Here is a 55827-nt window from a genome sequence, read left to right as displayed (position 1 = left end):
CTTTCTCGCCCCAGTACGGGTCCGAGGCGTAGAAGACGTTGACACCTTCCTGCTTGTTGCCGGGGAACGGGCCGCGGTCGTACGATCCGGTCACATACTTCTCGGCGAACAAGCGGGCCGCAGCATCAACACTCGCCTCGACTGAAGCGAACGTCGAGGCGTTGCCGCTCGGGTCGTCATCTGTCGCTTTGAACCCGAAGAGATTATTTTTATCGCGGGCGATCGCGGACGTCCCGTATCCCGATTCGTGACCGGCGACGGCGAGTAAGAACAGGGCGTTAATACCGAACTCGGCTTCAGCGTCCTTGAAGGCATTACCTTTTCCGGTGAGCGGACTATCGGTCAGCGTGGCGAGAAATTGATCGAGTTCGCGGGCCGAGTACGGGGATTTGGACTGAATCGAGGCGAATTGGTACGGTGAATCGAAGACGTCCCGGACGTTTTCTGTATAAAACCGGTCCGACGCTTCCTGCGGGGCCGGTCCGACCAAGAACGTCCCGGCCAAGTTCCCGTTCGCTTCGACGGTATGGAGCACTTGCCCGTCCCGCATCTCGTAATAGCCGCGTTTCTCGACGACGGCGTCCGGGTATAGCGTCATGTCGGCCAGCGGTACGTACACGTCGGCACCGGAGATGGTGACTCGCAAATGGTCGGAACCCTTTCCAACGAGCCTAAGCCGGGTGCCGCCGGCGACGTACGACTGCCGCTCCTTGAACGCGGCATCTTTATACAGGTTCGTGACCCGGTCGGTCGGCGTGACGGCGATGCCGGTGCCGGTAAAGTCGATGACTTCGCCGGACGGGCCGAGCAAGGCGCGATTGCCGCCGCGTTCCATGTAGGTGCGGGCTTCAGCGAGGGACTCGAAATGACGGGACGAGACGTCACCATCAGCGAACGTCTCGACGGTGTACGTCCCGTTGCCCCGCTCTTGTAACCAAAGAAAGCCGAAGATGGCAAGTGCTAAGCTGAGCAGGGCGGGCAAGAGCCGGCGTCGTTGTTTTTTCTTCAATAGGATCACTTCCAAACTTGAGGATTGCCAAACAGAGAAAACTAGTAAACAATTTTGTATGAGAGGAGGGAATGATATGAAAATTGGTACACGTACGTTAAAGACGGCAGTCGCGGCTGGGATCGCGATGCTCATCGCTGAGACGATCCATCTCGATTATTACGTCTTCGCGGCCATCATCGCCATCCTCAGCATCCAAGAGACGCGCAAGAAGTCATTCCGGGCCTCATATGAACGTGTCATGGCAAGTTTGCTCGCCATCGGGATGGGCGCGTTGATGTTCACGCTGCTCGGCTATTCGCCGGCGACGCTCACACTTTATTTTGTCATGTTCATCCCGCTCGTTCAACAGCTCAAACTGCAGGACGGCATGATCACGAGTGTCGTCATCTTGACGCATCTGTACACCGAAGGACGGTTCTCGCTCGACTTGTTCTTGAACGAACTCCTGTTGATCGCGATCGGGGTTGGCGTCGGGCTCGTCGTTAACATGTATATGCCGACGCTCGATAAAGACATCGAGCGCATTAAAGAGAGTATCAACCGGGCGCTCGCGGTCCACTTCTATGACGTCGCAGCCTGTGTCGAGACCGGTGTGTACAATAACCATTCGATGATGCTGTTGAAGACGCGTGACTATTTAAAGAACGGGAAAGACTTGGCGCTCCGCCGGATGGGGAACTCGATCGGGAAGCGCAACGAAGACATGGACTATCTATACTTTCGGATGCGCGAGCGCCAGTACGATATTTTGAAGCGGATTGCTGATAATGCGCGGGAAATCACGATGGTCGTCAATGAGGCGAAACCCGTCGCCGCGTTTTTACGCCGCGTCGGCGACAACGTCAATGAGCAGGCTGACGCCTCGGCGTTTCTTCGCGAGCTCGAGGAGATCATCGACCATTATCGAAAAAACGTACCTCTCCCCACATCGCGTGAGGAATTTGAGGTACGCTCGTCGCTGCTCAATATTTTGTCAGATGTGAAGAGTTACTTGATCTTGAAAGAACGGTACATTCTCCTGTTACAGGAACATGGCCATCCCCGACAAAAACGTGCTAAGCAAGAAGATTGATACGATGACGACGACGCCGATTTGAATGATGCGTTGTCGTTTTTGTTGTTTTTTTCTCATGAGGATCCTCCAAAACGTGTTTGACCTCATTGTACAGAATGGAAAAGGTTCGTGCAAACGACATGAGTTTGTTATAATAACCAAGAAATGTTTGGATGGAGGGATGTTTTTATGGTAAACGAGACACGTGTGCTGGACACATTTTTACAGTTGGTCAGCATCGATTCAGAGACAAAAGAAGAAGCGGTCATCTGTGAGCATTTAAAGTCGGTCTTCACAGAACTCGGATGTGACGTCTACGAAGACGACGCATCGACAAAAACTGCGCATTCAGGAAACAATCTTATCGTCACGTTGGCTGCGACGAAACAGGGCGTTGACCCGATTTACTTCACAGCCCACATGGATACGGTCACACCAGGTAAAGGCATCAAAACGAGTATTAAAGACGGTTATATCGTCACGGACGGGACGACGATTCTCGGTGCCGACGACAAGACGGGGCTTACAGCGATGATCGAACTCGTTCGGGTCTTGAAAGAGGAGGCAATTCCACACGGTCAGATCCAGTTCGTCATCACGGTCGGTGAAGAATCGGGTCTCGTCGGTGCGAAAGTGCTCGACCTCTCGAAAATCGATGCGAAATTCGGTTTCGCCCTCGACTCGGACGGACCGGTCGGCGATATTATCGTGGCAGCTCCAACCCAAGCAAAAGTGAACGCGAAAATTTACGGGAAGACGGCCCACGCCGGTGTCGCCCCAGAAAAAGGCGTCTCGGCGATTCAAATCGCAGCAAAAGCGATCGCAAAAATGAAGCTCGGCCGGATCGATGAAGAGACGACGGCTAACATCGGACGCTTCGAAGGCGGCCGCGCGACGAATATCGTCTGTGATTACGTCGAAGTGCTCGCCGAGGCCCGTTCGCTCATCCACGATAAGATGGAAGCGCAAGCCGAAGCGATGAAGCAAGCGTATATCGAAGCGGCTGAGACGCACGGTGGTCGTGCTGAAGTCGAGATTGACATCATGTACCCGGGCTTCAAGTTCGAAGAAGGCGACGAGGTCGTCGAAGTGGCGAAGTCAGCCGCGACAGCGATTGGACGTCCGATTCGTATCCTTCATTCGGGCGGGGGCTCAGATGCGAACGTGATCGCCGGTGGAGGCATTCCGACGGTTAACCTTGCGGTCGGGTATGAAGAAATCCATACGACGAACGAACGCATGCCACTCGTCGAACTGTATAAGTTGATTGAACTCGTTGTTGAAATTGTCGAGCAAGTCGCAACACGGGAAACAAACTAAAAAAAAGAGCCGACGCTAAGTCGGCTCTTCCTATGTGTTCGTGTGTTTATGCGGCGAACTCCAACGATTCTAAGACGAGTTCGTCTGAGCAGTGAAGTTCGGTCGCTATGTCGTGAATTCGGATCGAGGTGCCTGCATCTTGTTGGTGTTTGCGATTCATTGAAGTCGCTCGCTCCCGAATCACCTCATACAAAGCATCGGAATGTTCAACTTTATTCATCACGGATCACATCCTTTTCAACGAGTGACTCAAGTATAGCATGGATTAGGCTAGCAGAAAGGACAAATATATTTATGAAGTTACATTTTTTAGGAACTGGTTCAGGTATGCCTTCGAAACAACGGAACGTTTCCGGGCTCGCACTCACATTGCCTAAACAGACCTGGCTGATCGATTGCGGGGAGGCGACCCAGCACCAGATTCTCCATACCACGATCAAACCGCGAAAAGTATCGGCTGTTTGGATCACGCATCTACACGGGGACCATGTCTTCGGGTTGCCAGGTTTCTTATCGACGCGTTCCGCCCTCGACGGAAAGGATCCGCTCACGCTGTACGGACCGCGTGGCATCAAGCAATGGCTCGAGCTGACGTTGAAACTGACCGGTTCATATTTAGGCTATGACCTGACGATTGTCGAATATGAGGACGGGGACACGTTCGAGCAAGACGGTCACCTCGTCACGGTGCGGAAGCTCGCGCATCGCTTTCCATCTTACGGGTTTCGCATCGAGGCACCGGCGCGTCCGGGGACGCTCCTCGTCGACAAAGTGAGAGCACTCGGTATTCCGAGCGGTCCAGTCTATCGGACAATCAAACAAGCAGACACGTTTGAATTTGCAGGGAAAACATACGCGTCTAAAGAATATGTCACAGAATCGGTCCGTGGAGCGATCGTCGCCATCTTAGGGGATACGACTCCGTGCGAGAATGCATTCGTGCTCGCACAAGCTGCCGACGTTCTTGTCCACGAGGCGACGTTTATGCAAGGGGAGTCAAAACTTGCGAGACAGTATGGTCACTCGACGACGGTCGAAGCCGCAAGGCTCGCGAACGAGGCGGGAGCGGGCCGGTTGATCGTCACCCATATCTCGGCCCGCTACCAAGGCCGGGAAGCAGAATTTGAGGCCGAGGTCGTGTCTGGGTTTGCGGATAGCCATGTGGCAACCGACTTTTCCGAGTTTATAGTGGGGGATTGATGTGACAATACAACTATACGTTTGGCTAGGTTTCATCGTCATCAGCCTGTTGCTAGGTGTAAGATTGAATCAGTTGAAAGAGCCAGAACCGAACTTTTTCGCCAAGTTCTTATTCTACTCGTTGCTCGGAATCGTTTCGTTTCCGATCGGCGGGTTTCATATCCCAATCGGATTTTTGATGTCATTCTTGTTCTTTCCAAAACGAAACAGCCGGTATAAATGGTACGGGGCACTCGTCGGCTTCTTCTTCTTCATCGTTTTACTGTTCGTACCTTTGTTCGACCAATCCGAATTCCGGGCCGAATCTCAACAAATCGGGCCGGTGTCGGTGCAAGACGAGTCGTTCGACCGGATGACAGATACGATTTTACGCCGGATCAACGGCGAGGTGATCAAGCTCGATCGTAGCAAGATGATCGTCGACCGGGACGGTGAACTGCAGTCACTCGAGTATTTGCTCATGGTCGAACGCAGCAGCTCGTTCCAGCAAATCCGCATCAACTATGACGACTCAGGGGAACTTGAGTATCGCCAAGTCGATGAGATGAACAAAGGTTCCGGCCGAGCCTTTTTCGAGAAGCTCGTCGACTTCGAACACGTGATCGAAGCCGTACGGGGGACAGCGTGGGAAGACTTTGCCAAACAAGTCGAGGCACCGCTCTTGCAGCTCTCATTTGACGGACTGTACGACATGTACACGTTCGAGAACGAAGCGATGCTCATGATCAACCGGGACGGACGAATCGTCAAATTCTGGCTTCAGCGGGAACCTGTGCTCGCCAACAGTATTCAATTGACCGGTTTGACCCGTGAAGGCAGAACAACAGGCGAAAAATATACGATTCTTTACAACTACTCTATCCACCAACGAGAGGATTTGACGGATCAATGAAAAAATTGCTCATCATGGGTATGATGATACCTTTATTGGCAGCTTGTGCTGGAGAAGAGACATCGAACGGACAAAGTGAGTCTTGTGACGTCGAACCGACGATTTCCGTTTACGACGCGTCGACAGAAGAGACGTTGTACCATGAGAAAAGTGTCTGCCTAGAGGATGGTTCGACAGTGCTCGATGCCCTCAAGGCGACAGAATTGCCGATTGATTCGGTCGGAAGCGGGGAGATGACCTACGTCACGGCAATCGACGGGATTCAAGAAAAATCGGCCGGTCAGTCATCTGGTTGGGTGTACGCCTTTAACGGAAGCCCTGGCGATGAAGGGGCGGCTGCAAAAGAAGTCGAGTCCACCGACATCATCCAATGGCGGTTTGAAGAAGATGCGATTTCTTTCTTCGAATGAGGCGGATTGGGAGCGTAGACATGCTGTCACGCTCCTTTTCTTTCTACTCGTCCATCTGTACGTCTTGATCCATGTGAACGGTTCGTTAAGTCTGCTCGCCGGGCTGGTCTTGTTGTTACTGTTGGAGCGGCGCTTTCCCGTCGCGATGCTCGGTCTGCTTGTCGCGTTCGCGCTGATCTCGCTCGCACCGATCTTGCTCCAGTGGGACGTCTCCATCCGTGCGCTCAGCGACCAAATTGTCCGCTTGGCGACGTTTTTATTCGGAATGGTTTGGGCGAGCCGTTTCATGAGATTAGAACGGCTATTGCCGCTCTTGCGACGCTTTCCGCAATCGACTCGGTTGCTGTACGGTGCTTGGGCGCTCGTCCCGTCCATGGAACGGGCCATCCGTTTGTCGCTCCGCAGTCACCAGCGACAAGACTGGCGAGAAGCGATCGTCGTCGGGATTGACAGCCAGCGCCGTGAACCCGTTTACGCGTTGCCGCGCCTACGTTCATTCCAAGGCGATGATCTCGTTCATCTGTTCATTCTGTTTAGTTGCTTTGTGGCGGCGCTTAAGTGGTCACCACTCATCTGGTTGCTTTACCCGTATTTGACGAAAGGAGGGGTGCGAGATGCGTTGGTTATCCTCAGAGCACGGACGTCAGCAAATTGAGGAGTGGGTCGCTTCAGAGCGGGCCCATATCGTCAATCTCGATGACCCGCTCGCCGGTTCGGTCGCCTCACTGCTCGCCGGTGATGATGCGATGCGCGGCGCCGAACTGGCAGCTCTCTTGCAAATCGATCATCTGTCCAAAAAACGATTTGATGAATGTTCGAGCGGAGAACAACAACTCGTTCGAATCGCTCACGTGCTCGGCGAAAATCCCGATGCGCTCGTTCTCATCGAGCCGTTCCGTTATCTCGATCGATTCCGAAGCGAACACTTGTCGATGCTGCTTCGGCGGCTAGGACAGCTCGGGATTAGCGTCGCTTATACGGACCGGTCGCGTGAAGGCGGTGCAACACATGCGTTCACGGTCGTAAAGTCGTCTAGTGAAGCATCGATTAACGTCAAAGACGTTTCCTATCGTCATCCGTTGCAACCCACCTACGCGATCGAACACGTGTCGTACCGGTCTGACGGACCAGGGTTAACGGTGTGCATCGGGACGAACGGCAGTGGCAAGTCGACACTCCTAGAACTGATGGCGAAGAGTCTGCGTCCGCTATACGGGAAAGTGAAGTTATCAGAGCGGCCGCTCTATCTTCCGGCAGACCCCGAGTACGGGCCGTTCCCAAAAGCGTTGAATCGACGGGTCGAACAGTTGCAGGCGGTACTCGCGTCCACGTCGTCACTCATCGTCCTCGACGAGCCGACGGTCGGACTGTCGGAGAACGAACGCGACGCCTTCGTTGCGGCAATCGTACAAAAAGCCGAGACGGCGCGTGTTTTATGTGCGACCCACGATGAACGCTTGATTGCGGCGGCAGGTCATGTCTTATGTATGGCGAGCGGAGCGGTCGTGTTTGACGGCACGCGCGAACAGTACGTGGATCGGAGTACGTTATGGTCACTTACGTCCTCGCCCTCATAACCGCATTCGCACTTTTGTCGAAGTTTGAGCGGACGAAGTCACCTATTTCCGTATTGACACAGCTTCTCGCGCTCGCCGTCATCGGACGGTGGCTTTTCATGGCCATCCCGAACGTGCAACCGACGACCGCACTATTGATGCTGACCGCGCTCTATTTTGGATGGACGAGTGCAGGCATGCTCGCTTTATTCGTCCCGCTTCTATCGGGACTTTTACTCGGCCTCGGTCCGTTCGTTTTGTATCAGTTTCTCGGTTGGTTGCTCGTGATCACGCTCGTTTACTTGTTACGACCGATCTTGTTGCGGTCGCGCATGTTACTTTGGTCAATCGGGCTCGGCTCTGGTTTTTTATTCGGCTGGACGACGAACTTGTCGTTCGCGGAAGTGATTGGAGCCGACTTTATCAAATTGCTCATCCTTAGCTTGCCGTTCGATTTGGCGCACGGAATCGCAAACGTCTTCTTTTTGATCGTCCTACATGATTTATTCGTTCGCATATTTGTCCGAGAAGACGGGTAAACATGAGTACTACTCGAGTGAGGTGGTTGAGCATGGGCGGATACGTCAATATGTATGAAATCGGTTTGTTCCTCTTCATCGGACTATTGTTTATGGCCGTCAATATCTTCTTGATGTCGCGTCGGCTCATTCGGACACGATACGCGATGTTGAGCATCCTCGCTTCGAGCGTCTGGCCGGCACTGATGATCGTCTTGTCCGTTCAAAACGTCAATCTTCTCGAGGAGATGCGAGCCCGAGCGGCGACACTTGAAGCTGTGTTCGCCTGGTCTCTCGTCGTCACGACGGCGCTCATGACGGTTATACCAGCTTTTATCTTTATTCGACGTCTGATTCAGCTGTCACGCCATGGCGGCTGATTCCTCAATCTAAAAAAGCAGAGCGACTCAAACGTTTGAGTCGCTCTGCTTTTTTAGGTTCAAGATGTCGGGAGCTGTTCGACCGAGGCATCTGTCGGTTTTTGGAATCGACGTAAAATTTCGAGACTGACAGCTCGCGGCATAATTTTCGCGAGTCCGACGAGCGCTTGGTTCGACAAGCCCGGGATGATGACCCGTTTATTTTTCATGACGCCCTTATAACCGAAGAAAGCGACGAGATGAGACGGCATTTTCGATACCATCATTTCGCTGCCGGCCCGGTTAAAGAAACCGGTGTCGGTCGGACCCGGGCAAAGGACGCTGACGTTTACGCCTGTGCCTTTCGTCTCGGCATGGAGCGCTTCTGTGAGTGATAAGACGTACGCTTTCGTCGCGTAATAGACGGCCATATACGGTCCCGGCTGGAATGCGGCGACAGAGGCGACATTTAAGACATAGCCGTGATTGCGGGCGACCATGTCAGGCAAGTACGCTTTCGTCAACTCGGTCAAGGCGTTGACGTTCAACCGGACCTCTTCGGCCTCGGTTTCCGCATCGAGCTCGATAAACTCGCCAGCCGTACCGAAACCAGCGTTATTGATTAAAAAATCGACCGTGAGCCCGGCGTCGTCAATCGCGTTCGTCAACCGTTTCACGGCGTTGTGTTCAGACAGGTCGAGTGCGAATACGTGCACGTTAATCGTGTATCGTTTTTCAAGCACTTTTTTGAGTTCATGTAACCGTGGCTCGCTACGAGCTACGAGAATACAGTCAAATCCATCTCGGGCCGCTAAGACGGCGAGATCTAGGCCGATGCCAGTCGAGGCACCGGTAATCAAGGCTGTTTTTGTCAAAATCGTCCACTCCTTCAATTAAAAAGTCATACATTGTTACTGATTTCTTCACCAGTTGTTAAATTCCTGCTTCGTCGACACGCTTGAACGTGTGCTAAAGTATATCAAGAATATGTGATTAGACTCACAAAGTCAGGAGAAAAAACAGATGATGATTCAGCTAGTTACTACAGCACAAAGCGTCGAACAAGCAGAGGCGCTGATCATGGCGGGGACAGACCGTCTATATATCGGAGAGTCGACGTTTGGTTTACGCCATAAAGGTGACTGGTCGTTACCGGCTGTGAGAGAAGTCACAGCGCTCGCCCATCGTTACGGCAAAGAAGTGACGGTTGCCGTCAACAATTTGATGCATAACGATCAAATCGAGGCGTTGCCGGATTATTTACACGCGCTCAAGCAAATCGGGATCGACAGTGTGACGGCGGGCGATCCAGGTGCCATCCGCTTGATCCGTAATGCCAATATCCCCTATTGGTACGATGCTCAAACGCTCGTCACGTCGGCGCGACACATTCAATTTTGGGGTAAGCGCGACGCCATCGGGGCGGTCGCGGCCCGTGAAGTGACACTGACCGAACTTGGGATGATTCAACAGCGGATCGGGCTCCCCGTCGAGGTTCAAGTGTACGGACCAACATGTATCCATCACTCGAAACGACCGCTATTGACGAACTATTTCAATGAGATCGGTCGGTCGAGAGGGGACGCGGAAGCGCGCGAGTACTATATGAGCGAACCGTCTGATGCGGACAGTCGCTATCCCGTCTACCAAGACGACAATGGGACGCACGTCTTCTCCGAAGATTTGACGCTCATGGGTCAATTGCCGGTGCTCTTAAAAGGCGGACTGCATACGTGGAAACTCGAAGGATGGCATGCCGGGGACGCGTTCGTCGACATCGTCCGTCTGTTCGACAAAGCCCGGTCCGATTTGTTGAATGGCCAGTTCGACCGCACGCTCATGGAACGGCGTCTCGCCGAACTCCAACCTGAACAATTCCGGCTTGGGACCGGACTGCTGTTACGAAATCCAGAAGAGATCAAGTGAGGGGATCAAGATGAAAAAACGTCCAGAACTACTAGCTCCGGCAGGAAACTTAGAAAAATTAAAGATGGCGATTCTTTACGGGGCCGATGCGGTCTTTATCGGTGGTCAACAGTTCGGGCTCCGCTCGCGGGCCGGCAACTTCGGATACGAGGAGATGACTGAAGGCGTCGCATTCGCGCACGAGCGCGGGGCGAAAGTGTATGTCGCCGCGAACATGGTGACCCATGAAGGGGATATCGATGGCGCGGGCGATTTCTTCTGTCGACTCCGTGACATCGGCATCGACGCCGTCATCGTCTCGGACCCGGCCATGATCGAGGTCTGTCTAACGGACGCGCCCGGTCTTCCGGTCCATTTATCGACGCAGGCGTCGGCGACGAACTACGAGACGCTCCGTTTTTGGCAAGAGGAAGGGCTAGAGCGAATCGTCCTCGCCCGTGAAGTGTCGATGGAAGAGATCAAAGAGATGAAACGTCAAGTCGACGTCGAGATCGAGGCGTTCGTCCATGGCGCGATGTGTATCTCCTACTCGGGACGTTGCACGCTGTCGAACCATATGGCGCTCCGCGATGCGAACCGCGGCGGCTGTGCCCAGTCGTGCCGCTGGAAATACGGCTTCTTCGAGGCGGATGAGCTGTTGACAGACGACATGGCAGCGCGCGATGAGGAACCGTTCTCGATGAGTTCGGTCGATCTTGCGATGGTCCGGCACATACCCGATTTGGTCGATGCCGGCGTCGATAGCTTGAAAGTCGAGGGACGGATGAAATCGATCCATTACGTAGCGACCGTCTGTAACGTCTATCGTCAAGTCATCGACGCCTACTGCGGGGATCCTGAAGGATTCGTCTTCGACCCGGCATGGGAAGAAGAGATTTGGAAAGCAGCGCAACGAGAGCTCGCGAGCGGGTTCTATTACGGCATCCCGACCGAGAAAGAGCAACTGTTCGGCAAGCCGCGCGCCATCCCGCAATATGCGTTCGCAGCGCGCGTCATCTCGTATGAAGCGTCGACGGGCATGGCGACGCTCGAGCAGCGTAACCATTTCCGCCGCGGAGAAGAAGTCGAATTCTTTGGTCCCGGGTTCGTCCGCTTCACGCAACGGATCGACGAGTTGTTCGATGAGACCGGGATGCCGCTCGAGACGGCGAACCAGGCGATGATGACGGTACGCGTCAAAGTCGATCAACCTGTCGCGACCGACTTCATCATGCGAAAACGAAAAGTGGCAGCAGTGAAAGTTCCCGCTTCAAGTGCCCGTTGACACATCCGGCAAGGCAACATAGTCGACCGTTCCATCCAATCTTGCTACCCTATTAACATATACGAAAAAGGGGATGGAAGGATGAATCAGAACACGGAGCAACTCCGGACCGATCCGATCGGACGCCTGCTGTTCAAGCTGTCGCTGCCGGCGATGATCGGTATGCTGGTGACGGCGCTCTATAATATAATTGACACGATTTTCGTCTCGCGTGGCATCGGCCCTGCTGCCGTGGCCGCGATCGGGATCGCGTTCCCGATTCAAATGATTCTGATGGCCGTCTCGAGTGCGGTCGGTCTCGGCGGGGCCTCGATCAGTTCGCGGAAACTCGGCAAAGGAGACGACGCCGGTGCCGCCGTCACGTTCATGAACGTGCTCGTGCTCGTTGGTGTGTTCGCCGCGTTCGCGGTCAGTTCGGCCATCTTCATGCTCGATTCGATCTTGACCGTGTTCGGGGCGACGTCGGAGATCATGGAATTGAGTCGTCAATACTTATCGGTCACGCTGATCAGTTCGCCGTTCTTCATGTTCACGCTCGCGGCGAGCGCGATGGTACGGGCCGAAGGACAGGCACCTTATCAGATGAAAGTGATGCTCACGACCGTCGTCGTCAACTTGGTGTCGACGCCGCTGTTCATCTTCACGTTCGGATGGGGTATTTACGGGGCGGCCTGGTCGACGGCACTCGCTCAAGTCGTCGGGTCGGTGCTCATGTTACGCTTCTTTTTCGCAAAAAATCGCCGAACCGAGCTCGACTTCCAATGGCGGAAGTTTCGGCTGCGGTTCGGCGAATTGAAGGAGATTATGGCAATCGGGTCATCCTCGTTCGTCATGATGGTGTCGCAATCGATCTTGTTCGTCTTCGTCAACATCATGCTCGGGACGTATGGTGGGACCCAAGAATTGGCCACGTTCGCCATTTTGAATAAGTTCATGGCGCTCGTCGGAATGCCGATCATGGGCATCGTCCAAGGCATGCAACCGATAGTCGGCTATAACTTCGGGGCGCGACAGTTCGAGCGGATGCGCGAGACGATTTGGACGGCGCTACGGGCTGGGATCGCGATTGCGGTCTTCATCTGGCTGACGCTCCAGCTGTTCCCAGAACCGCTCATGCGCATGTTCACGTCCGACGCGAACTTGATTGCTGGCGGGGTGACGGCGATTCATGTCCTGTTCGCTGTCTCGTTCTTAACGAGCGTCCAAATGCTCGTCAACGGCATCTATCAATCACTCGGGAAAGCCCGGGTCGCGATGTTCTTGTCGTTGTCTCGGCAGACGCTTTATACGATTCCGCTCGTGTTTATCTTACCGAACTTCTTCGGTGTGTTCGGTGTGTGGCTCGCCTTCCCAATCGCCGACGGCTTGACCTTCCTGACAGCGATCGGCATGGCGATTTGGGACCGGAAACTGCTGTTCCGTCCGTCAGAAGATGAGGTGGAAGCGAAAGCGAAAGCGACCAATTTATGAAACGACGTCCGTTCTTGTTGAACGGGCGTCTTCTTTTAGGAACAAGTAAATCCCACCGAGCAAAACGGCCGCGCCGATCCATTGCATCACGCCGAGCCGTTCCTCGAAGAAGACGAAGCCGAATAGCATGCCCCAGAGCGCCTCGCCGAGAATGGTGATGCTGACGACGGTCGCACTGACGCGGGCGAGGGCGTAGTTGAACAAGTTATGGCCGAGGAGCGTCGGGAAGAAGGCGAGGGCGATGAAATACCACCAATTCACTCCTTCGAAGCCGACGAACGTCGTGTCCCGAACGAGCAACATGAAACCGAGAACGAACGTGGCGACAAAATAGACGCTGAACGAGTAGTCGTTCGTCTTCATCTCGGTCCGAATGTGTTGACCGACGAGCCAGTAGCCGGCGATCAACAAGGCGGCGAGAAGCGCGAGCACATCCCCGTAGAGCGCGTCGCGACCGATTTGGATATCACCGGCCGCGACGAGCATGCCGCCGAGGACGGCGACGAGTGCAAATGCCAAACCTTTTCGGGTCGGATGTTTTTTAAAGAACAGGGCGTTCCCGATGAGGACGAAAATCGGGCTCGACGTCACGAACAACGTCGAACTCGCGACGGTCGTGTAGTCGAGCGATAAAAACCAGAGCCAGAAATGGAAGGCGAGGAGCGTCCCGCTGAGCAAGATCGCGTAGCGGGTGTTCGAGCGTAACGAGAAGAGCGAGCGGTAATCGAGAAACGGTAACAACATGAGGCTCGAGAACAGCATGCGGTAGAAAGCGGCCGTCTCCGCCGGAGCGGACGTCCATTTGACGAACAAGACGCTCGTCGACAGGAAAAAGACGGCGGCAAATAAAATTAAATAAGACAACAGGCATCCCCCTTTGGTTTTGTACATATTCCTCTAATGATATAATGAAACATACGAGAAAAAACATTCTTTTTCGAAAGTGTCGTTCCGACGAGATCGTTCGAACGACAACGAAAGTAGGGATCACATGAGATTAATCATTGCGGAGAAACCGTCGCAGGCACAAAAGCTGGCGGCGCCGTATCCATCAAAAAAGAGAAAAGACGAGATTGAAATCGCGGCATGCCCTCGTTTCCCGGAAGGTGCCATCGTCGTCTGGGCAGTCGGCCACTTATGTGAACTCCAAGAGCCGTCCCACTACCGCCCGGAGTGGAAGTCTTGGAAGTATGAATCACTTCCGATTGTCCCAGACCGGTTCGACTATCGCATCTCGAAGGGCAAGTCGAAGCCGTTCCAGACAATCAAAAAATGGCTCCACGACCGCTCGATCACGGACGTCATCATCGCTTCTGACGCCGAGCGGGAAGGAGAGGCGATCGTTCGTCTCATCTTGCGCCTTGCCGGCAACAAAAAACCGCTCGAGCGCTTATGGATCTCGAGTTTGACCGAGCAGGCGGTCGACCGCGGCTTCGCGCAGCTGTTGCCGGGAGAGCAGACGATTCCGTATTACCATGAGGCGATGAGTCGTGCCTGTGCCGACTGGCTCGTCGGTATGAACGCATCGCGCGCATATACGACGCTCTTGAAGACGATTGGCATCGAAGACGTGTTCTCACTCGGCCGCGTCCAGACACCGACGCTCGCCTTGATCGTCAATCGAGAGCGCGAGATCAAACAGTTCGTCCCGGAGGCGTACTTCGAGGTCGAAGCGACGCTCCAAAAAGGACGGGGCACGTTCAAAGCGAAATACACACTTGGAAAGACGACGAAACTGAAGACGCGTGAACAAGCTGACGCCGTCGTCGACCGATCGACCGGAACGGCGGTCGTGCGGTCGATTGATAAGGAAGACAAGACGGAACACCCACCGTTCTGGTTCAGCTTATCGGGTCTCCAGGCCGAGGCCGGCAAACGGTTCGGCTTCGGGGCGAAGAAGACGCTCGATATCGCCCAAAAGTTGTATACGAAAGGGTGGATCAGTTATCCGCGGACAGATTCTAGTTTCGTCACGCCCGACGAGGCGACGCTGTTCCCGCAGACGAAAGCACGGCTGTTGAAGTCTGCGGCATATGCTGGACTCGCTGACGTGTTGACCGAGAACCCGTCCCGGAACAGCCGCTACGTCAACGCGAAAAAAGTGAGCGATCACTATGCGATCATTCCGACCGAAGCGTGCGGCGATGTGGGTCGACTTAGCGGGGATGAGGCGAAACTGTATGACTTGATCAACCGCCGCTTTCTGGCGGCGTTCGCCCCCTCGGCCAAACTCGAGAAGACGACCGTCGACTTGATGGACGGGGAAGACTTATACCGGGCAAAAGGGACGGTCGTTGTCAGCCCCGGGTACCGTCAAGTCGTCGAGATGAAGTCAAAAGACGTCGAGCTTCCGGTGCTGACAACCGGTGAGCCGTTGACTGAAAAGAAAGTCGAAGTGTTATCGAAACAGACAGAGCCTCCAAAACGGTATACGGAAGGCGCGCTCATCATGGCGATGAAAGTCGCCGGGAAACAGCTCGACGACGAGGAACTGATCCATATCATGAAAGAAGTCGAGGGGCTCGGCACGGAAGCGACTCGGGCGAACATAATCGACGGCTTGAAGAAGCGGGGTTATGTTGAACTTCAAAAGAAAGAGCTCGTTCCGACCGATAAAGGCCGTCTGTTAATCGATGTGCTCGGCGACAGCATTCTCGCCTCGCCGGCCATGACCGCGAAATGGGAGAAGCGGCTCCATGAGATCGGACAGGCGTCTGCGTCTGCGGCCGAATTCATCGACCAGGCGAAAAAGATGTCGATTCATCTCGTCGAAGAAGCCAAAGCGAGAGTCGCGGCGGCGAATCCGGAAGGCTATACGATTGAACCGAGACGATTCGGGAAGAAATCTGCCTCGCGGCCAAAAGCGTCGTTTGGCGTCTGTCCGAGCTGTGGAAAAGGACTCGTCGAGCATCCGAAGTTCATCGGTTGCAGCGGCTACCGCGAAGGGTGCAAATTCACCGTGTCAAAACAAGTGCTCGGTGTCGGACTCGCGAAAGATGAACTGAAACAGATGATCAACGGCGGGCAGTCAAATGTTCATGCGTTCAAAAAAGGCGACAAGACGTTTGAGGCCACGCTCTATCTTGAAAAAGGGGCGATACGCTTCGAGTTCAATTGAACTACCCCCACCTACGCTTCGCTTAGAGGGGGAGGATTCCTGAGTTATCCGACCTAACAGTCGAAACCTGATCAGGCTAGCCCCGTCGTCCCGACGGTTGAAGAGGCGAAGATACGCCGAGCCTCTCGTTTGAGGTTCAGTCCTGCGTTCACATCGCGGTCGTGGTGGGTCCCGCAGCCCGGGCATGTCCACTCACGCAGACCAAGATGCTTCACGTCTTTGTGTCGATGACCGCAACTCGAACAGAGCTGGCTCGAGGCGAAGGTCTTCCCGACCTTCACGACGGTCTTGCCGTACCAGTCCGCCTTGTATTCGAGCATGCGGAAGAACTCCGACCAACTCACCACCGAGATGGACTTGCTGAGCGCGCGGTTCTTCTGCATGTTCTTCACCTGCAAGGTCTCGATGCCGATAATGTCGTGGTTTTTGACGATCTCGGTCGATACCTTGTGCAGGAAGTCGGTGCGCTTGTTGGCGATCTTCTCATGGATGCAGGCGACCTTCCGTTTCTGTTTCTGATAGTTCTTCGCCTCCGACAGCTTGATGTTCCGGTTCAGGGCGATGAGCCGACGACGGGAGAGCTTGCGCTGCTCACGTGCCAGTTTCTTCTCGAGCGTGCGAAAGTAGCGGTCGTTTTGGTACACCGTGCCGTCGGACAGGATGGCGAAGTTCTTGAGCCCGACGTCGACGCCGACGGTTGAGCCGGTCTTCGGCAGTTCGTCGATTTCCTGCTCGACGAGGAGGGAGACGAAGTATTTGCCTGAGGCGTTACGTCGGATCGTGGCGTTCAAGATACGGCCCTCGACCTGCTTCGAGTTGGCGAACCGGACCCACTTCAACTTCGGCAGCTTGAGCCGGTTGCCGACGATCGACACCTCAGGAAGTTGAGACTTGCCCTGGATGTTCGTCGTTTAGAAGTGGGCGTATTCTCGCCTAATTTTGATAAAAATAGAGCCATCCGTCGTGGATGGCTCTATTTGTCCTGCTGATCTTGTTCGGTGATGCGACGATTAATCTCATCGTAGTCGAGAACGATGTCATCTTTGTTGTCTTTGTAGGCGTATCCTTTTTGGATGACGACGACAGAGGCGATCAAGACGAGCAAAATGATCAATCCACTTACGGCAAATATCCATCCCATGGCGCATTCCTCGCTTTCTTTCTTTTAGTATGACAAAAAGCTGAGACGTTCTCCATGTTTGAGCCTCTCACAACTGTTACAGGTTTGAAATGGTTGGTCTCTTGATTAGATATGATACAATAACATATAGAAGAACACTGACAGAGAAGGTAGGGATGACTATGGCGATTTTGATTGTCGACGACGAACCGGTCAATACGATGGTTCTCGAACAATTATTGCATCAACACGATTATGAGACGGTCTCGGTCTCAAGTGGTGAAGATGCTCTCGCGCTCCTCATGGACCCGCAAGCCCCGTCGCTGTATGACCTCGTCCTGCTCGATGTCGAGATGCCCGGCATCTCAGGGATTGAAACGTGCAAACGGATTCGACAAATGACAGGATATGAAGAACTGCCGGTAATCATGGTGTCGGGCCGGACCGAAGAGAAGCAAATTGCCGAAGGGCTAGATGCTGAAGCGTCCGACTATACGACGAAGCCGATCAAAATCACCGAACTCCTCGCCCGGATTCGCTCGGCGCTCCGTTACAAAGCGGCCGTCGATGAACGGAAAAAATATGAGGCTCGTCTCCAATATGACCTGGATTTGGCCCAAAAGATTCAGCAGAGCGCACTGACCCCACCAATCAGTAGCGCGGAAATCGATATGCGGGCGCTGTACCTGCCATCTAAAAAATTGGCGGGTGACATGTACGCCTGGTTCCAAGTCGCGCCTGATCGTTACGGTGTCATCATTTTCGACGTGATGGGTCACGGCGTGTCTTCAGCCTTGATCACGATGGGAATCCGCTCGATCTTGCCAGGCCTTGTCGCCAACGTCCAGTACCCGGTCGACGTCATGACCGAACTGAACCGACAGATGACGTTCCTGTTTTCAGGCGACGATATGCAAAGTTATTTCACGGCCGTCTATTGTTACATCGATACGACGAATCAACGCATCGAGTATGTCAATGCCGGCCATCCGCCTGTGATCGTGACGTCTCCGGAAGGGATGACTCGTCTCGAGACGACTGGGGTGCCGGTCGGCATGTTCGAGGAACCGAATTATGAATCGAAAGAAATCAAGATCACGCCAGGTATGGTCCTGCATATGTACACGGACGGACTGATGGAATGTTATAGCAAAGACATCGATGACGGCATCCGTTGGCTTGAAAAAGACATCGCCACGTACGGCTTAGATTATGCCCGTCACGTTGCCGAACGGCTCGTCCCGAAAATCGAGATTGACGACGACTTGTGCCTCGTCACGGTAAAGCTAACTTAAACGACAAAAGGATGAGACCGTCGCTCATGACGATTTCATCCTTTTGTCTAGAAATAACGTTTCCGCCATAAAATATAAAAGGCGAGACTCGAAAAACCGACCATCATGGCAAGTGCGAACACGAAACCGATTGATTGACCTTCGAACGGGACTTGGACGTTCATCCCAAAGATCCCGGAAATCATCGTCGGAATGCTGAGCACGATCGTGATCGACGCCAAGAACTTCATGACGAAGTTGACGTTGTTCGAGATGATCGACCCGAACGCATCCATCTTAATGCTGATGATGTCGTTATAAATCGAGGCCATCTCCATCGCCTGACGATGCTCGACGAATACGTCTTCTAACAAGTCTTCGTCCTCTTCATGCTTCTCAAGACTCGGCGTCTTGACGATGCGGTCGAGGACGCTGTCATTCGCTTTGAGCGATGTCATGAAGTAGACGAGCGACTTCTGTAAGTTCATCAACTGGAAAATTTCCTGATTTCGCATCGAACGTTGAAGTTCTTGCTCTAGCTCTTCCATTCGCCGGTCGATCTGGCGAAGGAACCGCAAGTACGTCATGCTGACTCGGTGCAAAATCTGGAAGACGAACCGGCTACGATAGTTTGTCCGGAACAAGCGGGCTTTGCCGTTAGCGAACAAGTTGAGTACATCGAGGTCACGCGAACAGACGGTGATGAAATGTCGTCCCGTGACGATGATACCGAGTGGGATCGTATTATAGGCACGTCCCGTATCGTCTTCTTCAACGTATGGAACGTCAATGATCATGAGCAGGCCTTCGTCATCTTTCTCAAAACGCGGCTTTTCTTCGATATCAAGTGGGTCATACACGAAGTCTTCAGGAATGCCGGAGGCGGCAATGACTTGATCGGCCTCGTCTTTCGTCGGGTTGACGAGTTGGATCCAGCTTCCTTTGTCAAAGTCTTCGATCTCGTGAACGCGACCAGATGCGTCGGTACGGTAAATCGTTAGCATAATCTTCCTCCTACCTTAGCTCAACTTTATTATAGGTAGGCGAGTAGGAGAGTGCAATCGCAAAGAAGGAGATTTTTTGTTTTCTCTCGAAAACATCCTACAGTGAGTTAGAATGTCAGAAGGAATGAGTAGAAGGAGGGATGGAGATGACTCAAACACCCCAAAACGCTCTGTTTAACGAAGATAAATTAGCAGAGCTCCATCAAATCGCAAGTGGAAATAAAGATTTTCTGAAAAAGATTGCCGAGACTTACGTCGCGCAGTTCGAGGCGAAGTTTCCTGAATTAAAGCGCGTGGTCGAGACGAAAGATCATGAACAAATCGAACAACTCGCCCACTTGTTAAAGGGAGCCTCTTATTCGGTCGGACTTGACGAGACGGCGTCGCGTTTCCAACAACTTGAACTCGCCGGTGAGACGAACGAAGTCGAGAACCTTGAACCGGTGCTTGAGGACATCGAGCGTCAAATGCAACGGTTCGCTGTCGAATGGGACGCCTATTTCAATCGATTGGTGTAATGAAAGAGGGGCCGCAATTTTGCGGCCCCTCGGTTTGTCATTTGGCTAAAAACTCATCGAGCGTCGCAATCAACATGCCGATTTCAGGCTTCGTGATTTGTGCGTTCGCGCCGACGGCATCGCCTTTATGTTTCAAGTCGTCTGAGATGAGTGACGAGAAAATTACGATCGGCAACGCCGCGTAGCGGTCCATTTCGCGTAGTCGTCTCGTCAAATGCAATCCGTCCATTTGTGGCATCTCGATATCGGTGATGAGCAGATCGCATTCGACACCATCTTGCTCGAACGCATCAAGCGCTTCTTTCCCGTTGTTGAAGATTGTCGTGTTGAAGTAGCCTGCATCGTCGAGCGTGTCGATGATCAAGGTGCGGAGCATCTCCGAATCTTCTGCGATCCACACTTGTTTGTTCGAGCGTTCCCTTGCACCGAGTCGTTTGACGGATTCACGAGCCATGATGTCTTTTCGTGACAACTCGAGAGCGATGCGCTCATAGTCGAGAAGAATGATCATTTGGTCTCCTGTTTTGACGACGCCGTTCGTGATGCCTTGGACACCGCGGGCAAGATCTGACGGTGTGTCGATCTGTTCCCATGAGATGCGCTTGATCTCCGTCACTTGGTCGACCCGGAGCACTGATTTCTCGCCGTTAAACTCACAGACGATCAAGCGGTCCCCGTCTCCGGCTTCACGAGGATGACCGATGACCATCGGGAGATCGATGACCGTCATGACTTCGCCGCGCAATTCGATCAATCCCATGATCGCCTCAGGCGTTCCGGGTAACGGGGTAAGTGGAAGCATCGTGATGATCTCGCGAACCTTCATGACGTTAATCCCGAAAATAAACGGGCCTGACTGGAAAATGACGATTTCTAACTCGTTCGTACCTGCTTCAAGTAAAATATTATGATCCATGCTCAATGGTGGTCCCTCCTATATCGCGTTCTCTCTTCCTTTCTATCGGTCAAATCGACCAAAGTCTTCAGTTGAAAAGTGTCAAAGTCGGGTCAAAAATCACGAAAAGTCATTGAGTAACCGCTTACATTACACAAACTGAATCTTTATAGTTGTTCAACGGAATTGATTTTGCATACAATGAGGGTGGCAACGAGATATCACAGCTTACTCAGGAGGCAGATAGAGATTATGAGTATGAACACGTATCCATATTTAATTAACGGGCAATGGCAAGAATCAACAACAAATGAAACGATCGAACTCGTTTCACCTTATACAGAAGAAATCGTCGGACACGTCCAAGCGATGTCGCGCGACGAAGTCGACGAGGCGATTCACGGTGCCAAACGTGCACAACAAGAGTGGGCGGCGCTTCCGGTCAACAAGCGCGCCGAGCTGTTGTACGCATGGGCGGACAAACTCGAAGAGCGCGTCGATGAGATCGGTCAAATCATCATGCGCGAAGTTGGGAAGAACTTGAACGACGCGAAAAAAGAAGTCGTCCGCACAGCTGAGATTATTCGTTATACGGCTGAGGAAGGACTTCGTTTCACAGGTGGATTCATGCAAGGCGATTCGTTCCCGGGCGGATCAAAGAACAAAATGGCGATCATCAAAAAAGAGGCACTCGGTGTCGTTCTCGCGATCTCACCGTTCAACTATCCGGTCAACTTAGCCGCTGCTAAAATCGCCCCGGCCCTTATTACGGGGAACGCGGTCGTCTTCAAACCGGCGACGCAAGGTGCGATCAGTGGCGTCAAAATGGTCGAGGCACTGCAAGACGCCGGTCTTCCGAGCGGATTGTTGAACCTCGTGACGGGTCGCGGTTCGGTCATCGGCGACTACTTGACGTCGCACCCAGGTGTCGACATGATCACATTCACAGGCGGTACAGGAACCGGTCAACATTTGTCACAACAGGCATCGATGGTCCCGGTCGTCTTAGAGCTCGGCGGCAAAGACCCGGCGCTCGTCTTAGAAGACGCGGACATGACGCTTGCGGCGGATCAAATCGTCAGCGGTGCGTTCTCTTACTCGGGTCAGCGTTGCACAGCGATCAAACGCGTCTTCGTGCTCGAAGATCAAGCGGACGAACTCGTCGCCATGTTGAAACAGCGCGTCGAGAAACTCACGGTCGGTTCGCCGGTTGACAACAGCTTCATCGTCCCGCTCATCGACAAGAAGTCGGCTGACTATGTTCAAGGCTTGATCGACGACGCCGTCAACAAGCGTGCGACGGTCGTCCACGGCAACGAACGCGATGGCAACCTGCTCCACCCGACGCTGCTCGACCACGTCACGCGTGAGATGCGTGTCGCTTGGGAAGAACCGTTCGGACCTGTTCTTCCGATCATCCGGGTCAGCTCACTCGACGAGATGATCGAACTGACGAACGAGTCAGAGTTCGGTCTTCAAGCGAGCGTGTTCACGCAAAACGTGAACAGTGCGTTCACGGTCGCCGACAAGCTCGAAGTCGGTACGGTCCAAGTCAACGGTCGAACGGAACGCGGTCCTGACCACTTCCCGTTCATCGGTGTGAAACAATCAGGTCTCGGTGTCCAAGGGATTGGACGCAGTCTTGAAACGATGACACGTGATAAAGTGACCGTCATCAACTTATAAACGATTGGAGGGGAGACATCCCCTCCTTTTTTTGTGCCATTGAAATCCCTTCATTCTGACAGGTATAATGAATGAAGATAGGTGGAAGGGGTTGTGTGGACGTGGCGAACTGGATTTCAAGTCAACTGGCAAGACTCGATATTCCGACACCGTTTGAGGTCGGTAACGTGAACGTATACATCGTAGAGCATGGGGGCCGGTTTTTCATGGTCGACTGTGGGCCAGATACGGAAGAGGCATGGGCGTCCTTGAACGACGAATTGGCTGAACTCGAACTGACGCTCGCGGACATCGATTTTCTATTTTTAACGCACCATCATGCTGACCATGCCGGTCAAGCTTGGCGGCTGCGGGATGTCTCGATTCCAGTCTATGGTCACGAGAAGCTCGTTCGTTATTTGGAACAGACACCGAACTTTATTAAAAAAGGCAATCACTTCTTATATGAACTGGCTCATTGGTTTGGGGCACCGGAGTCGATCATCACCAAGTTGCCGGACTACCGGGAGGCGCTACGTTGGATCGGTCCGACGACCGTCACGATGACGTTCGAAGAAGGACAAGACGTGACGAGCGACGGGGCTTGGAAGACGATTCATCTACCGGGACACGCGAGCGATCAACTCGGACTGCTCGGGCCGGGCGGCGTCTTGATCGCCGGTGATCATTTGATCGATGCGGTCGAACCGAACCCGTTGATCGAACAACCGTATGAGGACGAAGGGTTTGCGTCACCGGTCTTACTTTATCTCGATTCGCTTAGAAAGTTACAGGCGCTTGATATTAAGCTTGTCGTGAGCGGACACGGCAATCCGATTCAGCATCCGCGGGTACTCATCGAATCAAGGATCAGTCAACGCTATGAACGGAGCGAGCAGCTGCTGAACGACTGGGCCGACGGCTTGAGTGTGTTCGATTGGTCGATGCGGCTGTACGGGCGGAAGATGCGCCGAGCGATGCCGCTCGTCTTCAGCGAAGTGTTCGCGCGGTTGACATTGCTCGAGGAACGCGGTCATGTCGTCAAGCAGTTAGCCGATGGCAAATGGATTTATGTGAGAGTGGAGGGAGCAATGGAATGAGACATATCGTGATCACGGGTGCGTCGAGCGGCTTTGGTGCCGCTTTGGCGCATTCTTTTTCGGCAGCGGGCTATAAGCTGACGTTAATTGCCAGAAACGAGACACGCCTTCGAGAGCTCGGGACGAAACTGTCTGCAGACTGGATGATCGCGGATGTCGTGACAAGTTACGAGACGCTCGTCGACGATGTCGTACGGAAACATGGACCAATCGACGGTTGGGTCAACAACGCCGGCGTCGGTGAGTTTGACCGGGTCGTTGATCAAACGACGGACGTCATCGAAGAGACGATGCGCTTGAACGCGATCGCACCGATGGTGATGTCGCGTGACTGTGGGCGCCGGATGAAGCGAGGCGGGACGATCATAAACGTCTGCTCGCAAGCTGCCAAAGTGCCGACCCCGAAGTCGGCCGTGTACGCCGGATCGAAAGCAGCGTTGCTCCAGTTTTCAAACGCGCTCCGGCTCGAGCTGAAGCCGGCAGGTGTCCACGTACTGACAGTCAATCCTGGTCCGATCAACACGCCGTTCTTTGACCGGGCTGACAAGACGGGTCGCTATGAACAGAGTGTGCGTCGTATCATGCTCGACCCAGATCAGTTGGCACAGCGGGTCGTCTCAGCGTTTGAACAGTCGAAACGCGAAGTCAACGCCCCGTGGTGGATGGACTTAGGCGGGAAACTGTACGCAATGTGTCCGATTTGGTTCGAACGGTTGGCAAAACGGGGATTTGACAAAAAGTAATAGAAAGAGGGGAAGCACAATGCGGAATTTACAACGATTAGGGCTGCTGTTTGCGCTTGTTTTCCTCAGCGCCTGCGGGACGACGGGAGCAGACCTGGCCCCGACGTTTGACGAGGCGGTTCAAGAGGCTGAGCAAACGACGGTCAACTTTTACTTGTGGGGCGGGGACGACGGCATCAACCGTTACATCGATGACTACGTCGCACCACGCCTGAAAGAGACATACGATATCGAGTTGAATCGCGTCCCGATGGACACGGCCGAATTCATTCGCCAACTGTCACTCGATAAACGTTCGAATCGAGAGGCGGGCACGATCGACCTCATGTGGATCAATGGCGATAATTTTAGAAACGCGGCCGAGGCGGAGCTTCTACAAGGCGACCTGCTCGATAAAATCCCGAACGCAGCACTTTTGAACGAGACCGCGCAAGCGACCGACGCCGGGACGCCGACCGACGGACTCGAGGTGGCGTGGGGCAACGTTCAGTTCGTGCTGCACTATGATGCCGACAAAGTGACGAATCCTCCGGCGACGTTCGAAGAACTGCATCGTTGGACCGAAGCAAATCCAGGCCGTTTCACGTATCCTGAAGTGACAGACTTCACCGGTAACGCGTTCGTCCGCCATCTGCTCTATGCCGAGTACGGGGAAACGATCCGAAGCGATCAAACGATCCCGGATGCATTTTGGGATGAACTCGCGACGTGGTCACCGAATCTGTGGAAACAAGGAGCGACGTATCCGAAGTCACTCGCCCAACTCGACCAACTTTATGCGAAAGGTGACGTGTGGATGACGATGGGATTCAATGAGCGTCGTGCTGAGGCCGAGCGAAACGACGGCGTGTTTCCAGACGGGACGCGTGCACTCGTCCTCGACCATTCAATCGCCTCGACGCATTTTCTCGCGGTCCCGTTCAACGCAAGCAATCCGAACGGTGCCATCGTCGTGATCAATGAATTGTTGTCACCGGAAGCCCAACTCGCCAAACAAGATGCGACGTATTGGGGTGACGGGACATCGCTCGATTTGACGAAGCTTGAACGAGCGGACCGGGAAGCCTTCCTCAAACTGGACACGGGCGTCACGTATCCAGACCCTGAACAACTTGCCGAACGTTCGATTGCCGACTTCGGGCCGAGCGTGATCGATCAAGTTCGTGAAGGATGGTCCCGTGTCGCGAGGTAGCGTCGGCTTGAGCGTCATCGTCTTATTGCTACCGCTCGCCGGTCTTGTATTTCTAGCCGGTGAGACCGCTTCATTCGAATGGACGTCACTTTGGCGCGATGCGGCGTGGCGGGCGAGTTTAGCCGTCACGCTTTACGTGACGCTCGTCTCGACGACGATTTCGCTACTCATCGGGACGTGGTTGGCACGAACGGTCCGGATTCGAGAGGCGGTTTGGCTTTCAGCGCTGCTCAAATTGCCGATGTTCGTGCCGCATGTCGCAGGTGCGTATTTATTTTTGTTGTTGTTCTCGGGCGGTTTTCCGTTTTACGGGCTTGTGGAAGCGAACGAGCGCCATCACTTTGTCGTCATATTGACGTATGTGTGGAAAGAAGTGCCGTTCGTCTTTTTGATGATGCTCGGCACATACGGGCAACTGAATCGCGGCTATCTCGATATGGCGAAGACGCTCCAACTCACACGGTTCGAGCAGTTCAAAGTCGCGGAGTGGCCGTTTTTACTGAAGCCACTCTTGGACTCGTTTTGGATTTTAGTGGCGTTCATCTCGTTCGCTTACGAGGTACCGGCCCTGCTCGGGGTCACATTCCCGGAGCTGCTCGGGGTGCTCGCATACGAACGGCTGACGACAGGGTTGTTTTTAAACGCGAATGAATCCTACGCGGTCGCACTCGTTTGGACACTATTGATCTCAGTCGGGGCTTTTGTATCGTATCTCGTTACGGCCAAACGAAGACGCCGGATTGAAAAAGGGGTGAGGCGATGAGTCGGGTCCTTATCATCAGTTTCATCTTGTTCCCGTTTCTCGGCTTACTCTTCGGTTTGCCTTCTCCGATCCGATTGGATGAAGTGCTCATGAACACGGTGTTCTACGTCATCAGTTTGGCCGTCATCAATGTCTGGCTCGGTCTCGGGACAGCGTGGTGGCTGATTTTTACAGAGTCGAGATGGCGGACACTCGTCGAGTGGCTCGTCTTTATCCCGTTGTTCATTCCGGTCATGGCGAGTATGTTCGGTATGTACATCGTGCTCGCGAACGTCGGGCTCGTCGGGACTTATGCCGGTGTCTTGCTCGTCTTGCTCGTCTCGACGCTCCCGTACTCGATCCGGCTCGCCTACAATGCGATGTATGTGATCGGACGCCCGCTCCTTGAGCAGACGATGACACTGCCGCCGCTGCCTCGATTTAGCATGGTGCTGTTTCCTTTGTTGGCGGCGACGATGCGGGCGATCGTCTTGTTCTCGACGGTCATCGTTCTCGGTCAGTTCGTGCTCGTGCAATTGATCGGTGCGGGGCTCATCCCGACCGTCACGACACAACTGTATCAATCGTATGCGGGAAATGACGTTTCATTGGCACTACAAAACACGTGGGTCCTCATCTTGTTGCCGGTCTTGTTGTATATCGGTCTCGGAGGATTGTTTCGCGTAGCGGTACGAATTATGAAGGAGCGGTTAAGATGAGTTTAGTCGTTACGGGAATACAAAAAAACTTTAAACAACGCGACGTGTTGAACGGGGTCGACCTGATCGTTGACAAGAAAGAGATCCATGCGCTTGTCGGGGTGAGCGGGTCCGGGAAGTCGACGTTGCTACGGATTATCGCCGGACTTGAGACGGCAGACACGGGGACGGTGACGTGGGACGGAGAGCCGCTCCTCGGGACGCCTCCTCACAAGCGGCGCATCACGATGCTGTCACAATCACCGCTTCTGTTCCCGCATTTGTCGGTCGGGGAGAACGTGACGCTCGCGACTCAAAATCGGTCACGGGAGCAGGCAGAGGCGTGGCTTGCCCGTGTCCGCCTTCCGGGCCGATATGACGATGACATCCACGAACTTTCCGGAGGCGAGCAACAGCGTGTCAGTTTTGCCCGTGCCCTTGCGGCCGAGCCGCGGCTCATTTTGTTAGATGAGCCGTTCACGAATCTCGATCCGGATTTGAAATACGAGTTGCAGCGGCTGATCCGGGACCTCGTCCAACAACTCGAGTTGACGGCGCTGCTCGTGACCCACGACCGGGAAGAAGCGATGCTCGTCGCCGATCGGGTGACGTTGCTCGAGGACGGAGAAGTCCTAGCGACGGGGACGCCAGGCGAACTTTACGAGACTGAGCCCGCGTTTGGAGACTTTATCGAGCTTTCAGGTTCGTCTTATCCGGCGACGATGATGGAAGTGACGAAACAAGCAGGCGAACCGGTCGTACTCGTCCGACAGTTGAATCGCTTCGGCAATCGGCTAGGCGAGTATCGCCTAGCGACCGGTACGTACGTCATTCTCCCCCGGGATGAATCGTTTCAGATCGGGGAAACCTACTATTTGCGGAAGAAAAAAGGAGTGGTTTGATGCTAGACACGTATGGAAGCCGCTGGGTTCGTCCCATCGTTGAACGAGGGGCCGACCGGCTTCTAAAATGGAATTTCACACCGAACGAAGTGACAATCCTTGGAGGGATCATTGGAATCTCGGTCGGGTTCTTTATTTATAACGACATGCTTTGGACAGCGGTCGCCCTGCTTTGGTTATCGGGTCTTCTCGATGTCATTGACGGGACGATGGCGCGCCGCTCTCGGAAGACGGGGTTTGGCACAGTGCTCGACCTCGTCTTCGATCGCATCGTCGAGATCTCGGTCGTCGTCGCGCTGGCGCTTCGTTATCCTGAGCACATGCCGGTCTTTCTCTTCTTGCTCGGATCCTTCGTCGTTGCGATGACGCTGTTTCTCGCCGTCGGAGCCAGCAGTTCAAAACGTTCTGAGAAATCATTTTATTATCAACCGGGTCTCCTTGAACGGACGGAGTGCTTCATCTTGTTCACGCTCATGATTTTGTTCCCGTCGTGGATCGGGGTCGTCGCGACGCTGTTCCTCATCCTTGAAGTGTTCACGATCAGCCAGCGCCTGTTGGAAGCACGGCGGATTTTACGATGAAGCCGCGGCTCGTCCTAGTCGGGCTCGGTCACGGGCAACTCGAAATTTTAGCGCGGATCGAACAGTTGCGTGAACGGTACGAGGTCAGTTATGTCGGACTTGAGGAAACGATTTATACCGGGGCGTTCCCCCAAGTGATCGCAAATGAGATGGCTTCGGCAGTCGTCAACTTGCGACCGGACGTCACACCGGTCGCGAGCAGACTCATCTCGCTCGACCCGGTCAAACGAATCATCGAGACCGATCGAGGTATGATCGCTTATGATCACCTCGTGCTCGCGACAGGTGCGCAGAGCCGAGGGATCGGAACGGGCTTGAAACCGATGACGGACGTAGCGATCGAACATATTCAAGCGAGCCGTGCGGTCACGATCGTCGGAGGGGGCAAAGCTGGCGTCGAGCTCGCTTTCGCTTGCGTGAGGTCGAAGCAACACGTCACGCTCTATGCGAAGCAGATTTTGCCCGACTTGCCGAACCGGGTCGGCCGTCATATTGCCCGTCGTCTCGTTGCAAGCGGGGTGACGCTGATCGCGCAACAGTATGAGGGTGGGGACGCGCCAGACGGTCTTGTCCTTGACGCGACTGGAGTCGTGCCGGTCGAGTGGTGGCACCGCTCAGGCCTTGCCGAGGAGGGGTCGTTTATTCCGACCGACGCTTATTTGCGTCACGCGACGTATCAAGATATTTACATCACCGGGGATATGGCAATGGGCTTGAACGGAGGCGTCGACGCGGTCCGATCGGGCCGTCACGTCGCGTCGGCGCTCCTCGGTGACCAAAAGCCATATAAACAGCGGACGTCGCTCAATATTTTATTGACGACTCCGGGACACGCCTTACTCACGTTTGGGCGCTTGACGTGGCACGGCCGGTGTTCGTATTGGATCAAGCGTCAAATCGACAGGCGCTACATGCAGAAATTCACGCACTAAAAAAGACGACCGCGGTCGTCTTTTGATTAGGCGTTCAACGTGTCGAGGAACGACCGAATTTGCATTTCCGTCTTCGCATGCGCCGAATGAAGGTGTTCTTGTTTGACGCCTTCTTTATAGAAGAGCAGTGACGGGATGCCACGGACTTCCTGCGTGTCAGACAGTTCAGGCAGTTCGTCGCGATCGACGACGTACCAGTTGAATTGCGGGTAGTCTTTGACGAGTTCGTCGACGTACATGTCGAGGCGGCGGCAGTCTGGGCACCAAGACGTCGTGAAGATGACCATTCCTTTATCTTGAATGGCAGTTTGGAATTGTTGTTCAGATTGTATTGGTTTCATGATTGATCACTCCTTTCTCTCATTGTCTGTGTCTTCGGTGCGCCCGTCAACCGATTGACATTCTCGGACTTACAAGAGATTGTGCTACACTTAAAAAAACTGAACTGCAAGGGAATGGTGATGGTTATGGCGTTACGTCATGCACTACTCGGGTTGTTGACCCATCAGCCTGCGACCGGCTACGCCTTGAACGCGACGTTCAAAGCGCAAATGATCCACTTTTGGCACGCCCATCATACACAGATTTATCGGGAACTGTTAAAGATGGAAGACGAGCACCTCGTTTCGTCAGAGCATGTGACCCAACATGATCTTCCCGATAAGAAGATCTATTCGATCACAGCGGCGGGACGTCAAGAGTTGATTGACTGGCTCAGACAACCGACGTCGTTTCAGCCGAAGATGAAAGATGAGAACCTGTTGCGCGTCAGCCTGCTGCAACTGCTTCCGCTCGACGAGGCGATCCGTTACGTCGAGGAGACGAAAACGCATCATGAACAAGTCGCACATCAAATTCGTGCGTTCCAAGCAGCCCATCAATCGGAAGCGGACACGCTCGGGTACTTATTGACGAGTGAATATGCGATCCGCATGATGGAAAACTATGCCGATTGGGCCGATTGGGCGATCGAACAAATGAAACAGCGCGGTACACATACGACCTGACGTTCAGGTCGTATGTTTTGTATACGGATGAATCGGCAGACGAGCCAGCAGTTTATCGAGTGCACGCTCATTGATGTCACCATGATACGCGTCAATCGTCTGCTGCAACTGCTCGACAGAAGAAGCGCCAGGCAAGACGACGGCACACGTCCGTTTCGCAGCAGCGAGCGCATACGCTTGAATCGGGTGTGGCAACGTCGACAGGAGGTTGCGTAACTCGGGTTCGCTCCAAGACTCGAAGCCCTTAGCGCTCAAGCGATCGGACCATTCATCGGTCAACAACCCTTTAGCGAGCGGTCCCCGACCGACGAGCGGAACGTCTTGCCCGAGCGATTCGATGCGGCGGTCGAGCAGTGAGTACGGTGTCATCAAGACATCGAGCCCCCCGTGCTCAAGCCAGTAGCGGATCACGTTCGGACGAATCGAGGAGAGTCCGATTTGACGGATGACCCCGGCCTGCTTTTGTCGGCGCATGAAATCGATCGTCGCGTCAAGGTCGTCTTCCATCGTTCCACCATGTACGTAATACAAGTCTAAGTAATCCGTCTGTAGTCGTTCGAGAGAACCGTGAAGCGCCTGTTCTAAATAAGAAGGGGCTGGGTTCCAGCGCATTCCGTCTTCGGTCCATTCATTTCCACCTTTGCTCGTCAAAAACAAGTCGTCCCGCCGACCGGCGAACGTCTCACCGACGAGACGTTCGACATCGTGACGGTCATAGACGTCAGCCGTGTCAAAATGACGGATCCCTGACGCATAAGCCGCTTCGAGAATCTGTCGGCCCTCATCGTCTCCTTGTTTTAAAATCGACATCGTTCCTAGTCCAAGTTCTGCCATCGATAATTCCTCCTTGTTCCGTCCATTGATTTGACTCATAATTACAGTATATAAGAAAACGTGAGGAGTACATAACCATGGAAGAGAAAACGATTGAACGGGAAGTCATCTATCAAGGGAAGATTTTCGATGTCGAGAAGCATGTCGTCGCGCTCCCGAACGGAGGAACGTCGGTCCGAGAGCTTGTGTATCATAATGGGGCCGTCGCGGTATTATTGATCGATGAGGACGACAAGATCGTTCTCGTCGAGCAATACCGGAAAGCGTTCGAATCGATGTCACTCGAGATTCCGGCCGGTAAACTCGAGGTCGGAGAAGAGCCGCTCGCGAGCGCGAAGCGTGAACTTGAGGAAGAGACCGGTTATAAAGCTGAGTCGCTTGAAAAGATATTCTCGTTTTACGGTGCACCCGGATTTTGCAGCGAACGCGTCGACGTGTTCGTCGCCAAAGGTTTGACGGCGGGAGCGATGAACCTAGACGAGGATGAATTTTTACAAGTCGAGCGTTACACGTTCGAAGAAGCGAGCGAACTTTTAGCGAGCGGGCGGATCACCGATGCCAAGACGATTATGGCGATTCAGTGGTGGCAATTGTCTAAATTGAAATAATTCTAATCTGAAGTAGGTTGTGATAAACTTACATAGTAATAATTTTAATTTGAAAAAACGACGGAATTTCGGTATGCTTTGAATAGTGAATTATGTAAAGAGGGGGCGCCTTATGGAAACGCGAATTGAACGGATCAAACAGCAATTGAGCGCCAAAGGATATAAATTGACACCGCAACGAGAATCAACGGTCCGTATCTTGCTTGAGAACGAGACGGACCATCTAAGTGCAGAGAACGTGTTCATGCTCGTCAAGAGTATCGCACCCGAAATCGGTCTCGCGACCGTGTACCGGACACTCGAACTGTTGACCGAGCTCGGCGTCGTCGACAAAGTCAACTTCGGTGACGGTGTCGCCCGGTTCGACCTCAGACCAGAAGGGGCGAACCATTCGCACCATCACCTCGTCTGCGTCGAGTGTGGATCAGTCGAAGAGATTATGGAAGACCTGCTCGTCGACGTCGAGAAGAAAGTCGAGAGCAAGTATGAATTTTTAATCAAAGACCATCGTTTGACGTTCCATGGCATATGTAAAGTGTGCCAAGCGAAAGGCGTCACGCTCGAAGGGCATAAAGCCGTCATTAACGGTTAACGAAACAAAGGAGGACAAGCCGAGCGGCTTGTCCTCCTTTCTGTTCATCATGCCGTCAAATCGTCAGTTCGATTTTGTTTCGTTCTGGATCGTGGACGACGCTCTCATAATAGCCGTCCCCGGTCAGGCGCGGTCCATCGACGAGTTCATAGCCATCAGCCTGCAAGCGCGCCGTCAATTCGTCGACGGCCTCGGCGCTGCCTAGCGCGAACGCCACATGCGCCCAGCCGAGTGTCGGCATCGCTTCGCTTTGGATGTCGGATCGGCACATTAGCTCAAGTCGGCACGCTGATTCCGGAAACGTTAAAAAATACGATGTGAACTGTTTGTGCCGATTCGTGTATTTGTCGTTGGCGCTGGCACCAAAATACGTCTCATAAAAGTGGCGCATCCGTTCGAGGTCGTGGACCCATACGGCAACGTGTTCGATGTTCATCGTCATCACTCCTTTTCAACTACGTTCATCTTACCAGTGATGCAGCGGGATTGTCAGTCGATTTCCTGGAGAAAACGGGCGTGAAATCGATGACAAAAAACTGTCAAAAAAACTTACAAAAAAATGAGGTCAGACGTCTTCACAACGGTTTACATAAGTGATATGATGTAAGCGTATTCAGGTGTAGCGAGGAAGGAGGGGGATGTCATGCGTTCGCAAGTCGAGTCGTTTTTACAATATATGACGGTTGAGAAAAGAATGTCCACCAACACGAGACAAGCCTATGCGAGCGATTTGACCCAGTACTTATCGACACTAACCCAACTTGGGGTGACCGAGTGGAATGAAGTCACGCGCTCACATATCGTCAAGCATTTAGAGGAACTGTCGCAAGCGGGTCGGGCCGCCTCGTCACTGCGACGAGCCGTCAGTTCGATTCGCACGTTTCATCACCATCTGAAGATGAGCGGCGGCGCCTCGACCGATCCGGCACTTTATTTAGAGACGCCGAAAGCGGAGCGGCATCTGCCGGACACGTGGTCGCAAGACGAAGTCGAGCGGTTGCTCGATAGCGTCCCGACGAACGATCCGCTCGCGCTTCGGGATCGTGCCATGCTCGAACTGCTCTACGGGACAGGCATGCGCGTCAGCGAACTTCTCGGTCTTGATTTGGATGATTTACAGTTTGAACTGGGGTATTTACAGTGTGAAGGCAAAGGCGAGAGCGCCCGGATCATTCCGGTGTCGTCGGTCGCCCAAAATTTTGTCGAACGTTACATCCAGCAAGCGCGAAACGGCCTCGGTGGTCGGGAGACCGAGGCGTTGTTCTTGAACGGACGTGGCGGTCGGCTTAGCCGCCAAGGCTTTTGGAAGATCATCAAGCGACGGGCGAAAGACGCCGGTATCCCGAAAGAGATCACACCGCACGTGCTGCGTCACTCGTTCGCGACGCACTTGCTCGAGAATGGTGCCGATCTGCGCGCCATCCAGCAAATGCTCGGCCATGCCGATCTCTCCACTACTCAAATCTACACACATGTCAACAAGGCGCGGCTCCACGATGTGTACCGTAAGCATCACCCGCGGGCCTAGACACTTAAAGGAGGAACTTTTGTGAAGAAATTTAAACGTATATTCTTAGTCGTCATGGACTCAGTCGGGATCGGGGAAGCCCCAGATGCCGACCAGTTCGGAGACGTCGGTTCAGACACGTTAGGTCACATCGCTCGTGCGCATGGCGGCTTGAACATGCCGAACATGGGCAAGCTCGGATTAGCGAACATTAAACCGATCGAAGGCATCGAACCGTCAAGCGCGCCGAGCGCGTTCGGCCGGATGGAAGAAATTTCGGCCGGGAAAGATACGATGACTGGTCATTGGGAAATCATGGGTCTCCACATCGATACGCCGTTCCGTGTGTTCGAGGAATTCCCGGACGATTTGATCAACCGGCTTAAAGAGTTCAGTGGACGCGACATCATCGGCAACAAGCCGGCGTCAGGAACGGAAATTTTAGACGAGCTCGGTGAAGAGCATGTCGCGACAGGTGCGTTGATCGTCTATACGTCGGCCGACTCGGTGCTTCAAATCGCGGCCCACGAAGAAGTCGTCCCGCTCGAAGAACTGTACCGCATCTGCGAATACGCGCGCGACATTACGCGCGAAGATCCGTACATGCTCGGACGGATCATCGCCCGGCCGTTCCTCGGAACGCCTGGTGCTTGGGTCCGGACGTCAAACCGTCACGACTATGCGCTCAAACCGTTCGGCAAGACGGTCATGAACACGCTCGAAACAGCTGGTAAAGACGTGATTGCCCTCGGGAAGATCAGTGATATCTATGACGGAGAAGGCGTGACGAAAGCGGTCCGTACGAAGTCAAATACGGACGGAATGGACAAACTCGTCGCTTCGCTTGATGAGGAGTTCGAAGGGCTCTGCTTCTTGAACCTCGTCGACTTTGACGCATTGTTCGGCCATCGCCGGGATCCGGAAGGATATGCGGTCGCGCTCGAAGAGTATGACGCCCGTCTTCCTGAAGTGTTTGCTCGCTTGCGTGAAGACGACTTGCTGATCATCACGGCCGACCACGGTAACGATCCGACGGCACCAGGGACGGACCATACGCGGGAATATGTCCCGCTCATCGTCCATCACCACGGTTCGACTGCGGTCGACCTCGGCGTTCGCGCTACGTTCGCAGATATCGGCGCCACGGTGGCGGATAACTTTGACGTCGACGCACCAGCAATCGGAAACAGTTTCTTAAACGAAATTTGAGGAGGCACTACACATGGTAAATTGGAACGAAACAAAAGCATTTTTACAGGAACGCATGAACGGAACGCCAGAAATCGGACTCATTCTCGGATCGGGTCTTGGCGTGCTCGCCGACGAGATCGAGAATCCGGTCGCGATTCCTTACGAAGATATTCCGCACTTCCCGGTCTCGACAGTCGAAGGCCATGCCGGACAGCTCGTCTTTGGTGACCTTGAAGGGAAACGTGTCGTTGCGATGCAAGGACGGTTCCATTTCTATGAAGGATATTCGATGGAACAAGTCACGTTCCCGGTCCGTGTCCTCAAATTGATCGGTGTCGAGACGCTCATCGTCACGAACGCCGCTGGTGCTTGCAACGAGGCGTTCAACCCGGGCGACTTGATGATCATCACGGACCATATCAATTTCTTCGGCACGAGCCCGCTCATCGGCAAGAACGCGAGCGACTTCGGGACACGCTTCCCGGACATGTCAGAGGCGTATGACAAACAACTCGTCGCGTTGACAGAGCGGGTCGCGTCAGACCTCGGTCTCAAGATTCAAAAAGGCGTTTACTTCGGGAACACCGGTCCGACATACGAGACACCGGCTGAAGTCAAGATGGCCCGTCTGCTCGGCGGCGACGTCGTCGGCATGTCGACCGTACCAGAAGTCATCGTGGCTCGTCACTCAGACATGCGTGTCCTCGGAATTTCGTGCGTCTCGAACATGGCCGCAGGTATCCTTGACCAACCGCTCAACCACGAAGAAGTCATCGAGACGACAGAGCGCGTCCGCCAAGACTTCCTTTCACTCGTACGTGGCACGATTAAAAGCATGTGACTAAAACAATTCTAGGAGGACAAAACTTATGCGTATGGTCGACTTGATTTTGAAAAAACGTAACGGTGGAGAATTAAACGAACAGGAGATCCGCTACGTCGTGGAAGGCTTCACGAATGAGACGATTCCAGACTATCAAATGTCTGCTTTGTCGATGGCGATTTATTTCAACGGCATGACCGAGAAAGAGACGGCGGCGTTGACGATGGAAATGGTCAAGTCAGGTGACGTCATCGACCTTTCTAAAATTAAAGGGAAAAAAGTCGATAAGCACTCAACAGGTGGCGTCGGCGACAAGATCAGTTTGATCGTCGCCCCACTCGTCGCCTCGATCGGTATCCCGGTCGCTAAAATGAGCGGGCGCGGGCTCGGTCATACAGGTGGGACGATCGACAAGCTCGAATCATTCCCAGGGTTCAACGTCGAGCTGACGGAAGCGCAGTTCACGAAGCAAGTGAACGACATCAAGATGTCGATCATCGGGCAGACGGGCAACTTGACGCCGGCCGACAAACGTCTTTACGCGCTCCGCGACGTGACGGCGACGGTCGAGTCGATCCCGCTCATCGCGAGCTCGATCATGTCGAAGAAGATCGCTGCCGGTGCCGACAGCATCGTCCTCGACGTCAAGACAGGCTCTGGTGCGTTCATGAAGTCGTTCGACGACGCGAAAGCACTCGCTGAAGAGATGGTCGCCATCGGGAAGAACGTCGGTCGCAAGACGATCGCCGTCATCACCGATATGGACCAACCGCTCGGCTTTGAGATCGGGAACGCGAACGAAGTGAAAGAGGCGATTGAAGTATTGTCTGGGAAAGACGTCAAAGACTTGAAAACGATCGCACTCACGATCGCCGGTCATATGGCCGTCCTCGGTGAATTTTATAAGACGTTTGACGAAGCATACGCCGATCTTGAACGCCGGATGTCCGACGGTCACGCGCTTGAAGTGTTCCGTCAGTTCGTCGCGGCACAAGGTGGGGACGCCTCACTCGTCGATGATGTGACTAAATTCCCGCAAGCGAAATTTGAGACGACGTTCGTCGCGAAGACAGCCGGTTACGTCGAATCGATCATCGCGGACGAGGTCGGTGTCGCAGCGATGCTCCTCGGAGCGGGACGGGCAACGAAGGACGACTTGATCGACTTCGCGGCCGGTATCACGCTCGAGAAGAAAGTCGGCGACAAAGTCGAGGCGGGTGACGTCATCGCGGTCCTTCGTTCAAACATCGAAGACATGTCTTCGGCACTTGAACGCATGGATCATGCTTACACGATCGGCGCCACTCAACCAGAGGCACGTCCGCTCGTCCACGCGGTCATCCAGTAAGTCAGAACGTCTGTTTCCACAAAACAGTGGAGGCAGACGTCTTTTTTTGATAAGATGGGTAATGTGAGTGATTATTGACTATATGAACATAAAAGGGGTATTTCCATATGAAAAAAGGATCAATGAAATTAGAGAACGGTGAAATGATTGAATTTGATTTATTCCATGACGCAGCACCGATCACGGTCGACAACTTCGAAGAGCTCGCGAACCGCGGCTTCTACGACGGATTGACGTTCCACCGTGTCATCCCAGGCTTCGTCAGTCAAGGCGGATGCCCGGACGGAACAGGTATGGGCGGTTCAGGTAAAACGATTCCTTGTGAGACGTCGACTTCGTTCCCGTACAAACATGAAGCCGGCTCGCTTTCGATGGCACACGCCGGGCGCAACACGGGCTCATCACAGTTCTTCATCGTCCATGCGCCACAACCGCACCTTGATGGGGTTCATACTGTGTTCGGTAAAGTGACGTCAGGTCTTGAGCATGCGGTCAAACTTCGCCAAGGCACGAAGATGGCTGAAGTCAAAGTTTGGGATGAGAATTGATTTCTGCCTAAACGTTATGGCACAATGAGCCATGTCTCTCACGTGTTCACTTCGTGAAACATGTCTGACTAAAGGTGGTGAGACCAGCCATGCTGGTGAAGTATAAACAATCGCACGAGAAGACGGCAATGGGGCTGCTCGCATTTGCATGTAGCGACAAGTCTCCGCTCGCCCTTCTCGAACTCGTACGGTCTTACGAGGAAGACGCTTCGAAGTTCCTCTACTTGTGGAAAGTCGAAGAAGACTTCGTCGGGATCATCGGGATGGAACAGCTTGAGACGACGATGTGCATCCACCATATCGCCTTGTCGCCTTCGTTCCGTGGCGAGAAACGTTCATATGAACTGCTCGATGAGACACGGAACTTGTTACCGTTCGACTTGACACTTGTCGGTCACGGGAAGACGAGCGACTTGCTCGATAAATGGAATCAAGTCTCGATATAAAAAGCTAGGCTCAGCGCCTAGCTTTTTGTCGTTGTTCTAGCGCGAGCAGACGCTCTTTAACGACGGGCGTCCGGTCACGGTGGATATGTTTATGGACGAGCTCGTCGAAAGTCAGGGAGGTCGGCTCGAACGTGGGTTTCAACCGGTCGATTTGTCGGCGTGTCGGCTCGTCTAGCGGGAGTGTGTCCGGGAGCGGCCAACGTTCCAAGTCACGTGTGAACGCCTCCATGTCGATGCCGAGCGGTTCAAGGGCGCTTGCGGCCAAAGGAAGCTTTTGCTTCAACGCAGCGACGCTCTTGACGGCCCCGGCCGTGTTGCCCCGACGGAAGTGATAGTGGGCGACGGCGTACTGGATCAAGACGGCATAGCCGAGATGTTCGCGGTTCCCATCCTGCCACGCCTCTTCGAGCACCTCGTGGCACTCGAAATAATCGGCATGACATTCAAACAGCAACGTATACTGATAAAAAGGGGTAAGCATCAATTTTCTCCTTTCGTGGTCACTGTACTACAAAACATGTTATACTAAAGCGCAAAAATGTTAAATGGCAGGTGTCTCTATGGAAGCGTATAACGTCAAAATCGATACGTTCGAAGGCCCGCTCGACTTGTTGCTCCACTTGATCGGCAAGATGGAGCTCGATATCGCCGACATCTCTGTTTCGGAAGTCACGGACCAGTATGTCGCCTTTATCCGGACGATGCAAAAGTTTGAGCTCGATGTGGCCAGTGAATATTTGGTCATGGCGGCGACGTTGCTCCAATTAAAGAGCAAACAACTGTTGCCACCGGTCCCGATCGAGGACGATGAGATTCCGGATTTCGGCGAAGAGCCGACTCGGGAAGGGTTGATTCGACAGTTGATTGAATACAAAGCTTATAAAGAAGCGGTCGTCTTCATGCGTGAGCAAGAAGAGCAACGGCTCGAACTATATAGCCGTCCCGGCGAAGATTTGACACGGTACATGTCTGAACTGGTCCAACCTTACGATGGGCCGCTCAACTTTTCGGATTTGTTGCACGCCTATTCAAAGATGGTCGAGCGGAAGCGTTGGAAAGAACGGCGTAAAAAGACGATCAAGCGGGAAGAGCGGACGCTCGAACAGCAGATGACCCGTCTGCATGAACATGTGTCGGCGAACCGGAACACGTCGTTCTTTGCATTCTTCGAAGAACGGCCGGACGTGTCCGACCTTGTCGTCACGTTCATGGCGCTGCTTGAGTTGATTAAGTTACGAGTCGTCACGACAAAGCAAGTCGACCGAGATATTCACATTTCGTTTGTCGAAGCGTCAAAGGAAAGGGATGAAGCCGTTGTTGTCTTATGAAACGATCATTGAAAGCCTATTGTTTGTCGTCGGAGAAGAGGGCATGGAAGTCCGGGCGCTAGCAGACACGCTCGATATTTCTGAGGCCGCTGCCCGCGAACAATTGAATAAGCTCGAGGCGTCGTTCACGGACTCGGGGCGCCCGTTTCAATTGATCGAATCGGGCGGTGTGTATAAGCTCGTGACGATCCCGGACGTGTCCGAGTACATTCAACGGTATGTCGGGACGATGGCCGAACAGGCGCTGTCTCGTGCGGCCATGGAGACGCTCGTCATCATCGCCTACAAGCAGCCGGTCACACGGGCCGATATCGAGGAAGTCCGTGGTGTCAAAGTCGAACGCGTCATTCATACGTTGTTGTCAAAAGGGCTGATTGAATCAGCCGGCCGGGCGAAGACGATCGGGCGCGCGAAACTGTACCGGACGACCGAGCATTTCCTTGACCATTTCGGATTCAATTCACTCGAGGAGTTGCCACCATTAACGTTTGTTGACGAGCTGGCAGACGAAGGCGATCTGTTCTTCGGCCAGCCAGCTTCGATTACGGAAGATAGATTGGAGAATGATTAAATGGAACGTTTACAAAAAGTGATTGCCCAAGCGGGTATCGCCTCACGGCGTAAAGCCGAAGAAATGATTTTAGACGGACGGGTTCGCATTAACGGCAAAGTCGTTCGTGAACTCGGGACGAAAGTCGGACCGAAGTCGGAGATTGAAGTCGACGGCGTCAAAATTGAACAGGAAGAACACGTCTACTACGTGCTCTACAAACCGAGCGGCTACGTGTCGACGGTCGACGATGATAAAGGACGCAAAGTCGTTACCGATCTCGTTCCACCAGGGTCACGCGTTTTCCCGGTCGGTCGTCTCGATTACAATACGACGGGACTCATCATCTTGACGAACGACGGAGAGTTCTCGAACATGATGACTCATCCGAAGTTCAAAATCCCGAAACGTTACGTCGCGAAAGTGAAAAACATCCCTTCGTATATCGCCATCAAGCAGCTCGAGTCAGGCTTAGAGCTCGATGACGGTTATAAGACGGGCAGCGCGAAAGTCAGAATGAAGACAGTCGACCATAAGAAGAACTCGGCGATTCTTGAAATCGTCATCTCGGAAGGGCACAACCGTCAGATTCGCCGCATGCTCGAAGCAGTCGGTTCGGAAGTCATCAAACTGAAGCGCGAACAGTTCGGTTTCTTGACGCTCGATGGACTCACGACAGGCGACTGGCGCGAGTTGTCACGCAAGGAAGTGAGCAAGCTCCGTGAGCTAGCGAACCCGGTCGTGCCAAATGAACCACGAGGCAAGAAAAAGAAAAAATAACAAGCTAAAAATCGTCCTTACACAGGATGATTTTTTCTTTTGTGGAGATTCTGTGACAAAAAGATGAAAAAAGTCTGTTAATGTGCGTTATCGTTGTTTTTTCAGTACAATAGCAACTGAAGGATGGTGTGAAATCATGACGAAAGAGACAAAACAAGGCGATCGGATGAATCAAGCGATGGCCCATAAGAAAAAACGGTCATTTTGGCGCCTCATGATTATGACGATGGTGCTGTTTGCCGGTGCGGTCGTCATCATGCAATTGATCGAGCAGGCCGGGAATGATGGCCGGGTCGAGGCCGGAGACGACGCGCCGAACTTTAAACTCGTCAGTCTTGACGGGGCGACGATGGTCGAGCGCGAAACGTATGATGGGAAAGGGATGCTGTTAAATTTTTGGGGTACGTTCTGTGAACCGTGCGAGAAAGAGATGCCGGTCGTACAAGACAACTATGCCACGCTTCAAAATATGGGCGTGGACTTTTGGGCCGTGAACGTCGGTGAGACGCCGCTGCGGGTCGACAACTTTATCAATGACCTCGGCGTCGAGCTCGACTATCCGATCTTGATGGATACACGTAGCGAAGTCGAGAAGGCGTACGGCATTTATAACTTACCGGTGACGTTTGTCATCGATGCCGACGGAAAAGTCATTGAAAAGTATGAAGGTGAACTCACGAAAGAGAAACTGTTAGAGTTAGCCGAGAAGTCATTGTAAGCGAACGGGGGGCGCACACATGCTAGATATGAAGTACGACGGCGCCGATTTACGGTCGAAGCGTCGTCCGAGATCTTGGATTGACCGTGCCTGGAGTTTCTTTGCATCGGTCAAAGTCGGTCTTTGGTTGATTGGACTCATTATCGTCGGCTCTGCGGTCGGGACGACTTTTCCACAAGAGATGTATATTCCGCAACAATTGCCGGCGAGTCAATACTACACCGAAGAATATGGTACGCCAGGAACGATTTATTACACGTTAGGATTCCATAACTTATATACGTCGTGGTGGTACATCACGTTGATCGTGATGCTGACGTTGTCACTGATCGTCGTCTCGATCGATCGATTCTTTCCCCTGTATAAAGCGTTGAAATATCAACCGGTCCGACGCACCGACCGCTTCATGCGCGGGCAACGCTTGATCGGTGAAGGTAAAGGAACGGACGAACAGATCGACGCGCTCGGTGAGGCATTGAAGTCTAAGCGTTACCAGGTGAAACGCGACGGCGATGCATTACTCGCCGAAAAGTATCGGTTTGGTCGTTGGGGCCCATACATCAACCACATCGGGCTTGTCATCTTCTTTATCGGGGCGATGCTCCGCGTCTTCCCGGCATTTCACACCGATACGCTCGAATGGGTACGGGAAGGCGAGACGGTGGCGCTCGAGGCGACCGACGACACGTATTACCTTCGCAACGATCAGTTCATCCTCGAGATGTATGATCCAGAAAATAATCCGGAGGACGCCAAGTTCGCCGAGGCGATTGAAAAAGCCGGGGCTGTCCCGAAAAACTATGAGACGGAACTGACACTGTTCAAGAAGACCGGGACGAACGAGGACGGATCGCCGCAACTCGAGGAAGTCGAAACCGGTTCGACGAAAGTGAACCATCCGTTCAAATTCGATCAGTACGAAGTGTATCAGGAGCAGTATTCAAGCCGACCCGAGTTTTTGTCGATGTCGTTTAACGTCGGTGACAAACAGACAGGTGACGTGTACGGGCCGTTCACGGTTGATTTGACGGACCCTGAGACGACGTACGATCTCGGTGAGGTCACGGTGACGCTCAACGACTTATATCCGGACTTTGAAGTTCGAAATGGGCAACCGGATACGAAGTCACCACGGGCGTTGAACCCTGCCTTCTTCTTAGCAGTCGAAAACCCGGATGGGACGACCGAATCGAACTTGATTGGGATTCGACTGAACGTTGCCGATGAAGACAATCGTTACGCGATCCAGTTCGCAGGAACGGAAATGGCGAGTACGAGCGGACTTCGGGTCAAGAGCGACTCGACGTATCCGATTTTAATTGTCGGTGGGACGATCTTCATGATCGGGATCGTCATGGGGATGTATTGGCCGCACCGCCGGGTCTGGATTCGACGTCATAACGAGACGGACGTGCTCGTGGCTGGATTCACGAACAAGAACCCGTCGTCGCTTCACCGTGAGATCACACCGCTCCTAGAAAAAAATGGGCTGCCGATTTGGGAAGACCAGGCTCGGTTCGAACAAAAGGCAGACATCGACTCAACTAAAGAAAGAGGGGAATCATAATGGAGTGGATTCAGTGGAGCAGCCGCCTGCTCTTGATCGCGTTCATTCTTTACGCCGTGGCGACCGTGTTGTTCACAATCGCGGTCAGCGGCATGCGCAAAGACCGAAACGTCAACCGGATCGCTTACGGTAAGTATGCGTTCACGCTAGCCGTCATCGGCTTTGTCGCCCAAACGGGATATTTTATCATGCGTTGGATCGGGGTCGGCTACGCGCCGGTCTCTAACCTTTACGAGTACACGACATTCTTTGGGATGATGATGGTGCTCGGTTTCCTTGTCGTCTATGGGATTTATAAAAACGATGTGCTCGGCTTGTTCGCCATGCCGGTGGCGCTTCTCGTTATCGCGTTCGCATCGATGTTCTCAAGCGAAGTGGCACCGCTCATTCCGGCACTGAACAGTGTCTGGTTGAAAATTCACGTCACGACGGCCGCGCTCGGTCAAGGGATTCTCGCCATCAGTTTCGCCTCAGGTCTCATCTTCTTGCTCAACGAGACGTCGATGCGCGAACGATCGAAATCGCGCACATGGCTAGAAGTGACGATGTTCGTCCTCATGTGCACGCTCGGCTTCATCCTCGTATCGATGCTGTTTAAAGCAATCGGTGCCGGCGGTGTCGTCGAATTTACGAATGACCGCGGTACGCAAGAGTCGTACGAATATTTCATGCCGATCTTGTTCGTACCGGAAGGCGCACAACTGTTATCAGGTGCGAGTGGACTATCGCTCGAATTGCCGACGTTCATCAACACGTTGAAGTTGAACACGTTGCTCTGGTCGATTATCGCTGGCGCCGTCATTTACCTTGTGCTCCGGTTCGTCGTCTTACGCAAACGTATTGCGGAAGCGTTGCAACCGCTCGCGAAGAAAGTCGATCTTGACCTCGCGGACGAGATCAGCTACCGTTCGATTGCGATCGGATTGCCGGTCTTCATCCTCGGTGGGCTCATCTTCGCCATGATTTGGGCGCAGATTGCCTGGAACCGTTTCTGGGGCTGGGACCCGAAAGAAGTATGGGCGCTCATCACGATGCTCATCTATATTTATTACTTGCATATGCGCATCCAGCGGGGCTGGACGGGGACGAAAGCAGCATGGCTCTGTGTCGGCGGATTCGCCGTCATCATGTTCAACTTAGTGTTCGTCAACCTCGTCATCGCCGGATTACATTCATACGCTTGATGAAAAAGAAGTCACTTCGGTGGCTTCTTTTTCGTAAGGGCATACAACTCACCGTTGTTAAGCGAAATAATAGAGTGGTATAGTTATGAAAGAGAGCGAAATGTTCACAATTGTGCAACATTCGCTACATCTTGTAATGGTTCTCTGGGAGGTTTAGTTGATGGCTGATAAAACAAAAATTCTAGTAGTCGACGACGAAGAAAGAATTCGCCGACTGTTAAAAATGTATCTAGAACGGGAGCAATACGTGATCGAAGAAGCGACGAACGGTGAAGAAGCGCTTCAACTCGCACTCGAAGGCGACTTTGACGTCATTTTGCTCGACTTGATGATGCCGAAGATGGACGGGGTCGAAGTGTGTACCGAACTCCGTAAAACGAAAGCGACACCTGTCATCATGCTGACGGCGAAAGGTGAGGAGATCGACCGGGTTCAAGGCTTCGAGGTCGGCGCGGACGACTACATCGTCAAACCGTTCAGTCCTCGTGAAGTCGTCTTGCGCGTCAAAGCGCTACTCCGTCGCTCAGGTTCGACAAAATTTTTGCAAACGGCCGAAAAGTCGAAAGACTTGATCGTGTTCCCGCATTTGACGATCGACAATGACGCACACCGTGTCACGGTCGACGGGGAAGAAATCGCCCTCACGCCGAAAGAGTATGAGCTATTATTCTTCCTTGCCAAACAAGTCGATAAAGTGTTCTCGCGGGAGCAACTGTTAAAAGAAGTATGGAACTATGAATTTTTCGGAGACCTTCGAACGGTCGACACGCACGTGAAACGGCTTCGTGAGAAATTGAACCGTGTCTCTCCATCCGCGGCCCAAATGATCACGACGGTATGGGGTGTCGGGTACAAGTTTGAAGTCGTCAGTGAGTGATGATTCGCCGCAATAGTATTGTCACGAAGCTGTGGCTGACGATCCTCGTGTTGGTCAGCCTGATTTTGTTCATCGTATCCGTCCTGATGCTCGAGTTCTTCAACTCGTTCCATATCGATCAGGAACGTGGTCATTTAGCGAAACTCGGTGGGCAAGTCCAGTCTGTCTTGCTAGAAGAAGGCGATTCGTCACGGACGGTCGACCAAATCATCGAAGTGTACGGAGCGAACTATATTTTAGAGAACGGGTCGGTCCGTTCGAACTTCGGCACGGAAGTCGATGGCTTGATGACTGAACTCGGGCGTCAGTCTTGGAGTCCTTATCAAGCTGTAGGGGAGACGGCGATCGGGAACTTCTCGTCGTTCGATGACCAGGCTGCCTTGGCGTATCGGACGACGTTCTCCCTTGAGACGGGCGAGTATACACTCTATTTGTTTGAGCCGCTCAATGCGATCTCAAGCGCGAATGAAGGGGCGCGGACGATCATCTTTTGGACGGTCGCCTCGGCGATCATCGTCACGACCGTGTTCGCTTTCTTCTTATCAACCCGGATCACGGCCCCGCTGCGTGAGATGAGGGACGCCGTCAATAAGACGGGTGAAGGACAGTTCGATCTGCGGCTCGTCCAGAAGACGAACGACGAAATCGGTGAACTTGCCGGCTCATTCAATGCGATGAGCAGCCAGCTGTCAACATACGTGAACGCGCTCGACCGTGAACGGTTGCAGCTCGCTTCGATTCTGCGTTCGATGGCAGACGGTGTCATCACGCTCGATCGCCATGCGAACGTGATCGTGACGAACCCGCAGGCACAGCCGTTGTTGAACGATGATCAACCGCACGAAGTCGTGCTCGCGCTTTACGAAGACCTCGTCGGCGGTGCGCCTGAGAAGACGATTGAAGTGAAGCAAGACGATCGCTACTATACGTTGACGGTCACACCGCTCCTCGGGGAGGAAGATTTTGAGGGAGCGGTCGTCGTCATCCGTGATACGACCGAAAGTCACCGCCTCGACAAGATGCGGACCGACTTCGTCGCCAATATCAGCCACGAGCTGCGGACACCGCTCGTGACGCTCCAAGGCTATTCCGAGGCCATCATCGACGGCATGACCGAGAGTGACGAGGCGACGAAAGAATTCGCTTCGATCATTTACGACGAGTCGTTACGGCTTGCCCGGCTCGTCAACGATTTACTCGATTTGGCAAGAATCGAATCAGGGAAAGAGACGATGCAGTTCGCGGCGTTCGATTTCGGCGAATTTTTACCGCGGGTGATGCGCAAGTTTAACCAGATGGCGAACGAGAAAGGAATCACGTTGTCGACCGTGGCTCCGAAGCGGAAGATTGAAGCGGATGGGGATCGGTTAGAACAAGTGTTCACGAACTTGATCGGCAACGCCATCGCCCACACCGAGAGCGGAGCGATTCGGCTCGAGGCGACCGAAGAAGCGGACGGCTTCTTGATCCGTTTGACCGATACCGGCAGCGGGATCCCGAAAGAGGACTTGCCGTTTGTGTTCGAGCGGTTCTATAAAGCGGACAAGGCCCGGACGAGCGGCGGGAAGACAGGAACAGGCATCGGACTCGCCATCGTCAAGAACGTCATCGATGCCCACCATGGCACGGTCGACGTCACGAGCGTGTACGGCGAAGGGACGACGTTCATGATTCGGCTCCCTTACGACCAACCGCATTCATAACGACAATGGTGACTCCTATGGGTCACCATTTGTGGCATAGAGGAGGAAATGACATGAAGCGCTATACACGTGGAGGCGACAAGGGTGAAACGTCATTGATCGGCGGACGCGTCTTGAAAGTACACCCGCAAATCGAGGCGATGGGATTGTTAGATGAATTGAACAGTCACATCGGTCTCGCGCTCGCGCACCAGACGGACGCGACGTTACGGGATCAACTGACAAAAATCCAGCACGATCTGTTCGACCTCGGTTCAGAACTGATGTACAAACAAGATCCGCCGCAGCAAGTCGACTTAGCGATCGTCACCGAGCTCGAGATGTGGATCGATGAACTAGAGACGAAGTGTCCGGAACTCGTCCGCTTCATTCTGCCCGGGGGCAGCGTGGCCTCGGCGAGTCTGCACGTCTCCCGGACGGTCTGTCGCCGCGTCGAACGCGAGCTCGTCAACATCGATGCGGCCGCTCGTCAATTGTCTTACTATAACCGCTTGAGCGATTATTTGTTCACAGCCGCCCGTTATGCCAACGTGGTGGCGGGCGTACCCGATCAAGAGTATGCGCGCGGTGCGTCCGTGTTCCAACCGAAAACGAAAAAGGAGTAGATGATTCATGAAAGGGATCGAACAATTCCGTAACCAGCTCCACTACTCGGTCTATCCGACCGATAAATTTAAAACGACGACGTGCCTCGTCTCGTTCGCGGCGCCGTTGTCTGCAGAGACGATTGCCGACCGGGCGCTCCTGCCGTACGTCATGGAAAAAGCGACGGCGGCGTATCCGTCGATTGAACTGTTTCACACACCGCTCGAGCAATTATATGATGCTAGCCTATTCGCTGGTGCGTCAAAAGTCGGGAAAGAGCATGTCATCCAGTTCCAACTAGAAGTTGTGAACGACCGGCTCGTCGGGGAACCGGTCCTGTCTCAGGCGATCAAGCTATTAGAAGAAGTGTTGCTCCGCCCGAACGTTTACGACGGCGCGTTCCAACCGCTCATCGTCGAACAAGAATCCCGTCTGCAGCGTCAACGCATCGAGTCGGTATACGATGATAAAATGCGCTTCGCCCAGCAACGATTGCAAGAACTGCTCGGCGGAGAGCTCGCGATCCCGTCGCTCGGGACGCTCGAACAACTCGACCAGGTGACGCCGCGATCGCTCTATGAGGCGTACACGTCCATGATCAAGCACGACCGCATCGACGTCTACGTCGTCGGGGACGTCACGCGTGACCAAGTGACCGAGGCGTTTTTGCCACTCGAGACGCTCGGCTCGCCGCTCGTCCGAGAGTATCCTGAACCGGTCGACCGAGAATTTCAGCGACTTGAGGAACAGCAGGACGTGAAGCAGAGTAAACTTCACCTCGCCTATGAGGCCAACGTTGACCCGCGCAGCGAGGACGCGATCAAGATGCAAGTCGTCAACGGCTTGTTCGGTGGGTTCCCACACTCAAAACTGTTCATGAACGTCCGTGAAAAGGAGAGCTTGGCGTACTATGCGGCGTCGCAATACAGTTCGCTTAGCCGGATGTTGTTCGTCTACGCCGGGATCGATGCCTTGAACCAAGTGAAAACAGAACAAATCATTGCCGACCAACTTGCCGACCTGCAAGCAGGGGAGTTCGATGACATGACGCTCGAGCAGACGAAAGAGATGTTGTTCCATCAACGGCGCCAACTCGGTGACAGTCCGCGTCAACTGATCGCCTGGATGAGCGGTTCGGACATCCGCCCGTTCTCACTCGAAGAAGAGATGGCCATCCTTGCCCGGACCACGCGAGAAGACGTGGCCGCGCTCTCGAGTCAAATCAAACTGAAGGCGATTTATTGTTTAAAGGGGGGGACAGCATGAAACTAGATTTTCCAAACGTCGGTGAGACGATTCATCACGTCGTTCTCGATAACGGGCTGACGGTCTACTTGCTGAAGAAAGTTGGATATGAAAAGACGTACGCCACATTCACGACAAAATACGGTTCAATCGACCGTCGCTTCAAAACAGACGACTGGATCGAAGTACCCGACGGCATCGCCCATTTCCTTGAACATAAAATGTTCGAAAAAAAGGACGGCGATGTGTTCCAGAAGTTCGGACAGCTCGGGGCGTCAGCGAACGCCTTCACATCATTCACCCGGACCGCCTATTTGTTCGGTGCCACGTCAAACGTCGAGGCGAACTTAAAGACGTTGATTGATTTCGTCCAAGACCCGTACTTTACAGAAGCTTCGGTCGAGAAAGAGAAAGGCATCATCGGCCAGGAGATTCAAATGTATCAAGACAACGCAGGGTGGCGTCTTTATTTCGGTTTGATCGAGGCGATGTATGAAGCGCATCCGGTCAAGATCGATATCGCCGGAACGATCGATTCGATCAGCGCGATCACGGCCGCTGACCTTTATGCGTGTCATCAAGCGTTTTATCACCCGAGTAACATGACGCTGTTCGTCGTCGGCAACATCGACCCTGACATCGTGCTCGAACAGATCCGTTCGAATCAGGCCGCGAAAACGTTCGAACCGCCTGTACTCAGTGAACGCGAACACGTGCAAGAGCCGAGAACGGTCCGCTTAGCTGCGCGTGTCATCGAGATGGACGTATCGGTCCCGAAAGTCATGATCGGCTACAAGGACACGCCGCGCGCCGGGGAAGACGGGATGAAACAAGAACTGGCCGTCGAACTGCTCATGCACGCCTTGTTTGACACGACGGCGCCGCTCTATGCAGAGCTTTACGCCGAAGGGTTGATCGATGATGCCTTCTCGTTCGACTATACGTCGGAAGAATCGTTCGCCTTCGCCGTGTTGTCGATGGAGACACCGCATGTCGATGCGTTCGTCGCCCGCATCACCGAGGTGCTCGAGCGTCCGCTCGACATCGGAAATGAGACACTCGACCGTAAGAAGCGGATGATGAAAGGGCAGTTTTTGAAGGCGCTCAACTCACCCGAGTTCATCGCCAACCAGTTTTCACGCTACGCGCTAACGGGTGGGAATATGTTCGATTTGCCCGAGCTGCTAGACGCGGTCACGCTTGAAGAACTATACGACACGTATGACCGACTGTTCAAACCGGATCAACGGACCGTCTGTGTCGTCAAAAAACCATGACGACACTCATCACCGGGGCGAGTGGGGCGATCGGTCGTGCCGTCGCCCTTTCCTTTCGCGATGATGAGCTCATCTTACATGCGCACGCGAACACGGAAGCGCTCGAAGCGTTCGTGAAGACAGAGGGTTTGTCAGGCCAAGTCGTCACGTGCGACCTCGGCGACGACCAGGCGCTAGACGCTTGGCTCGCTACGGTCGGCGCGGTCGATCGGATTATTCACGTCGCCGGTAACCACGCCTACGGGCTGCTCGTCGACGCGGACATCACTGAACTCGATCGTCTCTATCGCGTTCATGTGCGCGCGATGGTTCGACTCGTTCAACACGTCGTCGGGCAAAAAGCTTACGATCGCCCGCTCGACATCGTCATCGTCTCGAGCGTCTGGGGGGAAGTCGGAGCGGCCGGAGAAGTGATGTACTCGACCGTCAAAGCGGCACAGCTCGGCTTCGTCAAAGCGTTCGCGCGCGAGGCCGGCCCGTTTAATGTTCGCATCAATGCCATCACGCCGGGGTGGATTGAGACGCCGATGAATGATACGGTAGAAGAGACGAAACAAGACGTTCGAGATGAGATTCCGCTCGGCCGTCTCGGTCATGTCACAGAAGTAGCCGAGACGATCCGTTTCCTCTGTTCACCGTCCGCGTCCTACGTGACCGGCACGGTGTTACGGGTCGATGGCGGTTGGCAGTGAAAACTTTGTCGCCGCGGTTGAAACGAGTTCTTTTCAATTCTTCTAAAATAATTTAGAATGAACAAGGTAGCGAGCCTACATTCGGAAAGGGTGGACGAGATGGATCATAAGTTCGAAGAATGGTATCTCGAATATGAACTTTGCCAAAATCGCCCCGGCATCCTCGGCGATATCGCCTCGCTGATGGGGATGCTCCAAATCTCGATCGTGACCATCAACGGGGTCGATCTTCAACGTCGCGGGATGTTGCTCAAGGCACCGGCCGCCGATCACGTCCATCGGCTCGAGCATATTTTGCGGAAGATGGAAGCAATCGTCGTCATCAAACTCCGCCGCCCGAAACTGAGGGACCGGATTGCGATCCGTCACGGCCGCTATATCGAACACGACAACGATGACAAAAAGACGTTTCGCTTCGTGCGCGAAGATCTAGGGGTACTCGTCGATTTTGTCGCTGAACTAATGAAAGAAGAACGACATCTGTTGATCGGTGTCCGGGGCAACCCACGCGTCGGCAAAACGGAGTCGATCGTCGCGGCGAGCGTCTGCGCAAACAAACGTTGGCTGTTTCTTTCGTCGACACTCATGAAACAGACGGTCCGGACGTCACTGTTTGAAGAAGAGCGAGAAGGTGATCACATCTACATAATCGACGGCGCCGTTTCGACGCGGACGATGGACGAACGTCATCGTCAGTTGATCCGGGAAGTCATGCGTCTTCCTGCCGTCAAAGTGATCGAGCATCCCGATCTTTACGTCCGTAATACCGATTGTGTGTTTGAGGACTTTGACTATATTATCGAACTGCGAAATAACCAAGATGAAATCATCATCATTCCGCAAGAAACGAATCGTGAAGCAGAATGGTTTGAATAATTAATTGAATGGAAGGTGTGGACCCCTTTGACAGAACTAGGGACTTTTTTGAAACAAAGGCGTGAGGCGAGCGGTCTGACGCTTGACCAAATTCAGCAGACGACGAAGATTCAAAAACGCTATATCATCGCGATCGAGGAAGGTGATTATAAAAATCTCCCTGGTTCGTTTTATGCACGGGCGTTCATCAAAACGTATGCGGAATCGCTCGGGCTTGATGTCGATGAGCTTTACGAGACATATGCAAAAGATTTACCGAAAATCGAACCGCAACCGACCGCTCAATTATCACGTAAGCAAACTTATTCAAAAGCTTCCGAGACGTCGAGCCGCGTCTCAAGATGGGTGCCGAAAATCATGCTCGTGCTTGTCGCCTTCTTGCTTGTGACAGCGGTCTACTACGTTGTTAGAAATCTCGATTTTGGAGGTGGACAGGACGCGACACCGGCTGAACCACCGGCTTCAGGCGTGACGATCAATCAAAATGAAGACGTTCCTGAAGAAGAGCCGACGGAAGAAGCGCCGGTCGAAGAAACACCGGCCGAGGAAGAGCCGCCAGAAGAAACCGGACCGATCGCGGTGACGGAAACGAACGGGGCCGACCTCACGTATGAGATCGCAACAGCTGACAAGCTGACGACCGAGATTCACGTCAAAGAATCACCGGCGACTTATGTCGGCGTTCGCGATACATCGCTTGAAGGAGCGTTCCTTGCACCGGAATATCCGAACCAATCGAAACAAAACCCGATCGTCATCGAAGGTGCCGAAACAGATACGCTTCGGATTCGGATCGGTTTGATCGGTGGCGTCGAGAAGATTGTCGTCAACGGCCGTGAGCTTGAGCTTGCTGATTCTCCGGTCACACAAAATATATTTGTGAAGAGAGTCGACGCTGAATAAGTCGACGTCTTCTAGAGGAGGAGTTCTCGATGAACCTACCTAACCGCCTGACGATGTTGCGGGTTTTGCTCATCCCCGTATTCGTCGTCTTGCTCGCTGTAGATTTTAACTGGGGAGACATCGCTTTCCTCGGGGCGGAAGTACCGCTTCATCAATTCATCGCCGCGGTCATATTTACGATCGCAGCGATTACCGATTGGCTTGACGGGCACTTGGCCCGTAAGCACAACTTGGTCACGAACTTCGGCAAGTTCATGGACCCGCTCGCTGACAAGTTACTCGTCACGGCGGCGCTCGTCTTGCTCGTCGAGATGGACCTCGTCGCGGCATGGGTCGTCGTCGTCATCTTGTCACGTGAGTTCGCGGTGACGGGGCTTCGTCTCGTCGCGGCTGATGAAGGGATTGTCGTGGCGGCCGGTAAGTCGGGTAAAGCGAAGACATGGGTCCAGCTCTTTGCCATCATCTTCTTATTGTTCGGCAACCCGATTTTCAACTATATCGGCATCCCGTTCGGGGAGTGGGCGATGTGGCTCGCACTCGTCTTGACGATTTATTCTGGGGCCGAGTATTTCGCACAAAACTATAAGATCATTGTAAAATCGATGTAAATCGACGACAGGCGAGTTGTGGGAACAACTCGTCTTTTTTTTGAATCAAAGGAGGAACTTCGATGAAACGGACCGAAATCATTGCGGTAGGTTCTGAACTACTCTTAGGGGAAATCTCGAACACGAACGCCCGTTACTTATCAGAGCAGTTGTCGAAATATGGACTGTCCGTACTGTATCATGTAGTGGTCGGGGATAACTTCGATCGCTTAAGAGAAACATTCGAGCAAGCGAACCGACGGAGCGAACTCGTGATCGTCACCGGGGGACTCGGTCCGACGAATGATGACATCACGAAACAAGTGCTCGCTGACTTGCTCGGCCGCCCGCTCGTTCGGGACGAAGCGTCTTTAGACACGATCCAGCGCTTTGTCGCCTCGCGGGGACGAGCGATAAACGACGGGGACGCCAGACAAGCGGATGTTTTATCAGGAGCTGAAGTGCTTCACAATCCGGCCGGTCTCGCTCCCGGCATGTGGGTCGAGGACGAGACGACGTGGCTGCTCTTGCCCGGGGTGCCGCGCGAGATGACAGCGATTGTCGAAGCGACGTTTCCGAGCAAATTTTCGGGTGCGACGATCGTTTCTGAATCACTACGTTTTTATGAGATCGGTGAGTCGGCGCTCGACGAGGCGGTATCCGATCTAATGGACGGGGTGAACCCGACTGTCGCCCCGTACGCGGAGTCAGGGGAAGCGCGACTGCGTGTCAGCGCGAAAGCGGAGACCGAGGACGCGGCCCGGCAGATGATCGACCGCGTCAAACGAGACATTCTGTCCCGTGTCGGCGCCTATTATTTCGGTTCGGACGAGGATACGCTGGCTGCGCATTTGATTCGCGAGCTAAGACGGCGCCACGCGACGCTATCGATCGCCGAATCGTTGACTGGGGGACAAGTCCAAGCGATGCTGACGGCGGTCCCAGGGGCGTCAGAAGTCTTTCTAGGAGGCGTCGTCACGTACTCGGACAAGCTAAAAAATAGGTTTTTAGGGGTATCCCTTGCTACAATTGAGTCACAGTCGGTCGTCTCAAAACAAGTTGCTTTAGAAATGATCCAAGGGCTCGTTGATCAGACGGATTCGGATTACGGATTGTCCTTCACCGGTGAGGCCGGACCCGTCTCAAATTCGGGTCGACCGGTCGGCACCGTGTTCATCGGGGTGAAGACGCCGTCAGGTATGGAAGTGATCGAACGCGTCTATCCGCACCAGCAGCGGAACGTCATCCAGGCGCGGGCGGCCAAGGACGGGTTATGGGCATTGTGGCAACGAATGAAAAAAGGCGAATAAACGTTCGTAAAAACCTTGTGTAAAAGGTTGGGTTCGTTTATAATGAAGATACAAATCAAAGGAGGCTCATTAATTTATGAGTGATCGTAAACAAGCGTTAGAAATGGCATTACGCCAAATTGAGAAACAATTCGGTAAAGGCTCAATCATGCGCCTCGGTGAAAATACAGATCAACAAGTATCCGTCACTCCGTCAGGATCGATCGCCCTCGACATCGCGCTCGGCGCAGGCGGCTATCCACGTGGTCGTGTCATCGAAGTGTACGGACCGGAATCTTCAGGTAAGACGACAGTGGCGCTCCATGCGATCGCTGAAGTCCAAAAACGCGGTGGCCAAGCAGCGTTCGTCGATGCGGAGCACGCGCTCGATCCGAAGTACGCGCACAACCTCGGTGTCAACATCGATGAACTGCTCTTGTCACAGCCGGACACAGGGGAGCAAGCGCTCGAAATCGCAGAAGCGCTCGTTCGTTCTGGTGCCGTCGACATCCTTGTCGTCGACTCGGTAGCGGCACTCGTGCCAAAAGCTGAAATCGAAGGTGAGATGGGTGACTCACACATGGGACTTCAAGCCCGTCTCATGAGCCAAGCGCTCCGTAAGTTGTCGGGTGCGACGAACAAATCGAAGACGATCGTCATCTTCATCAACCAGATTCGTGAAAAAATCGGTGTCATGTTCGGGAACCCGGAAACAACTCCAGGTGGACGTGCCTTGAAATTCTATTCGTCGGTTCGTTTAGAAGTTCGTCGTGCAGAGACGTTGAAGCAAGGCCAAGAAATGGTCGGTAACCGGACGAAGATCAAAGTCGTCAAGAATAAGGTTGCCCCACCATTTAAAACAGCTGAAGTCGACATCATGTACGGTCTAGGGATCTCACGTGAAGGTGAACTCATCGATATCGGTGCCGATCTTGATATCGTTCAAAAAAGTGGTGCTTGGTATTCGTACAACGAAGAACGCGTTGGACAAGGTCGTGAAAATGCGAAGCAGTTCATGAAAGAAAATCCACAAATCGCCGCAGCGATCGAACAACAAATTCGTGATCACTACGGTCTCAACGGTGAGAAGACGGTCACGGTCGAAGCCGACAGTGATGAAGTGCTCTCACTCATCGAAGAAGATTAAACAAGCGACCCGCCGGATGCGTCTGATATGCTCCCCAATAGGTAGACAGATGAAATAACAAATCTGTTTATCTGATTGGGGAGTGTTTTTTTATGGCGAGAAGTCGACATTCGATCGAACAAAAACTGAGTGCGCTGCGTATGATGGACG

61 protein-coding genes and 1 pseudogene (1 of these 62 only partly in view) are annotated in these 55827 nt (G+C 53.5%); 50 read left to right on the top strand and 12 right to left on the bottom strand.

Annotated elements, in window-relative coordinates; all coding sequences use genetic code 11:
* Window positions 1-1018: the 5' portion of an N-acetylglucosaminidase gene (locus EVJ32_RS11300; RefSeq protein WP_236639512.1), read on the bottom strand. The gene continues 65 nt to the left of window position 1, outside the view; the window shows 1018 of its 1083 coding nt (coding positions 1-1018); its start codon is at window positions 1016-1018; its stop codon lies beyond the left edge, outside the window.
* 67 nt (window positions 1019-1085) lie between these two features.
* On the opposite strand from EVJ32_RS11300, the gene EVJ32_RS11295 reads away from it, so the two are divergent.
* Together EVJ32_RS11295 and EVJ32_RS11290 are read left to right on the top strand one after the other, a co-directional pair.
* Window positions 1086-2084, top strand: coding sequence for an aromatic acid exporter family protein (locus EVJ32_RS11295; RefSeq protein WP_070327081.1), 999 nt, complete (start codon window positions 1086-1088; stop codon window positions 2082-2084).
* Window positions 2085-2255: 171 nt separating this feature from the next.
* Window positions 2256-3386, top strand: a complete 1131-nt coding sequence (locus EVJ32_RS11290) for a M20/M25/M40 family metallo-hydrolase (protein ID WP_070327082.1) — start codon at window positions 2256-2258, stop codon at window positions 3384-3386.
* Window positions 3387-3432: 46 nt separating this feature from the next.
* Here EVJ32_RS11290 and EVJ32_RS16305 read toward each other — a convergent pair whose 3' ends face one another.
* Window positions 3433-3606: a hypothetical protein gene (locus EVJ32_RS16305; RefSeq protein ID WP_167615642.1), complete on the bottom strand. Its 174-nt coding sequence runs from the start codon at window positions 3604-3606 to the stop codon at window positions 3433-3435.
* A gap of 74 nt (window positions 3607-3680) precedes the next feature.
* Between EVJ32_RS16305 and rnz the strand changes: the two genes are divergently transcribed.
* The 7 genes from rnz to EVJ32_RS11255 are packed head-to-tail and all read left to right on the top strand — an operon-like array spanning window position 3681 to window position 8342.
* Window positions 3681-4586 carry a ribonuclease Z gene (gene rnz / locus EVJ32_RS11285; RefSeq protein WP_131458475.1) on the top strand — a complete coding sequence of 302 codons (906 nt, stop codon included), beginning with the start codon at window positions 3681-3683 and terminating at the stop codon, window positions 4584-4586.
* A gap of 1 nt (window position 4587) precedes the next feature.
* Window positions 4588-5478: a hypothetical protein gene (locus EVJ32_RS11280; RefSeq protein WP_070327084.1), complete on the top strand. Its 891-nt coding sequence runs from the start codon at window positions 4588-4590 to the stop codon at window positions 5476-5478.
* Window positions 5475-5888, top strand: coding sequence for a DUF4430 domain-containing protein (locus EVJ32_RS11275; protein WP_071397690.1), 414 nt, complete (start codon window positions 5475-5477; stop codon window positions 5886-5888). The genes EVJ32_RS11280 and EVJ32_RS11275 overlap by 4 nt, the downstream gene beginning before the upstream one ends.
* Complete coding sequence (locus EVJ32_RS11270; protein WP_070327086.1) at window positions 5866-6543, top strand: hypothetical protein; 678 nt, start codon at window positions 5866-5868, stop codon at window positions 6541-6543. The genes EVJ32_RS11275 and EVJ32_RS11270 overlap by 23 nt, the downstream gene beginning before the upstream one ends.
* Window positions 6503-7465, top strand: a complete 963-nt coding sequence (locus EVJ32_RS11265) for an ATP-binding cassette domain-containing protein (RefSeq protein ID WP_131458473.1) — start codon at window positions 6503-6505, stop codon at window positions 7463-7465. Before EVJ32_RS11270 ends, EVJ32_RS11265 begins: the two co-directional genes overlap by 41 nt.
* Window positions 7438-7983, top strand: coding sequence for a hypothetical protein (locus EVJ32_RS11260; protein WP_131458471.1), 546 nt, complete (start codon window positions 7438-7440; stop codon window positions 7981-7983). Before EVJ32_RS11265 ends, EVJ32_RS11260 begins: the two co-directional genes overlap by 28 nt.
* Window positions 7984-8000: 17 nt before the next feature.
* Window positions 8001-8342, top strand: a complete 342-nt coding sequence (locus EVJ32_RS11255) for a hypothetical protein (RefSeq protein ID WP_236634049.1) — start codon at window positions 8001-8003, stop codon at window positions 8340-8342.
* A 59-nt stretch (window positions 8343-8401) separates the two neighbouring features.
* Here the strand turns inward: EVJ32_RS11255 and EVJ32_RS11250 are convergent, their stop codons facing one another.
* Entirely contained in the window at window positions 8402-9199 is a 798-nt protein-coding gene (locus EVJ32_RS11250; RefSeq protein ID WP_070327908.1) for an SDR family NAD(P)-dependent oxidoreductase, read from the bottom strand.
* Window positions 9200-9344: 145 nt separating this feature from the next.
* Between EVJ32_RS11250 and EVJ32_RS11245 the strand changes: the two genes are divergently transcribed.
* The 3 genes from EVJ32_RS11245 (at window position 9345) to EVJ32_RS11235 (ending at window position 12981) form a co-directional block, all read left to right on the top strand.
* Window positions 9345-10247, top strand: a complete 903-nt coding sequence (locus EVJ32_RS11245; protein WP_131458469.1) for a peptidase U32 family protein — start codon at window positions 9345-9347, stop codon at window positions 10245-10247.
* 10 nt (window positions 10248-10257) lie between these two features.
* Window positions 10258-11511 (top strand): peptidase U32 family protein, encoded by a 1254-nt coding sequence (locus EVJ32_RS11240; protein ID WP_131458467.1) that lies wholly within the window; start codon window positions 10258-10260, stop codon window positions 11509-11511.
* An 81-nt stretch (window positions 11512-11592) separates the two neighbouring features.
* Window positions 11593-12981: an MATE family efflux transporter gene (locus tag EVJ32_RS11235; RefSeq protein WP_131458465.1), complete on the top strand. Its 1389-nt coding sequence runs from the start codon at window positions 11593-11595 to the stop codon at window positions 12979-12981.
* On the opposite strand, the gene EVJ32_RS11230 is transcribed toward EVJ32_RS11235, so the two are convergent.
* Window positions 12976-13845, bottom strand: coding sequence for a DMT family transporter (locus tag EVJ32_RS11230; RefSeq protein WP_236634050.1), 870 nt, complete (start codon window positions 13843-13845; stop codon window positions 12976-12978). The genes EVJ32_RS11235 and EVJ32_RS11230 overlap by 6 nt on opposite strands.
* Before the next feature lie 127 nt (window positions 13846-13972).
* Here EVJ32_RS11230 and EVJ32_RS11225 point away from each other — a divergent pair, with 127 nt between their 5' ends.
* On the top strand, window positions 13973-16099 hold the full coding sequence (locus EVJ32_RS11225; RefSeq protein ID WP_131458461.1) for a DNA topoisomerase III: 2127 nt from the start codon (window positions 13973-13975) through the stop codon (window positions 16097-16099).
* A gap of 71 nt (window positions 16100-16170) precedes the next feature.
* Here EVJ32_RS11225 and EVJ32_RS11220 read toward each other — a convergent pair.
* Both EVJ32_RS11220 and ytzI read right to left on the bottom strand, forming a co-directional pair.
* Window positions 16171-17007 (bottom strand): annotated as a pseudogene (locus EVJ32_RS11220) (RNA-guided endonuclease TnpB family protein); the annotation flags it as partial.
* A 65-nt stretch (window positions 17008-17072) separates the two neighbouring features.
* Window positions 17073-17240 (bottom strand): YtzI protein, encoded by a 168-nt coding sequence (gene ytzI, locus EVJ32_RS11215; protein ID WP_131458459.1) that lies wholly within the window; start codon window positions 17238-17240, stop codon window positions 17073-17075.
* A 161-nt stretch (window positions 17241-17401) separates the two neighbouring features.
* On the opposite strand from ytzI, the gene EVJ32_RS11210 reads away from it, so the two are divergent.
* A complete protein-coding gene (locus EVJ32_RS11210) occupies window positions 17402-18514 on the top strand; it encodes a PP2C family protein-serine/threonine phosphatase (RefSeq protein WP_070327094.1) in 1113 nt (370 codons plus the stop codon).
* A 47-nt stretch (window positions 18515-18561) separates the two neighbouring features.
* Here the strand turns inward: EVJ32_RS11210 and EVJ32_RS11205 are convergent, their stop codons facing one another.
* Complete coding sequence (locus EVJ32_RS11205; RefSeq protein WP_070327095.1) at window positions 18562-19497, bottom strand: magnesium transporter CorA family protein; 936 nt, start codon at window positions 19495-19497, stop codon at window positions 18562-18564.
* Between the two features lie 146 nt (window positions 19498-19643).
* Here EVJ32_RS11205 and EVJ32_RS11200 point away from each other — a divergent pair, with 146 nt between their 5' ends.
* The gene (locus tag EVJ32_RS11200; protein ID WP_236634051.1) at window positions 19644-20015 is read left to right on the top strand and encodes an Hpt domain-containing protein; all 372 of its coding nucleotides are present in this window, start codon (window positions 19644-19646) and stop codon (window positions 20013-20015) included.
* A gap of 37 nt (window positions 20016-20052) precedes the next feature.
* Here the strand turns inward: EVJ32_RS11200 and EVJ32_RS11195 are convergent, their stop codons facing one another.
* A complete protein-coding gene (locus EVJ32_RS11195; RefSeq protein WP_131458499.1) occupies window positions 20053-20931 on the bottom strand; it encodes a chemotaxis protein CheV in 879 nt (292 codons plus the stop codon).
* A gap of 228 nt (window positions 20932-21159) precedes the next feature.
* On the opposite strand from EVJ32_RS11195, the gene EVJ32_RS11190 reads away from it, so the two are divergent.
* The 9 genes from EVJ32_RS11190 (at window position 21160) to EVJ32_RS11150 (ending at window position 29465) form a co-directional block, all read left to right on the top strand.
* A complete protein-coding gene (locus tag EVJ32_RS11190; RefSeq protein ID WP_131458497.1) occupies window positions 21160-22596 on the top strand; it encodes an NADP-dependent glyceraldehyde-3-phosphate dehydrogenase in 1437 nt (478 codons plus the stop codon).
* A 101-nt stretch (window positions 22597-22697) separates the two neighbouring features.
* Window positions 22698-23675, top strand: coding sequence for an MBL fold metallo-hydrolase (locus tag EVJ32_RS11185; protein WP_236639511.1), 978 nt, complete (start codon window positions 22698-22700; stop codon window positions 23673-23675).
* Window positions 23672-24418, top strand: coding sequence for an SDR family NAD(P)-dependent oxidoreductase (locus EVJ32_RS11180; RefSeq protein WP_236639510.1), 747 nt, complete (start codon window positions 23672-23674; stop codon window positions 24416-24418). Before EVJ32_RS11185 ends, EVJ32_RS11180 begins: the two co-directional genes overlap by 4 nt.
* Window positions 24419-24437: 19 nt before the next feature.
* A complete protein-coding gene (locus tag EVJ32_RS11175; RefSeq protein ID WP_131458453.1) occupies window positions 24438-25610 on the top strand; it encodes an ABC transporter substrate-binding protein in 1173 nt (390 codons plus the stop codon).
* Complete coding sequence (locus tag EVJ32_RS11170; RefSeq protein ID WP_131458450.1) at window positions 25597-26373, top strand: ABC transporter permease; 777 nt, start codon at window positions 25597-25599, stop codon at window positions 26371-26373. The genes EVJ32_RS11175 and EVJ32_RS11170 overlap by 14 nt, the downstream gene beginning before the upstream one ends.
* A complete protein-coding gene (locus tag EVJ32_RS11165) occupies window positions 26370-27071 on the top strand; it encodes an ABC transporter permease family protein (RefSeq protein WP_131458448.1) in 702 nt (233 codons plus the stop codon). Before EVJ32_RS11170 ends, EVJ32_RS11165 begins: the two co-directional genes overlap by 4 nt.
* Window positions 27068-27952 carry an ABC transporter ATP-binding protein gene (locus EVJ32_RS11160; RefSeq protein WP_131458446.1) on the top strand — a complete coding sequence of 295 codons (885 nt, stop codon included), beginning with the start codon at window positions 27068-27070 and terminating at the stop codon, window positions 27950-27952. The genes EVJ32_RS11165 and EVJ32_RS11160 overlap by 4 nt, the downstream gene beginning before the upstream one ends.
* On the top strand, window positions 27952-28533 hold the full coding sequence (locus tag EVJ32_RS11155; RefSeq protein ID WP_070327104.1) for a CDP-alcohol phosphatidyltransferase family protein: 582 nt from the start codon (window positions 27952-27954) through the stop codon (window positions 28531-28533). Before EVJ32_RS11160 ends, EVJ32_RS11155 begins: the two co-directional genes overlap by 1 nt.
* Complete coding sequence (locus tag EVJ32_RS11150) at window positions 28530-29465, top strand: NAD(P)/FAD-dependent oxidoreductase (protein ID WP_131458444.1); 936 nt, start codon at window positions 28530-28532, stop codon at window positions 29463-29465. Before EVJ32_RS11155 ends, EVJ32_RS11150 begins: the two co-directional genes overlap by 4 nt.
* Window positions 29466-29491: 26 nt before the next feature.
* Here EVJ32_RS11150 and EVJ32_RS11145 read toward each other — a convergent pair whose 3' ends face one another.
* Complete coding sequence (locus EVJ32_RS11145; protein WP_071397668.1) at window positions 29492-29806, bottom strand: thioredoxin family protein; 315 nt, start codon at window positions 29804-29806, stop codon at window positions 29492-29494.
* 126 nt (window positions 29807-29932) lie between these two features.
* Between EVJ32_RS11145 and EVJ32_RS11140 the strand changes: the two genes are divergently transcribed.
* Window positions 29933-30472 carry a PadR family transcriptional regulator gene (locus EVJ32_RS11140; protein WP_131458442.1) on the top strand — a complete coding sequence of 180 codons (540 nt, stop codon included), beginning with the start codon at window positions 29933-29935 and terminating at the stop codon, window positions 30470-30472.
* A 3-nt stretch (window positions 30473-30475) separates the two neighbouring features.
* Here EVJ32_RS11140 and EVJ32_RS11135 read toward each other — a convergent pair whose 3' ends face one another.
* Window positions 30476-31306: an aldo/keto reductase gene (locus tag EVJ32_RS11135; protein ID WP_236639509.1), complete on the bottom strand. Its 831-nt coding sequence runs from the start codon at window positions 31304-31306 to the stop codon at window positions 30476-30478.
* Window positions 31307-31383: 77 nt separating this feature from the next.
* Between EVJ32_RS11135 and EVJ32_RS11130 the strand changes: the two genes are divergently transcribed.
* Both EVJ32_RS11130 and fur read left to right on the top strand, forming a co-directional pair.
* The gene (locus EVJ32_RS11130; RefSeq protein ID WP_131458438.1) at window positions 31384-31914 is read left to right on the top strand and encodes an NUDIX domain-containing protein; all 531 of its coding nucleotides are present in this window, start codon (window positions 31384-31386) and stop codon (window positions 31912-31914) included.
* 112 nt (window positions 31915-32026) lie between these two features.
* Complete coding sequence (gene fur, locus EVJ32_RS11125) at window positions 32027-32506, top strand: ferric iron uptake transcriptional regulator (protein WP_016509373.1); 480 nt, start codon at window positions 32027-32029, stop codon at window positions 32504-32506.
* 55 nt (window positions 32507-32561) lie between these two features.
* Here fur and EVJ32_RS11120 read toward each other — a convergent pair whose 3' ends face one another.
* The gene (locus tag EVJ32_RS11120) at window positions 32562-32942 is read right to left on the bottom strand and encodes a VOC family protein (RefSeq protein WP_131458436.1); all 381 of its coding nucleotides are present in this window, start codon (window positions 32940-32942) and stop codon (window positions 32562-32564) included.
* 207 nt (window positions 32943-33149) lie between these two features.
* Between EVJ32_RS11120 and xerD the strand changes: the two genes are divergently transcribed.
* From xerD to EVJ32_RS11090, 6 genes are all read left to right on the top strand, one after another.
* Window positions 33150-34034 carry a site-specific tyrosine recombinase XerD gene (gene xerD / locus EVJ32_RS11115; protein ID WP_016509359.1) on the top strand — a complete coding sequence of 295 codons (885 nt, stop codon included), beginning with the start codon at window positions 33150-33152 and terminating at the stop codon, window positions 34032-34034.
* Between the two features lie 21 nt (window positions 34035-34055).
* Complete coding sequence (gene deoB, locus EVJ32_RS11110; RefSeq protein ID WP_131458434.1) at window positions 34056-35222, top strand: phosphopentomutase; 1167 nt, start codon at window positions 34056-34058, stop codon at window positions 35220-35222.
* A gap of 13 nt (window positions 35223-35235) precedes the next feature.
* Window positions 35236-36045, top strand: a complete 810-nt coding sequence (locus EVJ32_RS11105) for a purine-nucleoside phosphorylase (protein WP_131458432.1) — start codon at window positions 35236-35238, stop codon at window positions 36043-36045.
* A gap of 28 nt (window positions 36046-36073) precedes the next feature.
* Window positions 36074-37375 (top strand): pyrimidine-nucleoside phosphorylase, encoded by a 1302-nt coding sequence (locus EVJ32_RS11100; RefSeq protein WP_131458430.1) that lies wholly within the window; start codon window positions 36074-36076, stop codon window positions 37373-37375.
* 107 nt (window positions 37376-37482) lie between these two features.
* A complete protein-coding gene (locus tag EVJ32_RS11095) occupies window positions 37483-37923 on the top strand; it encodes a peptidylprolyl isomerase (RefSeq protein ID WP_035386247.1) in 441 nt (146 codons plus the stop codon).
* Between the two features lie 89 nt (window positions 37924-38012).
* Window positions 38013-38369 (top strand): GCN5 family acetyltransferase, encoded by a 357-nt coding sequence (locus tag EVJ32_RS11090; protein WP_131458428.1) that lies wholly within the window; start codon window positions 38013-38015, stop codon window positions 38367-38369.
* 10 nt (window positions 38370-38379) lie between these two features.
* Here EVJ32_RS11090 and EVJ32_RS11085 read toward each other — a convergent pair whose 3' ends face one another.
* Window positions 38380-38850, bottom strand: a complete 471-nt coding sequence (locus tag EVJ32_RS11085; protein WP_131458426.1) for a DUF309 domain-containing protein — start codon at window positions 38848-38850, stop codon at window positions 38380-38382.
* Between the two features lie 79 nt (window positions 38851-38929).
* Between EVJ32_RS11085 and EVJ32_RS11080 the strand changes: the two genes are divergently transcribed.
* The 17 genes from EVJ32_RS11080 (at window position 38930) to recA (ending at window position 55677) form a co-directional block, all read left to right on the top strand.
* Complete coding sequence (locus EVJ32_RS11080) at window positions 38930-39697, top strand: segregation and condensation protein A (protein WP_070327115.1); 768 nt, start codon at window positions 38930-38932, stop codon at window positions 39695-39697.
* Window positions 39675-40268: an SMC-Scp complex subunit ScpB gene (scpB, locus tag EVJ32_RS11075; protein WP_201738345.1), complete on the top strand. Its 594-nt coding sequence runs from the start codon at window positions 39675-39677 to the stop codon at window positions 40266-40268. Before EVJ32_RS11080 ends, scpB begins: the two co-directional genes overlap by 23 nt.
* Window positions 40269-41027 (top strand): pseudouridine synthase, encoded by a 759-nt coding sequence (locus EVJ32_RS11070; protein WP_071397662.1) that lies wholly within the window; start codon window positions 40269-40271, stop codon window positions 41025-41027.
* 136 nt (window positions 41028-41163) lie between these two features.
* Window positions 41164-41745, top strand: coding sequence for a redoxin domain-containing protein (locus tag EVJ32_RS11065; protein WP_071397661.1), 582 nt, complete (start codon window positions 41164-41166; stop codon window positions 41743-41745).
* Window positions 41746-41764: 19 nt separating this feature from the next.
* On the top strand, window positions 41765-43312 hold the full coding sequence (gene resB, locus EVJ32_RS11060; protein WP_236635526.1) for a cytochrome c biogenesis protein ResB: 1548 nt from the start codon (window positions 41765-41767) through the stop codon (window positions 43310-43312).
* A complete protein-coding gene (ccsB, locus tag EVJ32_RS11055) occupies window positions 43312-44496 on the top strand; it encodes a c-type cytochrome biogenesis protein CcsB (RefSeq protein ID WP_131458424.1) in 1185 nt (394 codons plus the stop codon). Before resB ends, ccsB begins: the two co-directional genes overlap by 1 nt.
* Window positions 44497-44656: 160 nt before the next feature.
* Window positions 44657-45373: a response regulator transcription factor gene (locus tag EVJ32_RS11050; protein WP_070327120.1), complete on the top strand. Its 717-nt coding sequence runs from the start codon at window positions 44657-44659 to the stop codon at window positions 45371-45373.
* Window positions 45373-47076: an ATP-binding protein gene (locus EVJ32_RS11045; protein ID WP_131458489.1), complete on the top strand. Its 1704-nt coding sequence runs from the start codon at window positions 45373-45375 to the stop codon at window positions 47074-47076. The genes EVJ32_RS11050 and EVJ32_RS11045 overlap by 1 nt, the downstream gene beginning before the upstream one ends.
* Window positions 47077-47129: 53 nt before the next feature.
* Window positions 47130-47681, top strand: coding sequence for a cob(I)yrinic acid a,c-diamide adenosyltransferase (locus EVJ32_RS11040; protein WP_131458423.1), 552 nt, complete (start codon window positions 47130-47132; stop codon window positions 47679-47681).
* 7 nt (window positions 47682-47688) lie between these two features.
* Window positions 47689-48927 carry an EF-P 5-aminopentanol modification-associated protein YfmF gene (gene yfmF / locus EVJ32_RS11035; RefSeq protein WP_071397657.1) on the top strand — a complete coding sequence of 413 codons (1239 nt, stop codon included), beginning with the start codon at window positions 47689-47691 and terminating at the stop codon, window positions 48925-48927.
* Window positions 48924-50183 carry an EF-P 5-aminopentanol modification-associated protein YfmH gene (gene yfmH / locus EVJ32_RS11030; RefSeq protein WP_131458420.1) on the top strand — a complete coding sequence of 420 codons (1260 nt, stop codon included), beginning with the start codon at window positions 48924-48926 and terminating at the stop codon, window positions 50181-50183. Before yfmF ends, yfmH begins: the two co-directional genes overlap by 4 nt.
* Window positions 50180-50875, top strand: coding sequence for an elongation factor P 5-aminopentanone reductase (ymfI, locus tag EVJ32_RS11025; protein WP_131458418.1), 696 nt, complete (start codon window positions 50180-50182; stop codon window positions 50873-50875). Before yfmH ends, ymfI begins: the two co-directional genes overlap by 4 nt.
* Window positions 50876-50974: 99 nt before the next feature.
* On the top strand, window positions 50975-51751 hold the full coding sequence (locus EVJ32_RS11020; protein WP_131458417.1) for a DUF3388 domain-containing protein: 777 nt from the start codon (window positions 50975-50977) through the stop codon (window positions 51749-51751).
* 27 nt (window positions 51752-51778) lie between these two features.
* A complete protein-coding gene (locus tag EVJ32_RS11015; protein WP_070327127.1) occupies window positions 51779-52654 on the top strand; it encodes a helix-turn-helix domain-containing protein in 876 nt (291 codons plus the stop codon).
* A 29-nt stretch (window positions 52655-52683) separates the two neighbouring features.
* Complete coding sequence (pgsA, locus tag EVJ32_RS11010; protein WP_131458416.1) at window positions 52684-53262, top strand: CDP-diacylglycerol--glycerol-3-phosphate 3-phosphatidyltransferase; 579 nt, start codon at window positions 52684-52686, stop codon at window positions 53260-53262.
* Window positions 53263-53324: 62 nt separating this feature from the next.
* Complete coding sequence (locus EVJ32_RS11005) at window positions 53325-54551, top strand: competence/damage-inducible protein A (RefSeq protein WP_131458414.1); 1227 nt, start codon at window positions 53325-53327, stop codon at window positions 54549-54551.
* Between the two features lie 76 nt (window positions 54552-54627).
* The gene (gene recA, locus EVJ32_RS11000) at window positions 54628-55677 is read left to right on the top strand and encodes a recombinase RecA (RefSeq protein WP_070327130.1); all 1050 of its coding nucleotides are present in this window, start codon (window positions 54628-54630) and stop codon (window positions 55675-55677) included.
* Window positions 55678-55827 lie beyond the last annotated feature (150 nt).

The sequence above is a fragment of the Exiguobacterium sp. SH5S4 genome (assembly GCF_004337045.1).
GTDB lineage: Bacteria > Bacillota > Bacilli > Exiguobacteriales > Exiguobacteriaceae > Exiguobacterium > Exiguobacterium aurantiacum_A.
Note: the sequence above shows the minus strand (reverse complement) of the source record. Positions and strands in the feature narration are given on the sequence as shown.

Excerpts from the sequence above, each read along its gene's own strand:
- EVJ32_RS11295 (WP_070327081.1), top strand. The coding sequence starts at position 1,086 with ATGAAAATTGGTACACGTACGTTAAAGACGGCAGTCGCGGCTGGGATC.
- EVJ32_RS11290 (WP_070327082.1), top strand. The coding sequence starts at position 2,256 with ATGGTAAACGAGACACGTGTGCTGGACACATTTTTACAGTTGGTCAGC.
- EVJ32_RS16305 (WP_167615642.1), bottom strand. The coding sequence starts at position 3,606 with ATGAATAAAGTTGAACATTCCGATGCTTTGTATGAGGTGATTCGGGAG.
- rnz (WP_131458475.1), top strand. The coding sequence starts at position 3,681 with ATGAAGTTACATTTTTTAGGAACTGGTTCAGGTATGCCTTCGAAACAA.
- EVJ32_RS11275 (WP_071397690.1), top strand. The coding sequence starts at position 5,475 with ATGAAAAAATTGCTCATCATGGGTATGATGATACCTTTATTGGCAGCT.
- EVJ32_RS11270 (WP_070327086.1), top strand. The coding sequence starts at position 5,866 with ATGCGATTTCTTTCTTCGAATGAGGCGGATTGGGAGCGTAGACATGCT.
- EVJ32_RS11265 (WP_131458473.1), top strand. The coding sequence starts at position 6,503 with ATGCGTTGGTTATCCTCAGAGCACGGACGTCAGCAAATTGAGGAGTGG.
- EVJ32_RS11260 (WP_131458471.1), top strand. The coding sequence starts at position 7,438 with ATGGTCACTTACGTCCTCGCCCTCATAACCGCATTCGCACTTTTGTCG.
- EVJ32_RS11245 (WP_131458469.1), top strand. The coding sequence starts at position 9,345 with ATGATGATTCAGCTAGTTACTACAGCACAAAGCGTCGAACAAGCAGAG.
- EVJ32_RS11240 (WP_131458467.1), top strand. The coding sequence starts at position 10,258 with ATGAAAAAACGTCCAGAACTACTAGCTCCGGCAGGAAACTTAGAAAAA.
- EVJ32_RS11235 (WP_131458465.1), top strand. The coding sequence starts at position 11,593 with ATGAATCAGAACACGGAGCAACTCCGGACCGATCCGATCGGACGCCTG.
- EVJ32_RS11225 (WP_131458461.1), top strand. The coding sequence starts at position 13,973 with ATGAGATTAATCATTGCGGAGAAACCGTCGCAGGCACAAAAGCTGGCG.
- ytzI (WP_131458459.1), bottom strand. The coding sequence starts at position 17,240 with ATGGGATGGATATTTGCCGTAAGTGGATTGATCATTTTGCTCGTCTTG.
- EVJ32_RS11210 (WP_070327094.1), top strand. The coding sequence starts at position 17,402 with ATGGCGATTTTGATTGTCGACGACGAACCGGTCAATACGATGGTTCTC.
- EVJ32_RS11205 (WP_070327095.1), bottom strand. The coding sequence starts at position 19,497 with ATGCTAACGATTTACCGTACCGACGCATCTGGTCGCGTTCACGAGATC.
- EVJ32_RS11200 (WP_236634051.1), top strand. The coding sequence starts at position 19,644 with ATGACTCAAACACCCCAAAACGCTCTGTTTAACGAAGATAAATTAGCA.
- EVJ32_RS11195 (WP_131458499.1), bottom strand. The coding sequence starts at position 20,931 with ATGGATCATAATATTTTACTTGAAGCAGGTACGAACGAGTTAGAAATC.
- EVJ32_RS11180 (WP_236639510.1), top strand. The coding sequence starts at position 23,672 with ATGAGACATATCGTGATCACGGGTGCGTCGAGCGGCTTTGGTGCCGCT.
- EVJ32_RS11175 (WP_131458453.1), top strand. The coding sequence starts at position 24,438 with ATGCGGAATTTACAACGATTAGGGCTGCTGTTTGCGCTTGTTTTCCTC.
- EVJ32_RS11165 (WP_131458448.1), top strand. The coding sequence starts at position 26,370 with ATGAGTCGGGTCCTTATCATCAGTTTCATCTTGTTCCCGTTTCTCGGC.
- EVJ32_RS11160 (WP_131458446.1), top strand. The coding sequence starts at position 27,068 with ATGAGTTTAGTCGTTACGGGAATACAAAAAAACTTTAAACAACGCGAC.
- EVJ32_RS11155 (WP_070327104.1), top strand. The coding sequence starts at position 27,952 with ATGCTAGACACGTATGGAAGCCGCTGGGTTCGTCCCATCGTTGAACGA.
- EVJ32_RS11150 (WP_131458444.1), top strand. The coding sequence starts at position 28,530 with ATGAAGCCGCGGCTCGTCCTAGTCGGGCTCGGTCACGGGCAACTCGAA.
- EVJ32_RS11145 (WP_071397668.1), bottom strand. The coding sequence starts at position 29,806 with ATGAAACCAATACAATCTGAACAACAATTCCAAACTGCCATTCAAGAT.
- EVJ32_RS11140 (WP_131458442.1), top strand. The coding sequence starts at position 29,933 with ATGGCGTTACGTCATGCACTACTCGGGTTGTTGACCCATCAGCCTGCG.
- EVJ32_RS11135 (WP_236639509.1), bottom strand. The coding sequence starts at position 31,306 with ATGGCAGAACTTGGACTAGGAACGATGTCGATTTTAAAACAAGGAGAC.
- EVJ32_RS11130 (WP_131458438.1), top strand. The coding sequence starts at position 31,384 with ATGGAAGAGAAAACGATTGAACGGGAAGTCATCTATCAAGGGAAGATT.
- fur (WP_016509373.1), top strand. The coding sequence starts at position 32,027 with ATGGAAACGCGAATTGAACGGATCAAACAGCAATTGAGCGCCAAAGGA.
- EVJ32_RS11120 (WP_131458436.1), bottom strand. The coding sequence starts at position 32,942 with ATGAACATCGAACACGTTGCCGTATGGGTCCACGACCTCGAACGGATG.
- xerD (WP_016509359.1), top strand. The coding sequence starts at position 33,150 with ATGCGTTCGCAAGTCGAGTCGTTTTTACAATATATGACGGTTGAGAAA.
- EVJ32_RS11105 (WP_131458432.1), top strand. The coding sequence starts at position 35,236 with ATGGTAAATTGGAACGAAACAAAAGCATTTTTACAGGAACGCATGAAC.
- EVJ32_RS11100 (WP_131458430.1), top strand. The coding sequence starts at position 36,074 with ATGCGTATGGTCGACTTGATTTTGAAAAAACGTAACGGTGGAGAATTA.
- EVJ32_RS11095 (WP_035386247.1), top strand. The coding sequence starts at position 37,483 with ATGAAAAAAGGATCAATGAAATTAGAGAACGGTGAAATGATTGAATTT.
- EVJ32_RS11090 (WP_131458428.1), top strand. The coding sequence starts at position 38,013 with ATGCTGGTGAAGTATAAACAATCGCACGAGAAGACGGCAATGGGGCTG.
- EVJ32_RS11085 (WP_131458426.1), bottom strand. The coding sequence starts at position 38,850 with ATGCTTACCCCTTTTTATCAGTATACGTTGCTGTTTGAATGTCATGCC.
- EVJ32_RS11080 (WP_070327115.1), top strand. The coding sequence starts at position 38,930 with ATGGAAGCGTATAACGTCAAAATCGATACGTTCGAAGGCCCGCTCGAC.
- scpB (WP_201738345.1), top strand. The coding sequence starts at position 39,675 with ATGAAGCCGTTGTTGTCTTATGAAACGATCATTGAAAGCCTATTGTTT.
- EVJ32_RS11070 (WP_071397662.1), top strand. The coding sequence starts at position 40,269 with ATGGAACGTTTACAAAAAGTGATTGCCCAAGCGGGTATCGCCTCACGG.
- EVJ32_RS11065 (WP_071397661.1), top strand. The coding sequence starts at position 41,164 with ATGACGAAAGAGACAAAACAAGGCGATCGGATGAATCAAGCGATGGCC.
- resB (WP_236635526.1), top strand. The coding sequence starts at position 41,765 with ATGCTAGATATGAAGTACGACGGCGCCGATTTACGGTCGAAGCGTCGT.
- ccsB (WP_131458424.1), top strand. The coding sequence starts at position 43,312 with ATGGAGTGGATTCAGTGGAGCAGCCGCCTGCTCTTGATCGCGTTCATT.
- EVJ32_RS11050 (WP_070327120.1), top strand. The coding sequence starts at position 44,657 with ATGGCTGATAAAACAAAAATTCTAGTAGTCGACGACGAAGAAAGAATT.
- EVJ32_RS11045 (WP_131458489.1), top strand. The coding sequence starts at position 45,373 with ATGATTCGCCGCAATAGTATTGTCACGAAGCTGTGGCTGACGATCCTC.
- EVJ32_RS11040 (WP_131458423.1), top strand. The coding sequence starts at position 47,130 with ATGAAGCGCTATACACGTGGAGGCGACAAGGGTGAAACGTCATTGATC.
- yfmF (WP_071397657.1), top strand. The coding sequence starts at position 47,689 with ATGAAAGGGATCGAACAATTCCGTAACCAGCTCCACTACTCGGTCTAT.
- yfmH (WP_131458420.1), top strand. The coding sequence starts at position 48,924 with ATGAAACTAGATTTTCCAAACGTCGGTGAGACGATTCATCACGTCGTT.
- ymfI (WP_131458418.1), top strand. The coding sequence starts at position 50,180 with ATGACGACACTCATCACCGGGGCGAGTGGGGCGATCGGTCGTGCCGTC.
- EVJ32_RS11020 (WP_131458417.1), top strand. The coding sequence starts at position 50,975 with ATGGATCATAAGTTCGAAGAATGGTATCTCGAATATGAACTTTGCCAA.
- pgsA (WP_131458416.1), top strand. The coding sequence starts at position 52,684 with ATGAACCTACCTAACCGCCTGACGATGTTGCGGGTTTTGCTCATCCCC.
- EVJ32_RS11005 (WP_131458414.1), top strand. The coding sequence starts at position 53,325 with ATGAAACGGACCGAAATCATTGCGGTAGGTTCTGAACTACTCTTAGGG.
- recA (WP_070327130.1), top strand. The coding sequence starts at position 54,628 with ATGAGTGATCGTAAACAAGCGTTAGAAATGGCATTACGCCAAATTGAG.